The 56135-nt window shown below is 66.6% G+C and carries 56 protein-coding genes (2 of these 56 cut by a window edge); 27 read left to right on the forward strand and 29 right to left on the reverse strand.

Annotated features, from left to right (window positions below; all coding sequences use genetic code 11):
• Positions 1–410: the 5' portion of a 3-oxoacyl-ACP reductase gene (locus ACXDF8_RS08600; protein WP_457222829.1), read on the reverse strand. The gene continues 520 nt to the left of window position 1, outside the view; only the first 410 of its 930 coding nucleotides appear in the window; its start codon is at positions 408–410; the stop codon falls past the left edge of the window.
• A 13-nt stretch (positions 411–423) separates the two neighbouring features.
• A complete protein-coding gene (locus ACXDF8_RS08605) occupies positions 424–615 on the reverse strand; it encodes a ferredoxin (RefSeq protein WP_457222830.1) in 192 nt (63 codons plus the stop codon).
• A gap of 174 nt (positions 616–789) precedes the next feature.
• On the opposite strand from ACXDF8_RS08605, the gene ACXDF8_RS08610 reads away from it, so the two are divergent.
• The 3 genes from ACXDF8_RS08610 to fadD17 are packed head-to-tail and all read left to right on the forward strand — an operon-like array spanning position 790 to position 4652.
• The gene (locus ACXDF8_RS08610) at positions 790–1974 is read left to right on the forward strand and encodes an acyl-CoA dehydrogenase (protein ID WP_457222831.1); all 1185 of its coding nucleotides are present in this window, start codon (positions 790–792) and stop codon (positions 1972–1974) included.
• 39 nt (positions 1975–2013) lie between these two features.
• Positions 2014–3111 (forward strand): acyl-CoA dehydrogenase family protein, encoded by a 1098-nt coding sequence (locus tag ACXDF8_RS08615; protein WP_457222832.1) that lies wholly within the window; start codon positions 2014–2016, stop codon positions 3109–3111.
• 8 nt (positions 3112–3119) lie between these two features.
• The gene (gene fadD17, locus ACXDF8_RS08620) at positions 3120–4652 is read left to right on the forward strand and encodes a long-chain-fatty-acid--CoA ligase FadD17 (RefSeq protein WP_457223049.1); all 1533 of its coding nucleotides are present in this window, start codon (positions 3120–3122) and stop codon (positions 4650–4652) included.
• A 9-nt stretch (positions 4653–4661) separates the two neighbouring features.
• Here the strand turns inward: fadD17 and ACXDF8_RS08625 are convergent, their stop codons facing one another.
• The 3 genes from ACXDF8_RS08625 to ACXDF8_RS08635 are packed head-to-tail and all read right to left on the reverse strand — an operon-like array spanning position 4662 to position 9041.
• Positions 4662–6242: an acetolactate synthase large subunit gene (locus ACXDF8_RS08625; protein ID WP_457222833.1), complete on the reverse strand. Its 1581-nt coding sequence runs from the start codon at positions 6240–6242 to the stop codon at positions 4662–4664.
• 28 nt (positions 6243–6270) lie between these two features.
• On the reverse strand, positions 6271–7401 hold the full coding sequence (locus ACXDF8_RS08630; RefSeq protein WP_457222834.1) for an NAD(P)H-dependent flavin oxidoreductase: 1131 nt from the start codon (positions 7399–7401) through the stop codon (positions 6271–6273).
• The gene (locus ACXDF8_RS08635) at positions 7401–9041 is read right to left on the reverse strand and encodes a medium/long-chain-fatty-acid--CoA/3-oxocholest-4-en-26-oate--CoA ligase (RefSeq protein WP_457222835.1); all 1641 of its coding nucleotides are present in this window, start codon (positions 9039–9041) and stop codon (positions 7401–7403) included. The genes ACXDF8_RS08630 and ACXDF8_RS08635 overlap by 1 nt, the downstream gene beginning before the upstream one ends.
• A 69-nt stretch (positions 9042–9110) precedes the next feature.
• Between ACXDF8_RS08635 and ACXDF8_RS08640 the strand changes: the two genes are divergently transcribed.
• Positions 9111–9920: a crotonase/enoyl-CoA hydratase family protein gene (locus tag ACXDF8_RS08640; RefSeq protein ID WP_457222836.1), complete on the forward strand. Its 810-nt coding sequence runs from the start codon at positions 9111–9113 to the stop codon at positions 9918–9920.
• A 14-nt stretch (positions 9921–9934) separates the two neighbouring features.
• On the opposite strand, the gene ACXDF8_RS08645 is transcribed toward ACXDF8_RS08640, so the two are convergent.
• Together ACXDF8_RS08645 and ACXDF8_RS08650 are read right to left on the reverse strand one after the other, a co-directional pair.
• Entirely contained in the window at positions 9935–10786 is an 852-nt protein-coding gene (locus tag ACXDF8_RS08645) for a cutinase family protein (protein WP_457223050.1), read from the reverse strand.
• 179 nt (positions 10787–10965) lie between these two features.
• Positions 10966–12177, reverse strand: a complete 1212-nt coding sequence (locus ACXDF8_RS08650) for a cytochrome P450 (protein ID WP_457222837.1) — start codon at positions 12175–12177, stop codon at positions 10966–10968.
• A 58-nt stretch (positions 12178–12235) separates the two neighbouring features.
• Here ACXDF8_RS08650 and ACXDF8_RS08655 point away from each other — a divergent pair, with 58 nt between their 5' ends.
• Positions 12236–12958 (forward strand): acetoacetate decarboxylase family protein, encoded by a 723-nt coding sequence (locus ACXDF8_RS08655; protein ID WP_457222838.1) that lies wholly within the window; start codon positions 12236–12238, stop codon positions 12956–12958.
• Between the two features lie 57 nt (positions 12959–13015).
• Here the strand turns inward: ACXDF8_RS08655 and ACXDF8_RS08660 are convergent, their stop codons facing one another.
• Positions 13016–14047: an LLM class F420-dependent oxidoreductase gene (locus ACXDF8_RS08660; RefSeq protein ID WP_457222839.1), complete on the reverse strand. Its 1032-nt coding sequence runs from the start codon at positions 14045–14047 to the stop codon at positions 13016–13018.
• A 67-nt stretch (positions 14048–14114) separates the two neighbouring features.
• On the opposite strand from ACXDF8_RS08660, the gene ACXDF8_RS08665 reads away from it, so the two are divergent.
• The 5 genes from ACXDF8_RS08665 to ACXDF8_RS08685 all read left to right on the forward strand — a co-directional run bounded on the left by ACXDF8_RS08665 (position 14115) and on the right by ACXDF8_RS08685 (position 18719).
• Entirely contained in the window at positions 14115–15107 is a 993-nt protein-coding gene (locus ACXDF8_RS08665; protein WP_457222840.1) for a Zn-ribbon domain-containing OB-fold protein, read from the forward strand.
• Between the two features lie 13 nt (positions 15108–15120).
• A complete protein-coding gene (locus tag ACXDF8_RS08670; protein WP_457222841.1) occupies positions 15121–16182 on the forward strand; it encodes a thiolase family protein in 1062 nt (353 codons plus the stop codon).
• 2 nt (positions 16183–16184) lie between these two features.
• Entirely contained in the window at positions 16185–17366 is a 1182-nt protein-coding gene (locus ACXDF8_RS08675; RefSeq protein WP_457222842.1) for a thiolase family protein, read from the forward strand.
• 5 nt (positions 17367–17371) lie between these two features.
• On the forward strand, positions 17372–18250 hold the full coding sequence (locus ACXDF8_RS08680) for a TIGR03619 family F420-dependent LLM class oxidoreductase (protein WP_457222843.1): 879 nt from the start codon (positions 17372–17374) through the stop codon (positions 18248–18250).
• Between the two features lie 67 nt (positions 18251–18317).
• Positions 18318–18719: a nuclear transport factor 2 family protein gene (locus ACXDF8_RS08685; protein WP_457222844.1), complete on the forward strand. Its 402-nt coding sequence runs from the start codon at positions 18318–18320 to the stop codon at positions 18717–18719.
• Between the two features lie 25 nt (positions 18720–18744).
• On the opposite strand, the gene ACXDF8_RS08690 is transcribed toward ACXDF8_RS08685, so the two are convergent.
• From ACXDF8_RS08690 to ACXDF8_RS08700, 3 genes are all read right to left on the reverse strand, one after another.
• Entirely contained in the window at positions 18745–19338 is a 594-nt protein-coding gene (locus tag ACXDF8_RS08690; RefSeq protein ID WP_457222845.1) for a TetR-like C-terminal domain-containing protein, read from the reverse strand.
• Positions 19339–19345: 7 nt separating this feature from the next.
• Positions 19346–20611: an MFS transporter gene (locus ACXDF8_RS08695; protein ID WP_457223051.1), complete on the reverse strand. Its 1266-nt coding sequence runs from the start codon at positions 20609–20611 to the stop codon at positions 19346–19348.
• A gap of 81 nt (positions 20612–20692) precedes the next feature.
• On the reverse strand, positions 20693–21220 hold the full coding sequence (locus ACXDF8_RS08700; RefSeq protein WP_457222846.1) for a gamma carbonic anhydrase family protein: 528 nt from the start codon (positions 21218–21220) through the stop codon (positions 20693–20695).
• 119 nt (positions 21221–21339) lie between these two features.
• Between ACXDF8_RS08700 and ACXDF8_RS08705 the strand changes: the two genes are divergently transcribed.
• Both ACXDF8_RS08705 and ACXDF8_RS08710 read left to right on the forward strand, forming a co-directional pair.
• Complete coding sequence (locus tag ACXDF8_RS08705) at positions 21340–22482, forward strand: 3-ketosteroid-9-alpha-monooxygenase, oxygenase component (protein WP_457222847.1); 1143 nt, start codon at positions 21340–21342, stop codon at positions 22480–22482.
• Between the two features lie 2 nt (positions 22483–22484).
• The gene (locus tag ACXDF8_RS08710) at positions 22485–22943 is read left to right on the forward strand and encodes a hypothetical protein (RefSeq protein ID WP_457222848.1); all 459 of its coding nucleotides are present in this window, start codon (positions 22485–22487) and stop codon (positions 22941–22943) included.
• 80 nt (positions 22944–23023) lie between these two features.
• On the opposite strand, the gene ACXDF8_RS08715 is transcribed toward ACXDF8_RS08710, so the two are convergent.
• The 3 genes from ACXDF8_RS08715 to ACXDF8_RS08725 form a co-directional block, all read right to left on the reverse strand.
• On the reverse strand, positions 23024–24160 hold the full coding sequence (locus ACXDF8_RS08715; RefSeq protein ID WP_457222849.1) for a sulfotransferase family protein: 1137 nt from the start codon (positions 24158–24160) through the stop codon (positions 23024–23026).
• A 67-nt stretch (positions 24161–24227) separates the two neighbouring features.
• The gene (locus tag ACXDF8_RS08720) at positions 24228–25010 is read right to left on the reverse strand and encodes an SDR family oxidoreductase (RefSeq protein WP_457222850.1); all 783 of its coding nucleotides are present in this window, start codon (positions 25008–25010) and stop codon (positions 24228–24230) included.
• Between the two features lie 4 nt (positions 25011–25014).
• Positions 25015–26142: a hypothetical protein gene (locus ACXDF8_RS08725; RefSeq protein ID WP_457222851.1), complete on the reverse strand. Its 1128-nt coding sequence runs from the start codon at positions 26140–26142 to the stop codon at positions 25015–25017.
• Positions 26143–26275: 133 nt separating this feature from the next.
• On the opposite strand from ACXDF8_RS08725, the gene ACXDF8_RS08730 reads away from it, so the two are divergent.
• Positions 26276–27190 (forward strand): IclR family transcriptional regulator, encoded by a 915-nt coding sequence (locus ACXDF8_RS08730; protein WP_457222852.1) that lies wholly within the window; start codon positions 26276–26278, stop codon positions 27188–27190.
• Positions 27191–27210: 20 nt separating this feature from the next.
• On the opposite strand, the gene ACXDF8_RS08735 is transcribed toward ACXDF8_RS08730, so the two are convergent.
• Genes ACXDF8_RS08735 through ACXDF8_RS08750 form a run of 4 tightly spaced genes read right to left on the reverse strand, consistent with a single transcriptional unit; the run spans position 27211 to position 32167 of the window.
• Positions 27211–29298, reverse strand: coding sequence for a RecQ family ATP-dependent DNA helicase (locus ACXDF8_RS08735; RefSeq protein WP_457222853.1), 2088 nt, complete (start codon positions 29296–29298; stop codon positions 27211–27213).
• A gap of 31 nt (positions 29299–29329) precedes the next feature.
• Positions 29330–30418, reverse strand: coding sequence for a 4-hydroxy-2-oxovalerate aldolase (gene dmpG, locus ACXDF8_RS08740; protein ID WP_457222854.1), 1089 nt, complete (start codon positions 30416–30418; stop codon positions 29330–29332).
• Entirely contained in the window at positions 30415–31368 is a 954-nt protein-coding gene (locus ACXDF8_RS08745) for an acetaldehyde dehydrogenase (acetylating) (RefSeq protein WP_457222855.1), read from the reverse strand. The genes dmpG and ACXDF8_RS08745 overlap by 4 nt, the downstream gene beginning before the upstream one ends.
• 13 nt (positions 31369–31381) lie before the next feature.
• Positions 31382–32167 carry a 2-keto-4-pentenoate hydratase gene (locus ACXDF8_RS08750; protein ID WP_457222856.1) on the reverse strand — a complete coding sequence of 262 codons (786 nt, stop codon included), beginning with the start codon at positions 32165–32167 and terminating at the stop codon, positions 31382–31384.
• Positions 32168–32320: 153 nt separating this feature from the next.
• On the opposite strand from ACXDF8_RS08750, the gene kstD reads away from it, so the two are divergent.
• The 7 genes from kstD (at position 32321) to ACXDF8_RS08785 (ending at position 39698) form a co-directional block, all read left to right on the forward strand.
• Positions 32321–34033 (forward strand): 3-oxosteroid 1-dehydrogenase, encoded by a 1713-nt coding sequence (gene kstD / locus ACXDF8_RS08755; protein ID WP_457222857.1) that lies wholly within the window; start codon positions 32321–32323, stop codon positions 34031–34033.
• A 1-nt stretch (position 34034) separates the two neighbouring features.
• Positions 34035–34895 (forward strand): enoyl-CoA hydratase ChsH3, encoded by an 861-nt coding sequence (locus tag ACXDF8_RS08760; protein WP_457222858.1) that lies wholly within the window; start codon positions 34035–34037, stop codon positions 34893–34895.
• A gap of 78 nt (positions 34896–34973) precedes the next feature.
• Positions 34974–35306 (forward strand): hypothetical protein, encoded by a 333-nt coding sequence (locus ACXDF8_RS08765; RefSeq protein ID WP_457222859.1) that lies wholly within the window; start codon positions 34974–34976, stop codon positions 35304–35306.
• Positions 35307–35845: 539 nt separating this feature from the next.
• Positions 35846–36670 carry a class I SAM-dependent methyltransferase gene (locus ACXDF8_RS08770; protein ID WP_457222860.1) on the forward strand — a complete coding sequence of 275 codons (825 nt, stop codon included), beginning with the start codon at positions 35846–35848 and terminating at the stop codon, positions 36668–36670.
• Positions 36667–37554: a lysophospholipid acyltransferase family protein gene (locus tag ACXDF8_RS08775; RefSeq protein ID WP_457222861.1), complete on the forward strand. Its 888-nt coding sequence runs from the start codon at positions 36667–36669 to the stop codon at positions 37552–37554. Before ACXDF8_RS08770 ends, ACXDF8_RS08775 begins: the two co-directional genes overlap by 4 nt.
• 52 nt (positions 37555–37606) lie before the next feature.
• Positions 37607–38995, forward strand: coding sequence for a glycoside hydrolase family 27 protein (locus ACXDF8_RS08780; protein WP_457222862.1), 1389 nt, complete (start codon positions 37607–37609; stop codon positions 38993–38995).
• A 49-nt stretch (positions 38996–39044) separates the two neighbouring features.
• Positions 39045–39698 carry a DedA family protein gene (locus ACXDF8_RS08785; protein WP_457222863.1) on the forward strand — a complete coding sequence of 218 codons (654 nt, stop codon included), beginning with the start codon at positions 39045–39047 and terminating at the stop codon, positions 39696–39698.
• Positions 39699–39717: 19 nt separating this feature from the next.
• Here ACXDF8_RS08785 and ACXDF8_RS08790 read toward each other — a convergent pair whose 3' ends face one another.
• From ACXDF8_RS08790 to ACXDF8_RS08815, 6 genes are read right to left on the reverse strand one after another with little or no spacing between them, the layout of a single operon-like run.
• A complete protein-coding gene (locus ACXDF8_RS08790; protein WP_457222864.1) occupies positions 39718–40887 on the reverse strand; it encodes a 17-hydroxy-3-oxo-4-pregnene-20-carboxyl-CoA lyase in 1170 nt (389 codons plus the stop codon).
• Positions 40887–41297 (reverse strand): MaoC family dehydratase, encoded by a 411-nt coding sequence (locus tag ACXDF8_RS08795; RefSeq protein WP_457222865.1) that lies wholly within the window; start codon positions 41295–41297, stop codon positions 40887–40889. Before ACXDF8_RS08795 ends, ACXDF8_RS08790 begins: the two co-directional genes overlap by 1 nt.
• Positions 41279–42253: a bifunctional MaoC family dehydratase N-terminal/OB-fold nucleic acid binding domain-containing protein gene (locus ACXDF8_RS08800; RefSeq protein WP_457222866.1), complete on the reverse strand. Its 975-nt coding sequence runs from the start codon at positions 42251–42253 to the stop codon at positions 41279–41281. Before ACXDF8_RS08800 ends, ACXDF8_RS08795 begins: the two co-directional genes overlap by 19 nt.
• A gap of 28 nt (positions 42254–42281) precedes the next feature.
• Positions 42282–43445 (reverse strand): acyl-CoA dehydrogenase FadE29, encoded by a 1164-nt coding sequence (gene fadE29, locus ACXDF8_RS08805; RefSeq protein WP_457222867.1) that lies wholly within the window; start codon positions 43443–43445, stop codon positions 42282–42284.
• On the reverse strand, positions 43430–44449 hold the full coding sequence (locus tag ACXDF8_RS08810) for an acyl-CoA dehydrogenase family protein (RefSeq protein ID WP_457222868.1): 1020 nt from the start codon (positions 44447–44449) through the stop codon (positions 43430–43432). The genes fadE29 and ACXDF8_RS08810 overlap by 16 nt, the downstream gene beginning before the upstream one ends.
• A gap of 38 nt (positions 44450–44487) precedes the next feature.
• Positions 44488–45747, reverse strand: a complete 1260-nt coding sequence (locus tag ACXDF8_RS08815) for a cytochrome P450 (RefSeq protein WP_457222869.1) — start codon at positions 45745–45747, stop codon at positions 44488–44490.
• A gap of 121 nt (positions 45748–45868) precedes the next feature.
• Here ACXDF8_RS08815 and ACXDF8_RS08820 point away from each other — a divergent pair, with 121 nt between their 5' ends.
• From ACXDF8_RS08820 to ACXDF8_RS08830, 3 genes are read left to right on the forward strand one after another with little or no spacing between them, the layout of a single operon-like run.
• Positions 45869–47032 (forward strand): steroid 3-ketoacyl-CoA thiolase, encoded by a 1164-nt coding sequence (locus ACXDF8_RS08820; RefSeq protein ID WP_457222870.1) that lies wholly within the window; start codon positions 45869–45871, stop codon positions 47030–47032.
• A 7-nt stretch (positions 47033–47039) separates the two neighbouring features.
• Positions 47040–47414 (forward strand): DUF8021 domain-containing protein, encoded by a 375-nt coding sequence (locus tag ACXDF8_RS08825; RefSeq protein WP_457222871.1) that lies wholly within the window; start codon positions 47040–47042, stop codon positions 47412–47414.
• Positions 47415–47429: 15 nt separating this feature from the next.
• Entirely contained in the window at positions 47430–47885 is a 456-nt protein-coding gene (locus ACXDF8_RS08830; RefSeq protein WP_457222872.1) for a nitroreductase family deazaflavin-dependent oxidoreductase, read from the forward strand.
• A gap of 317 nt (positions 47886–48202) precedes the next feature.
• Here the strand turns inward: ACXDF8_RS08830 and ACXDF8_RS08835 are convergent, their stop codons facing one another.
• Positions 48203–49210 carry a spirocyclase AveC family protein gene (locus tag ACXDF8_RS08835; RefSeq protein ID WP_457222873.1) on the reverse strand — a complete coding sequence of 336 codons (1008 nt, stop codon included), beginning with the start codon at positions 49208–49210 and terminating at the stop codon, positions 48203–48205.
• Between the two features lie 104 nt (positions 49211–49314).
• Here ACXDF8_RS08835 and ACXDF8_RS08840 point away from each other — a divergent pair, with 104 nt between their 5' ends.
• On the forward strand, positions 49315–49905 hold the full coding sequence (locus ACXDF8_RS08840; protein WP_457222874.1) for a TetR/AcrR family transcriptional regulator: 591 nt from the start codon (positions 49315–49317) through the stop codon (positions 49903–49905).
• 24 nt (positions 49906–49929) lie between these two features.
• On the opposite strand, the gene ACXDF8_RS08845 is transcribed toward ACXDF8_RS08840, so the two are convergent.
• On the reverse strand, positions 49930–50403 hold the full coding sequence (locus tag ACXDF8_RS08845) for an Lrp/AsnC family transcriptional regulator (RefSeq protein WP_457222875.1): 474 nt from the start codon (positions 50401–50403) through the stop codon (positions 49930–49932).
• Between the two features lie 167 nt (positions 50404–50570).
• Here ACXDF8_RS08845 and ACXDF8_RS08850 point away from each other — a divergent pair, with 167 nt between their 5' ends.
• Genes ACXDF8_RS08850 through ACXDF8_RS08860 form a run of 3 tightly spaced genes read left to right on the forward strand, consistent with a single transcriptional unit; the run spans position 50571 to position 54654 of the window.
• Entirely contained in the window at positions 50571–52862 is a 2292-nt protein-coding gene (locus ACXDF8_RS08850; protein ID WP_457223052.1) for a thiamine pyrophosphate-binding protein, read from the forward strand.
• Positions 52863–52896: 34 nt separating this feature from the next.
• A complete protein-coding gene (locus ACXDF8_RS08855; RefSeq protein WP_457222876.1) occupies positions 52897–53976 on the forward strand; it encodes a 2-oxo acid dehydrogenase subunit E2 in 1080 nt (359 codons plus the stop codon).
• A gap of 18 nt (positions 53977–53994) precedes the next feature.
• A complete protein-coding gene (locus tag ACXDF8_RS08860) occupies positions 53995–54654 on the forward strand; it encodes an NAD(P)-dependent oxidoreductase (protein WP_457222877.1) in 660 nt (219 codons plus the stop codon).
• Between the two features lie 97 nt (positions 54655–54751).
• On the opposite strand, the gene ACXDF8_RS08865 is transcribed toward ACXDF8_RS08860, so the two are convergent.
• The 3 genes in view from ACXDF8_RS08865 to ACXDF8_RS08875 are tightly spaced (at most 42 nt apart) and all read right to left on the reverse strand, a layout consistent with a single transcriptional unit that may run on beyond the window.
• Positions 54752–55486 (reverse strand): SDR family NAD(P)-dependent oxidoreductase, encoded by a 735-nt coding sequence (locus ACXDF8_RS08865; RefSeq protein WP_457222878.1) that lies wholly within the window; start codon positions 55484–55486, stop codon positions 54752–54754.
• An 18-nt stretch (positions 55487–55504) separates the two neighbouring features.
• Positions 55505–55909, reverse strand: coding sequence for a nuclear transport factor 2 family protein (locus ACXDF8_RS08870; protein WP_457222879.1), 405 nt, complete (start codon positions 55907–55909; stop codon positions 55505–55507).
• 42 nt (positions 55910–55951) lie between these two features.
• Positions 55952–56135, reverse strand: partial view of a hypothetical protein gene (locus ACXDF8_RS08875; RefSeq protein ID WP_457222880.1) — the 3' end only. The gene runs 392 nt beyond the window's last position; 184 of the gene's 576 nt are visible here — the last part of the coding sequence; its start codon lies beyond the right edge, outside the window; the stop codon is at positions 55952–55954.

The raw sequence follows: 56135 nt of genomic DNA on the forward strand, positions 1-56135 counted from the left end.
TACGTCGCCGCGTTGCGGGTCAGCAGGAAGTGGCCACGCAGGTGCACCGCGATGACGGCATCCCAGTCTTCGTCGGACATGTTGAACAACATCCGGTCGCGGGTAATGCCGGCGTTGTTCACGACGATGCTCAGCCCGCCGAGCGAATCGGCGGTCTCCACCAGTTCGTCGGCCGTCGAGCGCTGGCTGATGTCACCGATCACGGCCACACCCTTGGATCCGGCGGCGCTGATCTCGTCCAGCACGTCGGAAGCGTCGAGCGCCTTGGCCATGTCGTTGACGACGACCGTGGCGCCCGACCGGGCCAGCCCGATGGCCTCGGCACGCCCCAGGCCGGCGGCGGCGCCGGTGACGACCGCGACGCGGCCGGACAGATCGGTCGGGTCCGCAGACCCATCGTGTGCAGTCAACTTATGAATACCTCTAGTCGCGGCGGGTCAGGGCGGCGCGAGGGCATTCGGCGATGGCTTGCTCGGCCAGCCCCTCCTCGTCGGCGGGGATCGGATCCTTGGTCACGATGGCGTAGTCCTCATCGTCCAATTCGAACAGGTCCGGCGCGATTCCCACGCAGACAGCGTTACCTTCGCAACGATCACGGTCGACTTCGACTCGCATGACAACCTCCTTGCCCGACAGATCCGCATCCCGCGGCGTTCGCAGCACCACCATAAGGCCTGACGTATCGATTGCCGGGCCGATCGGGCGCTGGACCCCAACACTAGAACGTGTTACAACCAGGAGTGCCGGCGGGTGGCCGGCGGTACGAGATTTCAGTGAAGGGCCAGGCTCATGCGGATCAGTTACACCCCTGAACAAGAGGAGCTCCGCCGCGAGCTGCGAACGTACTTCGGCAAGCTGATGACCCCTGAGCGCCAGGAAGCGTTGATGTCGACCTCCGGGGGCGAGATCGGCACCGGAAACGTCTACCGCGAGACCGTCGCGCAGATGGGCAAGGACGGTTGGCTCACGCTGAACTGGCCGACCGAATACGGCGGTCAGGCCCGGGACCCGATGGACTCGCTGATCTTCACCGACGAGGCGGCGATCGCCGGCGCACCGGTGCCGTTTTTGACCATCAACAGTGTCGCGCCGACGATCATGGCGTTCGGCACCGACGAGCAGAAGAAGTTCTATCTGCCCAAGATCGCCGCCGGGGACCTGCACTTCGCGATCGGCTACTCCGAGCCCGGCGCCGGAACCGACTTGGCTGCACTGCGCACGACCGCTGTCCGCGACGGTGACGACTACGTGGTCAACGGCCAGAAGATGTGGACCAGTCTGATCCAGTACGCCGACTACGTCTGGCTAGCGGTCCGCACCAACTCCGAGGCAAAGAAACACCGCGGCATCTCGGTGCTGATCGTGCCGACCAGCTCGGACGGCTTCTCCTGGACGCCGGTGCACACGATGGCCGGTGTCGGCACCAGCGCCACCTACTACCAGGATGTGCGCGTACCGGCGTCCAGCCTGGTCGGTGAGGAGAACGGCGGCTGGAAGTTGGTCACCAACCAGCTCAACCACGAGCGGGTCGCGCTGGTCTCTGCCCAGCCGATCTTCCTGGCGCTCAACCAGGTTCGGGAGTGGGCGCAGAACACCAAGGACGCCCACGGCAACCGGCTGATCGATTCGGAGTGGGTGCAGCTCAACCTCGCCCGCGTACTCGCCAAGGCCGAATACCTCAAGCTGATCAACTGGGAACTGGCATCGGCCAAGAGCGGCACCCTCAGCCCCGCCGACGCCTCGGCGGCCAAGGTCTTCGGCACCGAGCTGGCCACCGAGGCCTACCGGCTGCTGATGGAGATCCTCGGCCCCTCGGCCACCCTGCGCCAGGACTCCCCCGGCGCGCTGCTGCGCGGTCGCGTCGAGCGGATGCATCGCGCCGCGCTGATCCTCACCTTCGGCGGTGGCACCAACGAGATCCAGCGCGACATCATCGGGATGGTGGCGCTGGGCCTGCCCCGAGTCAACCGCTGAAACGCGCCGACAACACCACCCCAAGATTTAGGACCGGACATGGACTTCACCAGAACAGAAGCTGCACAGGATCTCTCGGGGCTCGTCGGCACGATCGTGGATGCCGTCTGCACACCTCGGCACCAACGTGAGCTCGACGGCTTGGAGCAGCGTTTCGACACCGAACTGTGGCGCAAGCTCATCGACGCCGACATCCTGTCCACGGCGGCACCGGAAGCCGTGGGCGGTGCGGGGTTCGGTGTGCTGGAGCAGACCGCCATCCTGACCGCGCTCGGCCGCCAGCTCGCAGCGGTGCCGTATCTGCAGTCGGTGGTGCTCGCCGCCGGCGCGGTGGCTCGCTTTGGTTCGGCCGAACTGCAGCAGCAGTGGGCGGTTCCGGCGATATCCGGCGAGAAGATCCTGACGGTCGCATCCGACGGCGAGTTCGGCCAGGGCCCCGTGCAGGCCACCGGATCCGGTAACGGGTTCCGGCTGACCGGAACCCGCACACAGGTCGAGTTCGGTCCGGTCGCCGACGCGTTCCTGGTGCCGGCCGAAACAGATTCCGGTACAAGGGTTTTCCTGGTGACGGCGAATGATCCCGGCGTATCGGTGACCGCGCTGCTGACCACCGGCAAGAACAGCGCCGCCGAACTGGACCTGTCCGGCGTCGAGGTGTCGGCCGACCGCATCGTCGGTCATGCCGATGCGTTGGCCTGGTTGACGATCCACCAGACGCTGGGCCATGCCGCTTTCCAGCTCGGCGTGCTCGAACGCGCGCTCGAGCTGACCGCCGAATACGCCCGCACCCGAGAGCAGTTCGATCGGCCGATCGGCAGCTTCCAGGCTGTCTCGGCGCGGTTGGCCGACGACTACATCGAGGTCAAGGGTCTGGGTCTGGCGCTCGTGCAGGCGTCGTGGCGGCTGTCCGAAGACCTGCCGGCCGACACCGAGGTGGCCACCGCCGCGTTCTGGGCGGCCGAGGCCGGGCACCGGGTAGCCCACACCACTGTGCATGTTCACGGCGGGGTCGGCATCGACATGGACCATCCGATCCACCGCTATTTCCTCACCGCCAAACAGGTCGAATTCGCACTGGGCGGCGCCACCGCGCAACTGCGGCAGATCGGCCGCGAGCTGGCCGACACGCCGGCTTGACCGGGGCCGTGGGCGGCGGGGAGACCGTTACCGATCTGGTGGCACGGCTCGCCGACGTCGACGATCGCGGTGTCCACTCCGACGACGGCTCGTATTCGACCTGGCACCAACACATTCAGGCCGCCGCTGAGTTGGCGGCAGCGCTCACCGAGCGGCTCGACCCGGCGAAGCCACCACATGTGGGGGTGTTGCTGGGCAACACCCCGTTCTTCTCGTCGCTGCTCGTCGCGGCCGCCCTGAGGGGGTTGGTACCGGTCGGCTTGAACCCGACCCGCCGCGGCGAGGCGCTGCGCCGCGACATCGAGCGGGCCGACTGCCAACTGGTGCTCGCCGACGGCGACCCCGGGGGTGAGCAGGCCTACGGGACCGGATTCGCCCCCGAGGGCATGGCCGTCGTCGACGTCACCTCGGCTGCCTGGGCCGACGAGCTGGCCCGGTTCCGCGGTGCCCCGGTCACGTTCACGACGAGCGCACCCGACGACCTGTTCATGCTGATCTTCACCTCCGGCACCAGTGGCGACCCCAAGGCGGTCCGGTGCACGCACGAGAAGGTGGCCGTCCCGGGGGTGATGCTCGCGCAGCGGTTCGGCCTGGGCCCCACCGACACTTGCTACCTGTCGATGCCGCTGTTCCATTCCAATGCGGTGATGGCGGGATGGGCGCCCGCGGTGGCCGCCGGTGCCTCGATCGCGTTGCGCCGCAAGTTCTCCGCGTCCCAGTTCATCCCCGACGTGCGCCGCTTCAATGCCACCTACGCCAATTACGTCGGCAAGCCGATGTCCTACATCCTGGCGACCGCACCGCGGGCCGACGACGCCGACAATCCGCTGCGCATCGTCTACGGCAACGAGGCCGCCCCGCGCGACATCGCGCGGTTCGCCCGGCGGTTCGCGGTGACGGTGGTCGACGGGTTCGGCTCCACTGAGGGCGGCGTGAACATCGCCCGCACCCCCGACACCCCGGACGGTGCGCTCGGCCCGCTACCGGAGGGGCTGGCGATCGTCGACGTCGAAACCGGGCAGCCCTGCCCGCCGGGCGTGGCCGGCGAGCTGGTGAACCTGGCCGGCCCCGGCAACTTCCGCGGCTACTACAACGACGAGGACGCCGAGGCCGAGCGGATGGCCGGCGGCGTCTACCACAGCGGTGATCTGGCCTACCGGGACGATGCCGGCTTCGCGTATTTCGCCGGCCGCCTCGGCGACTGGATGCGCGTCGACGGGGAGAACCTGGGCACCGCGCCCATCGAACGGGTGCTGATGCGCTATCCCGACGTCACCGAGGCGGTGGTGTACCCCATTCCCGATCCGCAGGTCGGCGACCGGGTGATGGCGGCACTGGTGCTGCCCGACGGCACCGCGTTCGACCCGTCCCGTTTCCGGGAGTTCCTGGCCGCGCAGGATGACCTGGGGCCGAAGCAGTGGCCGGCGTTCGTGCGGGTCGCCACCGTGCTGCCGCGCACCGAGACGTTCAAGATCATCAAGCGCCGGCTGTCGGCCGAGGCGCTCGACTGCACGGACCCGGTGTTTGAGATACCGCGCTGAGACGTCGACCTAACCGGTGATCGAGGGCATGACCGCCTCGATCAGATGCGGCCCCGGCTCGGCGAACGCCCACTGCAGCGCGTCGGCCAGTTCTTCGGCGGTCCCAACCCGGCGGGCCGGCACGCCCATCCCCTTGGCGATGCGCACGAAATCCAAAGTGGGGCCGGTCAGGTCGAGCAGTGACTCGGCCTTGGGCCCGGGCCGGCCGCCCTCGGTGCCGCTTTGGGCCCCGACCCGCTGTAGCTCGATCCGCAGGATGTCGTAGGCACGGTTGGCGTAGACCACGGTGGTGATGTCGAGCTGCTCACGGGCTTGCGTCCACAGCGCCGAGATGGTGTACATCGCCGAGCCGTCGGACTCCAGGCACACCACCGGGCGGTCCGGCGCGGCGATCGCCGCCCCGATGGACACCGGCAGGGCGTACCCGATCGCCCCACCGGTCAGCGTCAGCCAATCATGTGCGGGTGCACCCGACGTTGCCTGTGGGAGAAGGAATCCCGAGGTATTGGACTCGTCGACCACGATCGCGCCTTCGGGCAGCAGCGCACCGATGACATCGGCCGAGGTCGCGACGTTCAGCGGGCCCTCCGGCAGCGCGGGGCGCGACAGCGACGCGGTGGCGGCGACCTCTTCCGGGGCGATCCGGGCGGCCAACTCGTCGAGTGCGGCCGCCGCGCCGACCGGCCCGGACAGCGAGTGCACGGTACAGCCGTCGGGCACCAGGTCGCTGGGCTTGCCCGGGTAGGCGAAGAACGACACCGGGTGCGGTGCCCCGGCGAGCACCAGATGCCGGGCTCCGGCGAGCTGGTCGGTAGCGGCCTCGGCGAAGTACGCCAGGCGTTCGACCGCCGGCAACCCGGCGCCCCGCTCCAGCCTGGCCGGGAAGGTCTCGCAGAGCACCCGGGCGCCGGTGGCCTGCGCCAGCCGGACGGCGGCGCACAGCCCTGCCGCCGTGGTGGCGTCACCGCCCACCATGATCACCGTCGGTTCCCCCGACCGCAGCACCGCCTCGACACCGGAGCCGTCAGCCGGCACCGAAACCGGTTGCACGGCAGGTTCTTCCAGCAGCGTCGCGCCGTCACCCCAGGAGATGTCAGCCGGCAGGATGAGGGTGGAGATGTGCCTGCGGCCACGCGCCGTGGCGATGGCCTCGGCGGCGTCTGCCGCCACATCGGTGACCGACTGCGTGCGCCGCAGCCAGCCCGATACGGTGCCCGCCACCGAGTCGATGTCGGATTCCAGCGGGGCGTCGTACTGCTTGTGGTAGGTCGCGTGATCGCCCACCACCACCACCATCGGCACCACGGCACGGCGGGCGTTGTGGAGGTTGGCCAGTCCGTTGCCTAGCCCAGGGCCCAGATGCAGCAGCACCGCGGCCGGGTCACCGCAGACCCGGGCGTAGCCGTCGGCCGCGCCGGTCGCGACACCCTCGAACAGCGTCAGCACCCCGCGCATCTGCGGAACGGTGTCCAGCGCGGCGACGAAGTGCATCTCCGAGGTGCCGGGGTTGGCGAAGCAGACGCGCACATCGCGCTCCACCAGCGTCGTGATCAGTGCCTGTGCGCCGTTGCGGCCAACGTCGATCGTCATCGCGTTCGACTGTAGACGCGCGGCGCGCTCAGCTGTCGCGGATCGTGTCCAGTCTGCGCGTCGCGGCCTCGAACCCGGCGACCAGTTCGGCCACGATGTCGGCGGCCGGCCGGATCTCGTTCATCCGCCCGACGATCTGGCCGACCGGCATGGCGACGGTCGTCGGGTCGGCCGAGGCGCTCATCCGCTGGTGTGCCTCGCTGACCAGGATGTTCTGCAGCGGCATCGGCAGTGGCTCAGGCGCATTCTCGGCGTCCCACGCGTCGGTCCAGCGGCTCTTGAGCAGCCGTGCGGGTTTGCCGGAGTAGATGCGCCTGCGCACGGTGTCGCTCGAGGACGCGGCCAGCAGCGCCTGTTGGATCACCGACGGCCCCGCGCCACCACGCACGCCGAGGTCGTATTCGGCGGCGGCGAGGAACGCCGAGCCCATCCACACCCCGGAGGCGCCCAGCGCCAGCGCCGCGGCGACCTGCCTGCCGGTGCCGATGCCGCCGGCGGCCAGCACCGCGGTCTGCGGGGATGACTCGGCCAGCTCGTCGACGATCTCCGGCCACAGCACCACCGATCCGATCTCACCGGTGTGCCCACCGGCCTCGTGACCCTGGGCGATGACGATGTCGACACCGTTGTCGGCATGGCGCCGTGCGTGTTTGGCCGACCCCGCCAGCGCGGCCACCGGAACCCCCGCCGCGTGGGCCTGGTCGATGACATCCTTCGGCGGCGAGCCCAACGCATTGGCGATCAACTTGATCGGGTGTTTGAGCGCCACCTCGACGTGCGAGCGGGCGATCGAATGCAGCCAGCCCAGGGTGCCTTCGCTGCGGGCGGCGTCGTCGGGCAGCGGCGGGACACCGAGGTCGGCCAGCGTCTTGGCGACGAAGTCGCGGTGGGCCTGCGGGACCAGCTTGTCGATGTCGACGGCGGTGCCCTCGGTGGGCACCTTCGCCGGCATCACCACGTCCACGCCGTACGGCCGTCCGCCGGTGTTGGAGTCCATCCAGTTCAGGACGCCCTCGAGGTCGTCGGGGTGGTTGAACCGCACACAGCCCAACACACCCATGCCGCCGGCCCGGCTCACCGCCGCCGCGACCTTCTCCGACGGGGTGAAGACGAAGATCGGGTAGTCGATGCCGAACCGGTCACACAGTTCGGTGTGCATCAACCCACCGCGCCCGCATGCTTGGCGTGAACCTCGTCGGCGGGACGCTGTTCGGTCTGCTCCTTGGCCCACTTGTAGTCGGGTTTACCCGCCGGTGACCGCTTGACCTCGTCGACCAGCCACAGGCTGCGGGGCACCTTGTAGCCGGCGATCTCCTTGCGCACGAACGCATCCAGATCGCTCAGCGTCGGGCGGGCACCCTCGCGCGGGGCAACCACGGCGGCGACGTGGTTGCCGAATCGCGGATCGGGGACGCCGACCACCAGGGCGTCGAAGACGTCAGGATGGCCCTTGAGCGCGGCCTCCACCTCTTCGGGGTAGACCTTCTCCCCCCCGGTGTTGATCGACACCGAGCCGCGGCCCAGCATCGTGACGGTGCCGTCGGATTCGACGGTGGCGTAGTCGCCGGGAATCGCGTAGCGGACGCCGTTGATGGTGCGGAAGGTCTCGGCGGTCTTCTTCTCGTCCTTGTAGTAGCCGACCGGGATGTGGCCGCTTTTGGCGATGATGCCGCGCACCCCGGAGCCGGGCTGCACCGGGTTGCCCGCCTCGTCGAGCACGACGACGTTCTTGTCGATGGTGACCCGCGGTCCGCTGGCGTGGGATTCGCCCTTGGCGACGACGCTGGTGCCGCCGAATCCGGTCTCGGAGGACCCGATGGAGTCGGTGATGATCCGGTTGGGCAGCAGCTCGAGGAAGGCCTCCTTGAGACTCGGCGAGAACAGCGCCGCGGTGCTGGCGAGCAGGAACAGCGAGGACAGGTCGTGGTCGGAAGCGTCGGTTGTCAGTGCGTCCAGCAGCGGCCGGCCCATGGCGTCACCGGTGAAGAACAACAGGTTCACCTTGTGTTCGGCGATGGTGCGCCAGACGTCCTTCGCGTCGAATTCCGGTGCCAGGACCGTGGTCGAGCCGGTGAACAGCGCACCCCAGGTGGCCGACTGCGTTGCGCCGTGGATCATCGGCGGGATCGGGAAGCGGATCATCGGCGGGCCGGCGGCGGCTTGCTCGGCAAGGTCGAACTCGGCCTTGTATTCGCCGGTGGCGAAGTCGATTCCGCCCAGCAGTACCCGGAAGATGTCCTCGTGGCGCCACATCACGCCCTTGGGGAAGCCGGTGGTGCCGCCGGTGTAAAGCAGGTAGATGTCGTTGGCGCTGCGCTCGCCGAAATCGCGCACCGGGGAGCCCTGGGCGATCGCCTCGTAGAACTCCACACCGCCGTAGCGCCGGTAGTCCTTGTCCGTCCCGTCCTCGACGACCAGAACGGTCTTGACCTTGGGCGTCTCGGGCAGCACGTTGGCCACCCGGTCGGCGTACTGGCGTTCGTGCACCAGCGCGACCATGTCGGAGTTGTCGAACATATACCGCAGTTCGGCCTCGACGTAGCGGAAGTTGATGTTCACCATCACCGCCCCGGCCTTGACGATGCCCAGCATCGCGATGACGATCTCGATGCGGTTGCGGCAGTACAGGCCGACCTTGTCGTCCTTCTTCACGCCCTGGTCGATGAGGTAGTGGGCCAGGCGGTTGGCCTTCTCCTCCAGCTCGGCGTAGGTGATCTGCTCGTCACCACAGATCAGGGCAACACGGTCAGGCACAGCGTCGATGGCGTGCTCGGCTAGATCAGCTATGTTCAGGGCCACGGACCCAAATTAGAACGTGTTACATTTCCACACAAGTCTGTGGTCTCGGCGAAGAAAGGCGGACTGCCCGTGAGCGAGCCGGAAAGCACTGCGAAGGGCCCTGACGCCCTCATCGAGCAGCGCGGACATACCTTGATCGTGACGCTCAACCGGCCCGAGGCGCGCAATGCCCTTTCCACTGAGATGCTCTCGATCATGGTCGAGGCCTGGGACCGGGTCGACAACGATCCAGACATCCGGGTTTGCATCCTCACCGGCGCCGGCGGCTACTTCTGTGCCGGGATGGACCTCAAGGCCGCGACGGCCAGGCCGCCGGGCGACTCGTTCAAGGACGGCAGCTACGACCCCTCACGGATCGACGGCCTGCTCAAGGGCCGCCGTCTCACCAAGCCGCTGATCGCCGCGGTCGAGGGGCCCGCCATCGCCGGCGGCACCGAGATCCTGCAGGGCACCGACATCCGGGTGGCCGGTGAGAGCGCGAAGTTCGGAATCTCCGAGGCCAAGTGGAGCCTGTACCCGATGGGCGGCTCGGCGGTGCGCCTGGTGCGCCAGATCCCCTATACGATCGCCTGCGACCTGCTGCTGACCGGCCGCCACATCACCGCGGCGGAGGCACTGGAGTACGGGCTGATCGGCCACGTGGTGCCCGACGGCACCGCGTTGGACAAGGCGCTGGAGATCGCCGAGGTGATCTCGAACAACGGCCCGCTGGCCGTGCAGGCGATCTTGCGCTCGATCCGCGAGACCGAGGGCCTGCACGAGAACGACGCGTTCAAGATCGACACCAGGATCGGCATCGAAGTCTTCCTCAGCGAGGACGCCAAAGAAGGCCCCCTGGCGTTCAAGGAGAAGCGCGCCCCGCAGTTCAAGATGCGCTGAGCCGCGCCGCTGGTTCAGCTGTGGCCGGCGGTCTGCGTCAGCGGCTTGCCCGCCTCGGCGGCGGCGGACTTTCCCGCCTCGGCGGCGGCGGACTTTCCCGCCTCGGCGGCGGCGGACTTTCCCGCCTCGGCGGCGGCGACCTTCTGCGCGACGAAACCGGCTGCCTGCGCGGTCATCCCGTTGAGGGCGTAGGCGCCGTGGGCGCCGTTGTCGCCGCCCACCGGCGAGCAGACCGGGTCGTCGGGCACGCACTGGTCGATCGTCTTGGGTGCGTAGAGGCCACCCACGTCGATCGGCGGCGCGGTGCGGTCGACGAAGTTCAGGAATCCGTTCGACGGCTTGCCGAACAGCGCGACAGCGGCGACGTGTTTGGCGATTTCAGGCGCCATCGGGCCGGACAGGCCCGGCGGCAGGGTGTAGCCGTCCGGGATCTTGTCGGACGTGACGTAGCCGACCACCGCGGCACCCTGCGAGTACCCGCCGAGCACCACCTGGGTGTTCGGGCAGCGCACCGCCATGTCGCGGACCCGGTTGCTGGCGTCGATGACGCCGTCGACCGCGGTCGAGAAGTTCAGCGAGGCTGGGTAGTCCACCGGATAGACGTCGACCGACTTGCCGCCGAGCTGGGGTTGGGCGCGCAGTTCGTCGGTGAACGCCTGCCCGATGTTGCCGACGCCGGGCGGCTCGAAGGTGCCGCGGGCGAAGATCACCTCGACGTCGGGGCATCCCTCGTCGGCCGCCGCGACGGGGATGCCTATCGACCCGGCCAGGAGTCCGGCCCCGGTCAGTATCGCCGCGCAGAACAGCCGAACGATCGCGGCACCGGCGGACGCACGCCTCACGATCCGGGCCCGTTCGATTCCCATACCACTCATGTCGCTCCACAAGCTCGTGATGGACCCCGGCTCGGGTAGCCACACCGCTTCCCCCGAGGTGCGGTCGTGGTTCCCGCAACCGGCACAATCCAAACCCGCACTCGCGGATGCAATCAGATGGAGCGCACGACGTGGTTGCGCAGATGGTCCAAGACGACGAACGCCTTGTGCTAGGCCATGACCGGCTTGGACGGGGTGAACACCACCGGCATCGCTTCCAGGCCGCTGACGAAGTTGGCCGGGCGCAGCGGCAGAGCGGTCTCGTCGGCCAGGCGCAGGTCCGGCAGCCGGGTCAGCAGCTTGCGCACCATCGTGGACAACTCCAGGCGCGCCAGCTGGTTACCGAGGCAGAAGTGTGTTCCGAACCCGAATGCCAGGTGACTGTTGGGATTGCGGTCGATGCGGAAGTTCTCCGGGTCGCCGAACACCGCCTCGTCGAAGTTCGCCGACTCGAACATCAGCAGCATCTTCTCCCCCGCGCGAAGCTGCGCGCCATGAAAGTCGATGTCACGCAACAGGGTACGGGCCATGTTCTTCACCGGTGACGTCCAGCGCAGCATCTCCTCGACGGCGCCCGCCACCCGATTTTCGTCGGAGACCAATTGCTGCCACTGATCCTTGTGGCGCAGAAGCTGTTCGGTGCCACCGGAGAGGGTGTGGCGGGTGGTCTCGTCACCGCCGATGAGGATGAGCAGTGTTTCGAAGATGATCTCGTCATCAGCCATCCGCTGGCCCTCGACCTCGGAGTTGACCAGGATGGAGAACAGGTCGTCGGTCGGCTCGGCCCGGCGCTTGGCGATGGTCTCGGTAGCGTAGGCCGAGTACCCGGCGAACGCGTCCATCACCGCCTGCAGCGTCTCGGCGTCGGCGGCAGAGTTCAAGCCGCACACCAGATCATCGGACCACTTGAGCAACGTCGAGCGTTCGTCGGGCAGTACACCGAGCATGTCACCGATCACCGCCATCGGCAGCGGCGCGGCGATGTCGCGCACGAAGTCGCATTCGCCGCGCTCACACACCGCATCGATCAGCGTGTCACACAAGGTGTCGATGCCGGCGACCTTGTCCATCACCCGCTTACGGGTGAAACCCGCGTTGACCAGCTTGCGGCGCAACAGATGTCCGGGATCGTCCATGTCGATCATGTAGGGCATGCCCGGGTTGTCGGGCCGGATGCCACCGGTGTTGGAGAAGGTCTCGGGGTCCCGCTCGGCCTCGATGACCGCCTGATAGGTCGCCGCGGCAGCGAGCCCGTTGCGGTCACGGAAGACCGGCTCGTTGGACCGCATCCAGCGGTACGCCTCGCGCGCGGCGCCGTCGGCGTAGAAATTGCCGTCCGTGAGATCGACATTCGGCTTGGCCGGGGCCAGAGTTCCCGTCATCTGCTTCCCTCCACTACTTCTGTGCACGCACCGTGTCAAAGCGGATTACAGTGGCCGCATGCCTGATTCGCAGCAGCACACCATTGCCGGCACGGTCCTGACCATGCCGGTGCGTATTCGCAAGGCCGCCGTCCACACGGCGATGTTCTCGGTCCCGGCCGACGCTGCGCAGCGCCTCATCGACTACAGCGGCTTGCACGTCTGCCAGTTCCGGCCGGGCCGCGCGGTCGTGACGCTGATGCTGGCCCGCTACATCGACGGCGATCTCGGCAAGTACAACGAGTTCGGTACGTGCGTGATGGTCAACCCGCCCGGGTCGAACGCCAGCGGCTTCAAGGCCCTCGGCAACGCCGCGGCCTTCATCCACCACCTGCCCGTCGACCAGTCCTTCACCCTGGAGGCCGGCCGCACGATCTGGGGCTTCCCCAAGATCATGGCGGACTTCAAAATCCGCGACGCCAACCCGTTCACGTTCGAGGTCAGCGAGGGTGGATCGCTGATCGCCGGCATGGAGTTCGACCGCGGCCTGCCGGTGCCCATGCCGCGGCCGCGCACACAGGTGTTGAAGACCTACACCTTCGCCGAGGGCACCACCCGCGAGGTGCCGTGGGAGATGAAGAATTCCGGGCTGCGCTTCCGGCCGGGCGGTGTGACGCTGCGCCTTGGCGATCATCCATACGCCAAGGAACTCGCCTCGCTGGGGCTGCCCAAGCGCGCGATGGTGTCCGGGTCGGTCGCCCATGTCGAGATGACGTTCGGCGACGCCCACATCCTGAGCTGAGCGCCCGAACGTCATCACGTCAATGTAGAGCCGGGCTAGACACTTCGCAAGAAGTGTCTACAGCAGTGCGGCGGCTTCCCGGATCTGTTCGGGGCTGCGGGCGCCGATGACCATCATCGTCACGCCGGCTTCTTCCCAGGCGACGATCTGTTTGCGGACGTAGTCGATGTCGCCGACGATCGCCGAGTCGTCGACGAGTTCGTCGGGAACGGCCTTGGCCGCTTCGTCTTTGCGATCGCTGCGAAACAGCCGGGTGACCTCGTCGACCACGTCGGAGTAGCCCATCCGCCGGTAGACATCGGCGTGGAAGTTGGTGTCCTCGGCACCCATTCCACCCATGTAGAGGGCCAGGTGCGGCTTGATCAGCTCGAGTACCGAGGCCCGGTCGTCGGTGACCACCACCTGGGCGGTCGCGCAGATTTCGAAGTCCTCGCGCGAGCGGCGCGCGCCGGGGCGGGCGAAGCCCTCGTCGAGCCACTCGTTGTACATCGGTGCCAGGCGCGGCGAGTAGAAGATCGGTAGCCAGCCGTCACAGATTTCGGCAGCCAGTGCGACGTTTTTGGGCCCTTCGGCACCGAGCATGATCGGGATGTCGGCGCGTCTGGGATGCACGATCGGCTTGAGCGGCTTGCCCAGGCCGGTGGTGCCCTCCCCGGTCAGCGGCAGCGGATAGTGCGGGCCGGCGCTGGTCACCGGGGCCTCTCGGGCCCACACCTGCCGCACGATGTCGATGTACTCGCGGGTGCGCGCCAGCGGCTTGGGGAAGCGCTGCCCGTACCAGCCCTCGACGACCTGCGGGCCGGAGACACCCAGCCCCAGGATGTGGCGGCCACCGCAGAGGTGATCCAGCGTCAGCGAGGCCATCGCGCACGCCGTCGGAGTGCGCGCCGACAGCTGCACCACCGAGGTCCCCAGGCGCATCTGGGTGGTCTCCCGGCCCCACCACGCCAGCGGGGTGAAGGCATCCGAGCCCCACGCCTCGGCGGTGAACACCGTGTCGTAGCCGGCCTCCTCGGCGACGGCCACCAGTTCGGCATGGTTCGTAGGGGGCTGAGCACCCCAGTATCCAAGTTGCAGTCCCAGCTTCATCGCTACCGCCTTTCTCTCCGAGACACGGTTCTTGCCACGATTCTTAGAACCTGTTCTACTCGATGCTGTGACCACCAGCCAAAGCAGCCCGGTGCAGATCGACACGCATCAGAAGCCCCTTTCGGCACCGCTGAAACTGTCATTTGACTACACCCGTTCAGTCGGACCGCTCCTCGGCCAGTTCTTCACCGCTCTGCGCGGACGGCGCATCGTCGGAGTCCGGGGTTCGGACGGCCGGGTGCTGGTGCCGCCCGCTGAGTATGACCCGGTGACCTACGCTCCGTTGACCGAGGTGGTGCCCGTCGCCAGCGTGGGGACGGTGCAGTCGTGGACTTGGCAGCCCGAGCCGCTGGAAGGTCAGCCCTTGGACACTCCGTTCGCCTGGGCGTTGATCAAGCTCGACGGCGCCGATACCGCCCTCTTGCACGCCGTGGCGGCCGAGTCCGCCGATGCGATCAAGACCGGTGACCGGGTGCACGCCCACTGGGTGGACGAACCGGTCGGCGCCATCACCGACATCGCCTACTTCGCACCCGGCGACGCTGCGGAATCCGTGCCCGACGCGGCCGACGACCTGGAGCCGGTGACCATGCTGGTGTGCCCCAGCAGCATCGAAATCGAGCACACTGCATCACTTCCGGAGAGCGCGTTCCTGCGTGGACTCGAGGACGGCAAGCTGCTCGGCGCCCGCACCGGCGAAGCCGGCAAGGTGTACTTCCCGCCGAAGGAGGCGGATCCGGCCACGGGTCACGAGCTGGACAACTTCGTCGAGCTGTCCGACAAGGGCACCGTGACGACGTTTGCCATCATCAACATCCCGTTCGCCGGTCAACGGATCAAACCGCCCTACGTGGCCGCCTACGTCCTGCTCGACGGTGCTGACATCCCGTTCCTGCACCTTATTCAGGAGATCGACGTGGCCGACGTGCGGATGGGCATGCGGGTGCAGGCGGTGTGGAAGCCGCGCGAGGAATGGGGCCTGGGCATCGACAACATCGAGTACTTCAAGCCCACCGGCGAACCCGACGCCGACTACGACACCTACAAGCACCACCTCTAAAGGGATTGGCCACATGTCATTTCGCGATGTAGCGGTTGTCGGCTTCGCCCATGCCCCGCATGTACGGCGCACCAGCGGCACCACCAACGGTGTCGAGATGCTGATGCCGTGTTTCCAGCAGCTCTACACCGAGCTCGGCCTCAAGCAGACCGATATCGGCTTCTGGTGCTCCGGCTCGTCGGATTACCTTGCCGGACGCGCATTCTCGTTCATCTCAGCGATCGACTCGATCGGCGCGGTGCCGCCGATCAACGAGTCGCACGTGGAAATGGACGCGGCGTGGGCACTCTACGAGGCCTATATCAAGATCCTCACCGGTGAGGTCGAGACCGCACTGGTCTACGGTTTCGGCAAGTCCTCGGCGGGCACCCTGCGCCGGGTGCTGGCACTGCAGACCGACCCGTACACCGTCGCGCCGCTGTGGCCGGACTCGGTGTCCATCGCGGGCCTGCAGGCCCGCTTCGGCCTGGACTCCGGCAAGTGGACCGAAGAGCAGATGGCTCAGGTCGCACTGGATTCGTTCGCGGCGGCCGGGCGCACCGATTCCGAGAAACCGGCAAAGAGTATCGACGAGCTGCTCTCGCGACCGTACGTCGCCGAACCGCTTCGGCGACACGACATTGCGCCGATCACCGACGGCGCCTCGGCAATCGTGCTGGCCGCCGGGGACCGGGCCCGCGAGCTGCGGGAAAACCCCGCCTGGATCACCGGATTCGAGCACCGCATCGAGACACCGGTGCTCGGTGCCCGCGACCTGACCACGTCGCCGTCGACGGCGGCGTCGGCCCAGGCGGCCACCGGCGGCGACACCGCCTCGATCGAAATCGCCGAGATCTACGCACCCTTCAGCCACCAGCAGCTGATCCTCACCGAGGCGATCGGCCTGCCGGCGTCGACGAAGGTCAACCCGTCCGGCGGCGCACTGGCCGCCAATCCGATGTTCTCCGCCGGCCTGGAGCGGATCGGATTCGCCGCCCAGCACATCTTCGATGGTTCGGCGGCTCGCGTGCTGGCTCATGCCACCAGCGGCCCTGCGCTGCAACAGAATCTGGTCGCCGTGCTGGAGGGGAAGTAGTCATGGCCAAAAAACTCGCCGCGGTCCTCGGAACGGGGCAGACGAAGTACGTCGCCAAGCGCAAAGACGTCTCGATGAACGGCCTGGTGCGCGAGGCGATCGACCGGGCGCTGGAGGACTCGGGATCGACATTCGCCGACATCGACGCCGTCGTCGTGGGTAAGGCCCCCGACTTCTTCGAGGGCGTGATGATGCCCGAGCTGTTCATGGCCGACGCTGTCGGAGCCACGGGCAAGCCACTGATCCGGGTCCATACCGCGGGTTCGGTGGGCGGCTCGACCGCGATCGTCGCCGCCAGCCTGGTGCAGTCCGGCAAGTACAAGCGCGTCCTGACGATGGCATGGGAGAAGCAGTCGGAGTCCAATGCCATGTGGGCGTTGAGCATTCCGGTGCCGTTCACCAAGCCGGTCGGGGCGGGTGCGGGTGGGTACTTCGCGCCGCACGTGCGCGCCTACATCCGACGCTCCGGCGCGCCTACGAATATCGGCGCCATCGTGGCGGTCAAGGACCGGCTCAACGGCGCCAAGAACCCCTTGGCTCACCTGCACCAGCCCGACATCACCGTCGAGAAGGTGATGCAGTCGCCGATGCTGTGGGATCCGATCCGCTACGACGAGACCTGCCCCTCCTCCGACGGTGCGGCCGCCATGGTGATCGGCAACGAGGAAGCCGCCGACGCCTGGGTGGCGAAGGGGCATCCCGTCGCGTGGATCCACGCAACGGCGCTGCGCACCGAACCGCTCGCCTACGCCGGCCGTGACCAAGTCAATCCGCAGGCCAGCCGCGACGCGGCGGCAGCACTGTGGAAGGCCGCCGGCATCACCAGCCCGATCGACGAGATCGACGTGGCCGAGGTATATGTCCCGTTCTCCTGGTATGAGCCGATGTGGCTGGAAAGCCTCGGCTTCGCGGCCGAGGGCGACGGCTGGAAACTCACCGAGGCCGGCGAAACAGCCATCGGCGGGCGAATTCCGTTCAATCCCTCCGGTGGTGTGCTCAGCTCGAATCCCATTGGCGCGTCGGGCATGATCCGGTTCGCCGAGTCGGCGATCCAGGTGATGGGCAAGGCCGGCGACCACCAGGTCGACGGTGCGCGCAAGGCGTTGGGCCATGCCTACGGCGGCGGCGCACAGTACTTCTCGATGTGGGTTGTCAGCAGCGACAAGCCCGCCGCCAAGCCATGACTCGTATGCAATACACGGTCAGTATCGCGTTCAGCCCGCTGGACCAACTGATCGAGATCGCCCGCGCCGCGGAGGAACTCGGCTTCGACAACATCGCTCTGCCGGACTCGATCTTCTATTTCGAGAAGCAATCGGTCGACTATCCCTACACCGCCGACGGCAAGCGGATGTTCGACGAGTCTTCGCCCTGGGTCGATCCACTGATCCTCGCGGCGACGTTGGGTGCGGTGACGCAGAAGCTGCGCTTCTACACCAACGTGATGAAACTCGGCTCACGCAATCCGCTGCTGCTGGCCCGTCAGGTCGGTTCGGTAGCCAACCTGACCAACAACCGATTCGGCTTCGGTGTCGGGATCGGCTGGGCACCAGAGGAATTCGAGTGGTGTGGAGTTCCCTACGCCAAGCGCGGCAAGCGTGTCGACGAGATGATCGACGTCATCAAGCTGGTGCTCGCCGGCGGCATGGTCGAACACCACGGCGAGTTCTACGACTTCGACCGGCTGCAGATGAGCCCGGCACCGACCATGCCGGTGCCGTTCTACGTCGGCGGCCACACCGATGTGGCGCTCAAGCGCGCCGTCCGCATCGGTGACGGCTGGACCAGCGCGATGATGACCTGCGACCAACTGGCCGAGACGATCTCGAAGCTCAAGACGCTGCTGGCCGAGGCCGGCCGCGGCGACGACCCGTTCGAATACCAGGCGGTGTGCATCGACAAATTCGGCGTCGACGGCCACCGCGACCTGGTGGCCGCGGGCGTCACCGACTACATCGGGATTCCCTGGGTGTTCGACGGTCTCGCCTTCGACGCACCGGTGGTCGAGAAGATCGACTCGATGAAGCGCTTCGCCGACACCTACATCCACTCCGGTTGGCAGGACTGACGGTGGGAGTCAGTGGGGATCGCCGCGAGGACCGAGCGAGGACCGCAGCGAGCGAGGTAGAAGGGCGATGAGCACGCCTGCCCACGAGGCGGGGCGCCGATCCCGCGAGGCCGCGATGGCCCATGACAAGGACGCGTGGCTGGCGGTGTTCGCCGACGACGCCATCGTCGAGGACCCGATCGGTCCGTCGCATTTCGACCCCGACGGCAACGGCCACCGCGGCAAGGAAGCGATCGCGAAGTTCTACGACATGGCGATCGCACCGAGCTCGCTGCAGTTCCACTTCGAGAAGACCTACCAGTGCGGCAACGAGGAAGCCAACGTCGGCCACATCGTGATCGAGTCCAGCGGCTATCGGGTGATTGCCGAGGGCGTGTTTACCTACCGCGTCAATGATTCCGGAAAGATCGTTGCGCTGCGGGCATATTGGGAGCTCGACAAAGCCACCGCAAGCGCGCGGCCGATCTGATTCAAGGGCGGGGGCGCCGTCATGATCAGGGCCGAAGGCCTCGCCACACCGTCTCGGTGAGGCTGCTGACCGCGGCGTCGTCGAGCGGCGGCATGCCCAGGGTCAGCCGGTAGTACGGCGGGGACACCAGAGCGTCGACGGTCACCTCGATATCGGTGTCGGCGGGGATCTCCCCGGCAGCGGCGGCGTTTCGCAGGATCTCGGCAACTGCCTCCCGGCGTGGTGTTATCCACTGGTCGAGCACAGCGCGGGTGATGTCGCCGTCCGAGGCCGACGCGGCGATGACGTTGCGCAGCAACGGGCCTGTCGGAGGTTCGGCGAGGATGCGGTTGAGTTCGCGGACGTGGTGGCGCAGCGCCTCGGGCGAACTGCTGCCCGGTGGCCGCACGATCGAGTCGTGCACCGACTCCAGCAGGCCCTCCAGCACGATGGCCGCGGCGGAGGGCCACCACTTGTAGATCGTGGTGCGGCTGACTCCGGCGCGTTTGGCGATCGCGTCGACACTGGCCGCCGCGGGTCCGCCCGCCAGGGCCAGGTCGACGGCGGCGCGCACGACCGCGGCCCGCACCCGCGGGCTGCGCGGCCTGCCGCGCCGGGGTGTCCCGTCCTCACCGACCACCCGCTGATCATAGGGAGGGGGGCGGTGCGGACAGGGCCGGTCGGTATGCCCGGTGCCCGGCTGTCACCACCGCCAGGCATACCGCCGCAGCCACCGCACCGGCGCCGAACATCGCCGGGTAGGTCAGCACCCCGGGCAGTGCCTGCGCGGCCACGGCCAACACCACCGGCACACCGAAGCCCAGATAGCTGATGCCGTAGAACACCGCGGTCAGCCCGGCCAGGTCGTCCGGCCCGGCGATGCGCTGCACCTCCTGCAGGCCGGCGACCAGCGCCATGCCATACCCGCATCCCAGCAGGGCCGCCGCCGGCAACGCGGTCCACACACTCAGATGTGCCGCGGCCCACGCTGCCAGCGCCATGCCCGCCACCAGCAGGGCCAGGGCGACAACCACCGCGCGCACCCCGCCTGGGGCGTCGACCCGACGGCCGAGGGACTGGACGACGAATCCGCAGCCGAGCGTCACCACGCACAGCAGCGCCGAGAACGCCACCGGCGCGCGGCCGACACGGTCGGCCATCAAGGCCGGCATCACCGCGTACGCGGAGGCGGCGGCGCCGAACACCCAGGGCGCCAACGGCATGGTGACGAACACGAACCGGCGGTGCGCCGCCGAGGGAATCCTCAGGTCGGCCCGCAGCGGCCGGTCGTCGCGGCGCCCCGCCCGCGTCTCCGGCGCCCCGGCGACGGCCACCCCCGCGGCCAGCGCCAGTACGACGTTGACCGCGTACGGCAGCGAGCCGGGCCACGGCGCCCATTGGGCGAGCACCCCGGCGACTCCCGCACCGGCAGCGAATCCGGCCGTCAGGCTCATCGCCGCGCGCCGGACACCACCGGTGCCGTCACCCCACGGCGGCGACGACAGTTCCTTGATCCAGCTCCCACCGACCGCCATGGCCAGACCCAGCGCGACACCGCTGAGCACCCGGCCGGCGATCAGCAGGGGCACGGAGGTCGCACCGAGCGCCAGCAGCAGGGACCCCGCGGCGGCCAGCGGGGGCGCCGGCAGCATCAGCGGCCGCCGCCCGAACCGGTCGGACAACGGACCGCCGATCAGGAGCGCGGGCACGATGCCCAGAACGTAGGCGAACAGCAGGACGTCGACGGTGATCGCCGAAAACCCGTGCGCCTGGCGGTACATCACCAGTAGCGGAGTGAACTCGTTGCCGCCCCAGGCGATAGCGAAGGTCGCTGCCGCCGCCCGCAGCCAGGCGCGCGAGGTCCCGGCGCGCTGCGGTGATGGCAGCGGCCGATGCGTGGCCGGCACGCTCATCGGGAGGATCCCGGCTGCGGATTTTGTGAACACTCTGTCCACTATAAACCTGTTGTCGCCGGCCTCTCGGCTACCGCTGCATCACTCGACGGGACCGAATCCCGTCCGATAACGCTGGGCGAGGTCCTGGTACGCCTTCGGGTTGAGGTTCACCCACACCTCCGCACCGGTGCCGGCGATCGGGCCCCGTACCGTCGCGGGCGCCCCGGCCACCAACACCTCGTCGGGGATCCGGGTGCCGCCGACCACCAGCGAGTGGGCGGCGATCATGCTGCGAGCCCCGATGACCACACCGTCGAGCACCGTGCAGTGGTTGGCGATCACCGCGTGCGCACCAAGATGCGCCCCGTGGACAGTGCACATGTGGGCGATCGTCGCGCCGGGGCCGACGTCGACCGGGATGCCCGGCGGCGCGTGCAGCACCGACCCGTCCTGGACATTGGCGCCCTCCCGGACCACGATCGGCGCGAAGTCACCCCTCAGTACCGTGTTGAACCACACCGAGGCGCCGGCCTGCACCGTCACATCGCCGATCAGCACGGCCGTCGGCGCGACGAAGGCGGTCGGGTCCACCCTGGGTGACCGGCCTTCGAACGAATACAGCGGCATCGTCCAGATATACCGCAAGCCACTAGGCAATCCGCAGGTAAGCGCAGCTCTCGTTGCGCGATCCCACGAAAAAACTGTAACGTGTTCTAGTTAGAACACTATTGAGTGGAGGCGTCCAGGTGACAACCGGCATTCGCGAGATCGACACCGGCACCCTGCCGGACCGGTACGCCCGGGGCTGGCATTGCCTGGGACCGGTCACGAACTTCCTCGACGGCCAGCCCCATCCGATCGAGGCGTTCGGCACGAAACTGGTGGTGTTCGCCGACTCCAAGGACGAGCTGCATGTCCTGGACGCCTACTGCCGACACCTCGGCGGCGACCTGTCGCAGGGCACCGTCAAGGACGATGCGCTGGCCTGCCCATTCCACGACTGGCGCTGGGGTGGTGACGGGCGCTGCAAGCTGGTGCCGTACGCCAAGCGCACCCCACGGCTCGCGCGCACCCGGTCCTGGGAGACCGACGTGCGCAGCGGGCTGCTCTTCGTCTGGCACGACCACGAGGGCAATCCCCCGCAGCCCGAGGTGCGGATCCCGGAGATCCCGGAGTACACCGGCGGCGAGTGGACCGACTGGAAGTGGAACTCGATGCTGATCGAGGGATCCAACTGCCGCGAGATCGTCGACAACGTCACCGACATGGCGCACTTCTTCTACATCCACTTCGGTCTGCCGACCTACTTCAAGAACGTCTTCGAAGGCCACATCGCCTCGCAGTACCTGCACAACGTCGGGCGGCCCGACGTCACCCTGGGTGGCTCGGCCTATACCGAGTCGCACCTGGATTCCGAGGCGTCGTACTTCGGGCCGTCTTTCATGATCAACTGGCTGCACAACAACTACGGCGGCTTCAAGGCCGAGTCGATCCTGATCAACTGCCACTACCCGGTCACACAGGACTCATTCGTGTTGCAGTGGGGCGTGATCGTCGAGAAGCCCAAGGGCATGGACGATTCGATGAGCGAGAAGCTTTCCGATGCCATGGTCACCGGTGTCAGCAAAGGCTTCCTGCAGGACGTCGAGATCTGGAAGCACAAGACCCGCATCGACAATCCGCTGCTCGTCGAGGAAGACGGCGCGGTGTACCAGATGCGCCGCTGGTATCAGCAGTTCTACGTCGACGTCGCCGACGTGACGCCGGACATGACCGACCGCTTCGAGTTGGAGGTCGACACCGCACCGGCCAACGAGAAGTGGCGGGTCGAGGTGCAGGAAAACCTCAAGAAACAGGCCGATTCCGAAGGACAGCCGACCCAGGTGTGACTATGAGCCCCGAGGAATCGCCCGACGTCGACGATCTGGCGCGGTCCATGCTCGAGCTGCTCGGCGTACACGAGCACGACGAGCCGCACTCACACGACGAGGGCGCGCCCGGATCCTGGTCTAAGGCACCGGACTTCGCGTCCGACCCCGACCGAGCCGCCGCCGTGCACGAGGCCACTCGCCGCGACCGCGAACGGTATCTGTCCGCCGGCCTGGTCGACGTCGACTGCCGGTACTGCCATGTCGCGGTGAAGGTCAAGAAGCTCGGCGTCGCGCACACCGCGGTGCAGTGGAGCGGCGAGGCTCAGCAGCGCTGCGCCTATTTCGCCGAGATCCGGGCCTCCGGTGGGTCGAGTGCCCGAACCCGGTCATGTCCCAAGCTGTCGGACAGCATCAAGCACGCTGTCGCCGAAGGCTGTCTGGAGGAGTACTCCAGTGCTCCCGCCCCCGGCGACGGCTAGCCTGCCCTCCCCCGCCCAAACCGACACTTCGCCGCGAAAGTGCGAGTACATCGCTGCATTTCGTCGATCTCGGCGCAGAACTACAGCCCCTGGAAGCGCTCCTTGACCTGCTCCTCGGTCAACCCGTAGTCGGCCAGCGAGTAGGTGTGCTTGGGCGCCCTCGGGCCCTGCTTGCTCTCCTCGTCGGTGGCCTGGATCGCCGCACGGGCGTCATCGGTCATCTCGATGCCGAAGGCCGCGTAGATCTTCTCCACCGTGCGGATCGGCTCACGGATCAGCTCGAAGTAGTCGACGTCGTAGAACTGCGCCGAATCATGCTTGGCCCGTTCGGTGTTGAATCGTTCCAGACCGCGCGACCAGGTCTCCAGCGAATCGGCACCGATGACATCGCCTTTGAAGGTATTCGACCAGCCTGTGGTGGTGTGCTGGGCCAGCGAGCACATCGAGGCCATGATCGTCTCGGCCGGGCGATGACACTGGATGACCAACGCGTCGGGGTATGCGGCGAACACCGCGTCGAGTGCGAACAGATGACTGGGATTCTTGAGCACCCAGCGCTTCTCGGGTTCGTTGAGTCCGATCAGCTGCAAGTTCTTGCGATGCCGCAGGTACGACTTCGTCCAGTCCTGGCGGGCCAGCCACTGCGCATACGTCGGCACATGGGCTAGTGTCTCGTAGGAAACCGAGTGCAGCGACTGCCGCAACAGCTGCCAGCACTCCTCCACCTCGTCGGCGGTCATGTAGTGCAGGCCGGTGTAGTCGGGGTTCTCGTCGTGGGCCTTCTTGAACCGGGCGTCGAGCTCGGCGAAAACGGGATTCTGCGGCCAGGTTTCGCGTGGCGGGCGGGGCTGGGGGAACTCCGCGAGCCACAATTCCAGCCCCTGATGGCGGGGGTCGCCGCACAACAACCGGTGCAGCGCCGTGGTACCGGTGCGCGGCAGGCCGGTCACGAAGATCGGCCGCTCGATCGGCACGTCGGTGTGCTGCGGATACTGTTTGAAGGCCGCCTCGGACAGGAGCCTGGCCACCAGCGCATTGCGCACGAAGAACCGGTGCATCTTGCTGCCGAGCTCGGTGAGGTCGGCCTCGGTGCGAAACGATTCCAGCAGCACACCCAGCGCTTCTCGGTAGTTGTCGTCGTCGGTGCCGAAGTCGTCCATCCCGGTGGCCTTGCTGGCCGACGCGAGCAGGCTTTCGACGCTGAGAAAGTCACTCATAGTTCTTTCACCTCACTGGCTCCGGTCCTCGCTCGTACCTCGCTGCGATCCTCACTCGCTCCCACCATCAGTTGTGGTACTCCCCGCAGTTCACGTCCAGCGTCTGGCCGGTGATGCCGTTGGACAGGTCGCTGGCCATGAACAGGATCGCCGAGGCCACCTCGTCCTCGGTGGGCAGCCGCTTGAGATCGCTGTTGACCGCGGCGGCCTTGTAGATCTCGTCGACGGTGGTGCCGTACTTGCCGGCTTGATGTTCGAAGTAGCCCTGCAATGTGCCACCCCAGATATAGCCGGGAAGAACGGAGTTCACCCGGATACCCTGCGGACCGAGCTCGCTGGCCAGCGACTCCGACATGGCCAGCAATGCCGCCTTGGCCATCTTGTAGGCGCCCTGCTTGGGGTCGGAATGGCGGACGACCATCGAATTCACGTTGACCACCGATCCTTTGGCTTCGGTCAGCGCCGGGGTGAACCCCTGAATCATCCGCAGCGCACCCAGCACGGTGAGTTCCAGCGTGTCCCGGATGTGGTCGAACGAGGTGTTCCCGAACGGCTTCATCGACGGCACCTTGAACGCGTTGTTGATCAGGACGTCGACCTTGCCGTAGGCGTTCAGCGTCTCCGCGACCAGGTTGTCCACCTGCGCGTCGTCGGTGATATCGGTGCCGATCGACACCGCCTGCCGGCCGAGATCGGTGATCTGCTTGGCTACGTCCTCGAGGCGGGAGACGGTGCGTGCCGCCAGCACCAGGTCAGCGCCCTCCTCGGCACATCGGCGCGCCAGCGTCGTTCCCAGCGCCGGACCGACGCCACTGATCACCACGACTTTGTTCTCCAGCAAGCCCGCCATGACCTTATCCCACCATCCTGTTGCCAATGAGCTTCTGGCGCAGGGCGATCCGCTCACGCCAGCCTTCTTCGGAGATCTTGTTGTGTTCGTAGTAGGGCAGCGCGCCCGCGACGGAGTCGAGGTCCACCAGTTCCAAGGCGGGGCCGTCTGCCTCGGTGAGCTCCCGCGACACCCGCTGCCAGCGGAACTGCAGATATCCCTTGCCGTGTCCGAGCGTCTCGACCCAGTTGGTAACGCCCGGATTCGCGTCGGCGACCACGATTCTGATCTTGCCGTCCGGATCTGCCTGCGCCTGAGTGCCGTTCAACGAGGTCTGATGGTTGATGTAGTCCAGCGAGATGTACCACAGGCTGCCCAACTGGAAGCCCAGGTAGGGGGCGTCGGTCACCGGCAACGTGAGGATCAGCGCCTGATCGGGCGCGAGGTCGTAATGCCCCACCGAGGAGTACTGGGTGGCCAGCCCACCCGGCGTGAGCCGCGGGGCGGTCAGCGTGTTCACCGGCAGGTTGTCGTAGAACCACTTGGGGAACTGCAGCCACGTCTTGACGCGTTGCACCAGCTGCTTACCAGCTGTTGCCCAACGCTTTTCGATGAGTTCCTTGGACAGCGGCGGCGGCGCGGTACCCGCGGTGTCGGTACGCGCGATGGCAAAGCTGCCGCGCTGCGCCGACCAGTCGTTGTAGACCTCGCGAATGACCAGCTGCGCATTGCTCTTCGGGGTGAAGCGCCATTCGAAGGTGCCGTCGGCGGCGATGTCGAGCTTGCGGTCGTCGAACGCGGTCTCGCTGTCCGGCACGTTGTCGTCGGTGTATTCACCGCCGAGCAGCTGGAAGCTGACGTCGGTGGTGGTGCCCCGGGTGCCGGTGACGACGTACTCGTGGCCGGCTACGACTCGGGTGCCGAAGTACATGGTGTCCGGGTTGTCCAGGCCCATCTTGGTGAACGGTCCGGTACCGGAGTGCAGGAACGGATGGTCGCGGTCGTAGTCGAAGGCGACATGGGTGCACGCCGCGACACAACCGGCCAGATACTGCAGACCCTCCAGCAGGTCGGCCTCGGTCTCAATGAACGGCGCTTCGGCGACGAGCCGTTCCGCCTCGGCTATAGCCTCGGCCAGGGGTTGCGTGTACATCGACCGCCTCGCGTTTCATTGTTTCAATATTGGACCGCATCGGTACGTTCTGTGAACAGAGACTAGAACGCGTTCTAATGTTGCGTCAACCACGCCGCGGTCCATATCTGGACCGAGCAGGTAGGATTTTGCAATGCCGGAGCCGCACACGTCAGGTCGGTCGTCGCCCCCCACCCAGCGGGTGGTGGCCATCCTGGACTTCCTGGCCAAGCACCCGCACGACCGCTTCGGCCTCTCGGAACTGGCCCGCCGGCTCGACCTCGCCAAGCCGACCTGCCTCGGGATCGTGACGACGTTGGCCGAGTCCGGATACCTGGTTCGCGACGCCACCGACAAGACCTACCGGCTCGGGCCCAGCCTGATCACGCTGGGCCACATCGCCCAGGAATCGCTGCGGGTCAACCCCGCCGCCCGCTCCGAGTTGACCCGGCTGTCCAGTACGTTCACCACCACGGCGGCGCTGGCCGCGGTGGTCGACGACCGCATCACGCTGCTGGAACTGGTGGGGCCACCCGGCTCCGACGTCGGGGTGCGGGTCGGTCAGAGCTACCCGTTCGCCCCACCGGTCGGTCTGATGTTCGTGTTGTGGGACGACGAGGCCCTGCGCACCTGGCTGAACAAGACACCGACTATCCCGCTGCGCACCGACACCCAGCGCCTGGACCGGGTGGTCGCCGAATGCCGGACATCGGGGTATCTGGTCGAGCGCCTCACGCCGGCGGGGCGACGGCTCTACGCGATGATGGCCGGCATGTCGAGCACCCTGCCCGACGAATTGCGCGCTTTGCTGGGCGAACTCATCTCCGACATCGGCGAGCGGGTCTACCTGCGCAGTGAGTCGGACGTGTCCGGACCCCGTCAGCGCCACGACGTCAGCGTCATCTCCGCACCGGTCTACGACCACCACCACCGGCAGGCGATGACGGTTTCACTACAGATCGGCAGGGCACTGACGGACGCCGAAATCGCCAAGCACGCACGCGGATTGGTGGCCGGTGCCGACGCCCTGACCGCCCAGCTCGGCGGTTCCAAGCCGGCGTGGGGCTGACCACAGCTCGCCGATGACGATCAGCTGGTAGCGGCCAGCACGAACGGCAGCACCGCGGGTGCGCCGGCGTCTCGCACCACCCGGGCAGCCATCGTCAATGTCCACCCGGTGTCGGTCAGATCGTCGACGAGCAGCACCGGCCCACCCCCGGCCGCGATGGCCGACGGATCCGGGACCGACCACGCACCGTCGAGGGCGGCGACCCGGTAGGCGGAATTCGCCGCGGTGACCGGCCGGTGCCCAGCGGCATAGTGCAGTACGCCGAGGTCGCTCAACCGGCCGAGCCGGGCCAGCTCACGCGCGAGGGAGGCGATCAGCACCGGATGCGTGGCCGAGTCCAGGGCCAGCACCGCGGTCGGTCGGGTCGACCAGTTCCAGGCGGCGAGCACCTTCACCGCGGCCTGCACCAGATCGGGTGGCGCGTCGGCGTCGGGTTCGTCGAGCAGGCGTCGCAACCGGGGACCCCACCCGAGGTCGGTCAGTCGCCCGATCGCCCGGCCCGGATCGGGACCGTCGGTGATGCGCCCGCTCAGGGCGACGCTGAGCTTGTTCAGCCCGGATGGCCACTGTTTGCGCGGGGTGATCTCCACGCCGGGACGCATCAGCCGTTCCTGAACAAGCGCCGCCGCATCGTCGTTCACCGCGGCACCGTAGCGGGCACCCGCGCAGTTGTCACAGCGGCCGCACCGCTCGCCGTCGGTGAGGTCGGGGTCGTCGAGTTGCCTGCGCAGGAACGTCATTCGGCATTCGTCGGTGCTCTGGTAGTCGAGCATCGCCTGCTGCTCACGACGGCGGGCCTCGTCGAGCTGGCGGTACCGGGCCTCGTCGTAGTCCCAGGGTTGGCCGGTACCCACCCATCCGCCCTTGACCCGTCGCACCGCACCGTCGACATCGAGCACCTTGAGCACCATCTCCAACCGAGTGCGGCCCAGGTCGACCAGCGGCTCCAGCGCGGGCGTCGACAGCGGACGCTCGCCATCCAGCTCCCGGATCACGGTGCGCACAATGGCTTCCGAGGGAAATGCCACCGACGCGAAGTACCGCCACACGTCCTGGTCCTCCCGGCCGGGCAGCAGCACCACCTCGGCACTGTCCGTCGAGCGGCCGGCACGCCCGACCTGCTGGTAGTACGCGATCGGCGAGGACGGCGCTCCGAGGTGCACGACGAAGCCGAGGTCCGGTTTGTCGAATCCCATCCCCAGTGCCGAGGTGGCGATCAGCGCCTTCACCCGGTTACCGAGCAGATCGGCCTCGAGTTGTTCGCGCTCAGCGGTTTCCGTCGACCCGGTATAGGCGGCCACCTCATGGCCACGCTCGCGCAGCAGTGCGGCCACGTCGTGCGCCTGGGCGACGGTCAGCGTGTAGACGATCCCCGAACCGGGCAGCGAATCCAGGTGCTCGGCCAGCCAGGCCGTGCGCTGCGCACCGCCGCCGGCCGAAACCACCGACAACCGCAGCGACTCCCGGTCGAGCCCGCCGCGCAGCACCAGTGTGTCTCGGCCGCCGACTCCAAGTTGGGCCGCGACATCGTTGACGACCCGGTCATTGGCGGTGGCGGTGGTCGCCAACACTGGAACGTCCGAACCGAGTTCGGCGATCAAGGTCCGGATCCGCCGATAATCGGGCCGGAAGTCGTGACCCCAGTCCGAGACACAGTGCGCCTCATCGACCACCACCAGTCCCGCATCGGCGGCCAGCGCCGGCAGCACGGTGTCACGGAAGTCGGGGTTGTTCAGCCGTTCCGGACTGACCAGCAGGACGTCGAGGTCACCGGCATTGACCCGCTGGTGAATCTCGTCCCACTCGGTGACGTTGCCCGAGTTGATGGTGGCCGCGCGCACGCCGGCACGGTGGGCCGCGGCGACCTGGTTGCGCATCAACGCCAGCAGCGGCGACACGATGACCGTCGCACCGCGCCCCCGCTCGCGCAGCAGCTTGGCGGCGATGAAGTACACCGCCGACTTGCCCCACCCGGTGCGCTGCACGACCAGCGCCTGGCGGCGCTGCACTACCAGCGCTTCGATGGCCGTCCACTGGTCGTCACGCAGCACCGCCGCGGGGCCCGCCAACTGTTCGAGGATGGCCTGGGCGTCGGCTCGTGTGGTCATGCCCCCAATCGTGCCCGGGGGCAGTGACACGCTACTTGGCGGCCGCTGAAGCAGTCCCCGAGTCGCTGCGCTCCTGCCCGCCGGCAGCCTGCTCGCGCTGGATCTCCAGCGCGATGTCGATCAGCTGATCCTCCTGGCCGCCGATGAGCTTGCGCTGCCCGGCCCGGTGCAACAGCTGATGGGCCGGCACACCGTAGCGCTCGGACTGGCGGATGGCGTGCTTGAGGAAGCTGGAGTACACCCCGGAGTAGCCCATGATCAGCGCATTGCGGTCGAGCAGGCACTCGGCCGGCATGGCCGGGGCGACGACCTCTTCGGCGGCGTCGGCGATGTCGAAGAAGTCGATGCCGGTCTTGACGCCGATCTTGTCGAACACCCCGATCAGGGCCTCCACCGGTGCGTTGCCCGCTCCGGCACCAAACCGGCGGCAGCTGCCGTCGATCTGCTTGGCGCCGGCGCGGACGGCCTCGATCGAGTTCGCGACGCCAAGCCCGAGGTTTTCGTGGCCGTGAAAACCGACCTGGGCGTCGTCACCGAGTTCGGCGACCAGCGCCGCCACCCGATCGGCCACGCCTTCAAGCACCAGGGCACCTGCCGAATCGACGACGTAGACGCACTGGCAGCCGGCGTCGGCCATGATCCGGGCCTGCTTGGCCAGCTTCTCCGGCGGGATCGTGTGGCTCATCATCAGGAACCCGACGGTCTCCAGCCCGAGTTCGCGGGCCAGCCCGAAGTGCTGGATCGAGACATCGGCCTCGGTGCAGTGGGTGGCGATCCGGCAGATCGAGCCGCCGTTGTTCTGGGCTTCCTTGATGTCTTCCTTGGTGCCCACGCCGGGCAGCATCAGGAAGGCGATCTTGGATTCCTTGGCCGTCTCGGCGGCCAGCTTGATCAGCTCCTGCTCCGGGGTCTTGGAGAACCCGTAGTTGAAGCTGGACCCGCCGAGCCCGTCACCGTGGGTCACCTCGATCACCGGCACGCCTGCGGCGTCCAGGGCGGCGACGATGGCGCCGACTTCGTCCTTGGTGAACTGGTGGCGCTTGTGATGACTGCCGTCCCGCAGGGAGGTGTCCGTCATCCGGACGTCCCAACTGGCATCGAACCAAACTTCTGCACTCATGCTTGCGCTCCTGTTGCCAGTGAAGACGACGATGTAGACAGTGACCCCACGCCGGCCAGCTCTTTGGCGATCTCCTCGCCGACCTTGGTGGCCGCGGCGGTCATGATGTCGAGATTTCCCGCGTACGGCGGCAGGTAGTCGCCGGCGCCCTCGACCTCCACGAACGTGGTGACGAGGAAGTTGCCCCCATTGACGACTGACGGTTCGTCGAACTGCGGCTCGTTGAGCAACCGGTACCCGGGTACGTAGGTTTGCACCTCGGCCACGACGTCCTTGATGGATTGGACGATGGCGTCCCGGTCAGCGTCCTCGGGGATCGCGCAGAAGATGGTGTCGCGCATGATCATCGGCGGATCGGCCGGGTTGAGGATGATGATCGCCTTACCGCGTTTGGCGCCGCCGATGACCTCGACGCCCGCGCTGGTCGTCTTGGTGAACTCGTCGATGTTGGCGCGGGTGCCCGGACCGGCCGAGGCCGACGACACCGACGCCACGATCTCGGCATAGGGCACATCCACAACGCGGCTCACCGCGTACACCATCGGGATGGTGGCCTGGCCGCCGCAGGTGACCATGTTGACGTTGGGTGCGTCCAGGTGCGCGCGCAGGTTGGCCGGCGGGATGACGCCGGGGCCGACGGCGGCCGGGGTCAGGTCGATCGCGCGGATGCCGGCTTCGGCGTAGCGCGGCGCGGCGGCCTTGTGCACGTAGGCGCTGGTCGCCTCGAACACCAGATCCGGCTTCTCCGACTGCGCCAGCAGCCAGTCGACACCTTCGTGGCTGGTCTCCAGGCCCAGCTTGCGGGCGCGCGCCAGGCCTTCGCTGGCCGGGTCGATGCCGATCATCCAGCGCGGCTCCAGCCACTCCGAGCGCAGCAGCTTGTAGAGCAGATCGGTGCTGATGTTGCCCGACCCGACGATGGCGACGGACTTCTTGGCCGTTGCGGCCATGTGAACGCTCCTCTTACTCGAATGACAACCGGACTGAACCCAGACCGGTGAAGTCGGCGACGAACTGGTCGCCGGGGCGGGCGTCGATGGCCCTAGTGCACGAACCCGGCAACACGATGTCACCGGCTTTGAGGCGGACGCCGAAACTGTCGACCTTGCGGGCCAGCCAGGCCACCGCGGTGACCGGATTGCCCAGCACGGCGTCGCTGCGGCCCTCGGCCACAACTTCACCGTTGCGGGTCAACACGGCCTGGATGGCTCTGATGTCCACGTCCTTGGGCGAGACCCGCTCCTTGCCCAGCACGTAACCGGCTGACGAGGCGTTGTCGGCGATGGTGTCGCACAACGCGATCTTCCAGTCCTTGATCCGGGTGTCGATCAGTTCGATGGATGGCGCGAACGCCGCGGTGGCGGCCAGCACGTCGTCCTCGGTGCAGCCGGCTCCCGGCAGGTCGTCGGCGAGGATGAACCCGACTTCGACCTCCACCCGCGGGTACAGGAAGCGCCCGGCCGGCACCGGGGTGCCCTCGAAGACCTCCATGTCGGCGAGCAGATGGCCGTAGTCCGGCTCGTCGACGCCCATCATCTTCTGCATCGCCTCCGAGGACAGGCCCACCTTGTGGCCCACCACCCGGGCGCCCTCGGCGACCCGCTGGCGGATGTTGATCAGCTGGATCTCGTAGGCGTCGACCACGTCGATGTCGGGGTGATTGGCGGTCAGCGGAGTCATCGGGACACGGCTGCGCTCGGCCTCGGCCAGTTCGGCGGCCAGCTCTTCACGCGTCACAACGCTCAGCATTACCCGGAATCCCCTCTCGGCATGACCGGGGCGAACGGCACCCGGTGCGGGTGATTCTAGTGCTGTCCGGAACCCCGTGGGGTAAGCGTTCCGCTGATCGGAAGGGCAGGGTCAGTAGCGCCCGGACGGGGCAATTCTATAACGTGTTCTAGTATGACAGCTCAGGAGTTCGACGTCGTCGTCGTCGGAAGCGGCGCCGCAGGTATGGTGGCCGCACTCACCGCCGCCCACCAGGGACTATCGGCGGTCGTCGTCGAGAAGGCGCCGCACTTCGGCGGCTCGACGGCCCGATCGGGCGGCGGAGTGTGGATCCCCAACAACGAGATCCTCAAGCGCGATGGTGTCACCGACACCAAGGAAGCCGCGCGCACCTATCTACACACCATCATCGGCGACGTGGTCGAGCCGGAACGGATCGACACCTATCTGGAGCGCGGGCCCGAGATGCTCTCGTTCGTGCTCAAGCACACCCCGCTCAAGCTTTGCTGGGTGCCGGGCTACTCGGACTACTACCCCGAGGCACCGGGCGGGCGACCAGGCGGGCGTTCGGTCGAACCGAAACCGTTCGACGCCAAGAAGCTCGGACCCGACGAGAAGTTCCTGGAGCCGGCATACGGCAAGGTGCCGCTCAATGTCGTTGTCATGCAGCAGGACTACATGCGCCTCAATCAGCTCAAGCGCCACCCCCGGGGTGTGCTGCGCAGCCTGAAGGTCGGCGCGCGCACCGTGTGGGCGAACGCCCGCGGGAAGAACCTGGTGGGGATGGGCCGCGCCCTGATCGCGCCGCTGCGAATCGGGCTGCGCCAGGCCGGCGTCCCGGTGCTGCTGAACACCGCCCTGACCGACCTCTACGTGGAGGACGGCGTGGTACGCGGCGTCTACGTCCGCGACACCACCGGGCCTGAAGCCGCTGACCCGCAACTGATCCGAGCCCGCCGCGGGGTGATCCTCGGCTCGGGCGGCTTCGAACACAACGAGCAGATGCGCGTCAAGTACCAGCGGGCGCCGATCACCACCGAGTGGACGGTGGGTGCGGTCGCCAACACCGGTGACGGCATCGTGGCCGCCGAGAAGCTCGGCGCGGCACTGGAATTGATGGAGGACGCCTGGTGGGGACCGACTGTCCCGCTGATCGGCGCGCCGTGGTTTGCGCTGTCGGAGCGCAACTCGCCCGGCTCGATCATCGTCAACATGTCGGGCAAGCGCTTCATGAACGAGTCCATGCCGTATGTCGAGGCCTGCCACCACATGTACGGCGGCCAGTACGGCCAGGGTTCCGGCCCCGGTGAGAACGTGCCGGCCTGGCTGGTCTTCGACCAGCAGTACCGTGACCGCTACATCTTCGCCGGACTGCAGCCCGGACAGCGTATTCCGAAGAAGTGGATGGAATCCGGCGTGATCGTCAAGGCCGACACCCTTGCCGAGCTCGCGGAGAAGACCGGACTGCCCGCCGATTCGTTCTCGGCGACGGTTGAGCGGTTCAACGGGTTCGCCCGCAGCGGCGTCGACGAGGACTTCCATCGCGGCGAAAGCGCGTACGACAGGTACTACGGCGATCCCACCAACAAGCCCAATCCCAACCTCGGCGAGATCAAGCACGGACCGTTCTACGCGGCGAAGCTAGTACCCGGCGACCTGGGCACCAAGGGCGGTGTCCGCACCGACGTCAACGGCCGGGCACTGCGTGACGACGGCTCGGTGATCGAGGGGCTGTACGCCGCCGGTAACGTCAGCTCCCCGGTGATGGGGCACACCTATCCCGGCCCGGGTGGCACCATCGGTCCGGCGATGACCTTCGGCTACCTGGCGGCACTCGACATCGCCGGAGCCGCTGGGTCGGCGACATCAGACACCGGGAAGGGATGACATGCCAATCGATCTCGATGTCGCGCTCGGTGCTGAGCTGGAGCCGATCGAGTTTTCCTGGACGAGCAGCGACGTGCAGCTCTACCACCTGGGACTGGGCGCGGGCTCGGACCCGATGAACCCGCGCGAATTGCGCTATCTGACCGACGGCACCCCTCAGGTGCTGCCGACGTTCAGCAGCGTGGCGGCCAGCTTCCACATGACCGAGGCGCCGACGGTGAAGTTCCCCGGCATCGACATCGAGCTGAGCAAGGTGCTGCACGCCAGCGAGGCGGTCACGGTGGCGGCGCCGCTGCCGCCCAGCGGCACCGGGCGGTCGGTGCAGAAGTTCACCGAGATCTGGGACAAGGGCAAGGCCGCGGTCATCGTCAGCGAGATGACGGTGACCGATCCCGCGGGCAACCTGCTGTGGACTACCAAGCGGTCGATCTTCGCCCGCGGCGAGGGTGGTTTCGGCGGTGAGCGCGGCCCGTCGACCTCGGTGGCGGCACCGGATCGTGCGCCGGATTACGAGATCTCGATCGCGGTGTCACCGCAGCAGGCGCTGCTCTACCGAATGTGCGGCGACCGCAATCCTCTGCATTCGGATCCCGAATTCGCCTCCGCCGCAGGCTTTCCGCGACCGATCCTGCACGGGTTGTGCACCTACGGCATGACCTGCAAGGCCCTGGTCGACACGCTGCTGGACGGCGATGCAGCCCAGGTGAAGACCTACGGGGCGCGCTTCGCCGGGGTGGTATTCCCGGGCGAGACCATCAAGGCCAGCATCTGGAAGGAGGACGGCCGCTTCGTCGGTACCGTCACCGTTCCGTCGCGCGATGACGCCGTGGCGCTTTCCGACGTGGAATTCGTCCCGGCCTAGTTGCGGCCGCCGCCGCGTGTCGCCGGGCTTCCAAAACCTGGGGCCTGCTCGGGGACATCAGGCGCAAGCCGAGCCCGTATGAAGCGTTCACCGCTAAGTTCCACGACCACTTCCGGCGCGCGGTTGATGGACCAGGGCATCCACTTCTTCCAGGGCTTCGACCTGACCTTCAACTACGAAGATTCGTTCCTGGCCACGATGGTCGCCGGCGGCCACGCCGTGGTCGTCGGCGACGGGGTTGGCATGGGTGTGCACAGCCCAGGGCGAGCCGCAGTTCGCCAACCGCCTCTCGGCCGGCACCGGGCTGCTCGACGCCGCCCAGGCGGCCATGCAGCTGCCCGACATCTCACCGGATCCCCATGGGACGGTGGCATTCTGGGGCTGGCTGACCGGCGGACAGGTAGCTGTTGATGGGGACGCTGACCGACCGCGGGATGCACATGGCGCAGTGGTCGAGTTACATCTGCCCGGTGCAGTCGGTAGCCGACTTCGGTTTCCGGCACTTCTATTTCCCCGGACGACACCGGATGGTTCAACGTCGACCCGGCCCAGCTGTTCGGCAGCGGTCCGGCCAAGAGCCGGCTCGCTGCACAGAACCTCGGAACACTAAAAACAACTGGGTCGGTGTATATCTCGATAAACAGATATGACACGTTCAACCCGTACCAAGCGTCGGTGGATCTCGCCAACCAATGGGCTTCGCTGGGGGCGGACGTGCAGTTGTGGACCAACGAGGAGCCGCCGTTCCTCAACAAGGCATCGGTGAACACGCCGCTGCCCTACTTCGTGGACGGGGAACGTTCCATGCAGTGGGTGGCCGACCGGTTCAACGCACCCCTCTGGCGTGAGTTCGCGGTTGGCGGTATCGGAAATCACAGCCAAGACTTAGACACACGAACTAGTTCGTTCGGTACCCTGGCCGTATCGCACTCGCAGCCAGGGAGGCCGTCATGCCCAACGTAGACACTTTCGAGCCGGACATCTCGACGATGCCCCGCGGGGGCCCCAACGCCTCGTGGCTGGACCGGCTGCTGCAAACCGACACGCTGGAATACCTCGACCGTGACGACGTCGCCGACGAGCTCAAGCAGAAGGTGATCACCGGGCTGGACGCGATAGGCACCAGGACCGGTCAGCACGAGCAGCACGCCCGGCTGGCGCTGGAGGTGGTCGGCGACATCGAGGCCCCCCGCATCCTCGAGCTCGGCGCCGGACACGGCAAACTCTCGGCGAGCATCTTGGAACTGCACCCGCAGGCGACGGTGACCGCCAGCGACCTCGACGCGACTTCGGTGGCCAACATGGCAGCCGGCCCGCTGGGCCAGAATCCTCGTGCCCGCACCCAGGTGGTCGATGCCACGGCCATCGACGCAGCTGACAACTCCTACGACCTCGTGGTGTTCGCCCTCGCGTTCCACCACCTTCCGCCGGTGACGGCCTATCGGGCGATCGCCGAGGCAACGCGGGTCGCCACCAAATTCCTGGTCGTCGATCTCAAGCGGTCGTCACCGGTGGGCATGCTGTTCACTCCCCTGGTCATGGCTCCGGTGTCGCTGGCTCTGATCCCCCCGTCCTCGATCATCCCCGTGATGCACGACGGGTTCATCAGCATGCTGCGGGCCTACTCACCGGAGGCGCTGCGCGCCCTGGGCAAGGCGGCCGATCCAGACATGAACGTCGAATTCCGCGAGCAGTCTTCGAGACTCGGCGGGGCGCCGATGACGGCCGTGTTCTCCAGGCCCACGAGCGACAAGACGGCGGAGCACACCCGATGAGCGCCGTGGCCGACCTCGACAAGATCATCGACCAATCGCCGCGAGTACGCACCCTCAAAAAGGCACTCAAAACAGCGGCCGACCTCGCCGGGCCCGCGATGGATCTCTACCGTCCCTACGTCGACGGCCTGGACAATCTTCCACGCGACGGACGTTTCCTGTTGGTAGGCAACCACACCCAGACGGCCAATGCCGAAGTGATGCTGTCCTCGTACTTTGTGTACCGCCACCTCGGCCGCCGGGTACGACCGCTGGCCGAACGGGGGATGGGCCGGGCACGCGGTGTCGTCGGTGACCTGATGGCCGCCTACGGCGGCGTCGTCGGCTCACCCGCGTCGGCGCAGGAACTCATGCGACACAACGAGACAATCCTGGTCTTCCCCGGCGGCGGCCGCGAGATCGGCAAGTTCAAGGGCGAGGAGTACCAGCTGAAGTGGCAGCGCCGTGCCGGTTTCGCCCGCGAAGCCATCGCCGGTGGCTACCCGATTGTGCCAATGGGCCTGGTCGGCGGTGACGACATCTACCGCAGCATCGTGACCCGCGACAGCCTCCTGGGACGGTTGAACCGAACCGTCAGCGAGAAGCTCAGCGGCAAACAGGACATGGTGATGACGCCGCTTGTCCTGGGCTGGGGCCCCACCCTGATTCCCTCGCCGCAACGGATGTACCTGAGGTTCGGGGATCCGGTCGACACGACGAAACCAACGGGCGTCTCCGACGACGAATGGATCTCGTCGGTCAAGAAAGCCACCCAGACCGCGTTGGAGGGCATCCTCGCCGACCTTCTCAAGATCAGGGAGAGCGACCCCTACCGTCACCTCAACCCGCTGGCCCGCCACCGCGCGGTGCAGCCCGCGGCTGTCTCCGATACCAACGACGTCTGACGCGCGACGACGCGGCACCCGACCCGTTCGTTCGAGCACAGGAGATACCGGGTTGTCTCGATTTCTGTCCACCGTCACCGCCGTCGCGGCGGCGGGCGCTTTCGCGGTCAGCGCGTCTGGATGTGAGCGGCAGGTGAACCTCACAGTCACCGCGCCCGAGCAGATCATGGGGTGGAATTCGTGGAACTCCGGGATCGAGCTGACCGAGCAGTCGGTGTTGCAGACCATCGACGCGATGGTCTCGTCGGGAATGCGCGACGTGGGCTACCGCTACGTCAACCTCGACGCCGGATGGGCCGCCGCGACGCGCGACGACAACGGTGACCTGGTCGCCGACCCGATCCGATTCCCCCACGGCCTGGCCCCGGTGGTGCGCTACGCCCACGATCGGGGTCTGCTGTTCGGGCTGTACTCGAGCCCGTTCGGCCAGACCTGCGGTCAGGGGACGGCAACGGCGAGCCTCGGGCACGAAAAGCGCGACGCTGCAACGTTTGCCGCCTGGGGCGTGGACTTCCTCAAGTACGACTGGTGCCGCAACGACGCCGACCACAACGACCAGGTCAACGTGTTCGGCGCGATGCGTGCCGCGCTGGACGCCACCGGGCGCAAGATCGTCTACAGCATCAACCCGAATAGCTCCGACGACCCGGCGGCAGGAACCCGGTACGACTGGTCGGGTGTCGCCGACGTCGTCCGCACATCGGGTGATCTCCTGCCGGTGTGGCGTTACGTCCTGCCGCCCCAGGGTCCCGACGACCCGTTCGTCCACGGGGGATTCAACGGCGTGCCTGATCAATTCGCGGCGGCGCTGACGGCAGCCGACCACATCAGCTATCGCGGCGACCCCGACATGCTTGTGGTCGGCGTGAGCTGGAAGGAATTCTTCGACAATCACCGCAAACTGATTCTCGACAGCGTCCAGTCCGGGGCGCTGGCACCGGAGATGCTCGCCGCGCTGAAGCCGATGTTGTCCATGCCGGCCGCTGCGTTGCAGTGGATCACCGATGCCCAGCCCAGCCTGACCGAGGATGAACAACGTACCCACTTCTCGCTGTGGGCCATGCTGGGGGCCCCACTGATCGCCGGTAACGACCTGCGCTCGATGTCGCCGCAGACGGCAGCGATCCTGACCAATCGCGCAGTCATCGACGTGGATCGCGACCCGCTGCGGGTTCGCCCCACGATGGCTGATCATGACCCACACATCTGGTTCAAACCGCTGTCCGATTTCTCGGTTGCCGTTGCTCTGCTGAACATTTCGGATGCGCCGGTCGATCTGAGAACCAGTGCTGCCGAGATCGGGCTGCCGGCAGCACCCTGCTACACCGTGCACAATCTGTGGACCGGATCCACGACTTCCACGTCCGGCTTCCTGTTCGCGCCAGCGCTGCCCGCGCACGCCGTCGCGCTGTTACGGGTGAGCGCGGGATGCGCTTCGTGACATCGATGCATGAGTCGCCCGACGAGCCGCCGGTTGTGCGATGCCACCGATGATCCAGCTGCCCGAGCTGCCCGGGGGCCCATTGTTCTACCTGGCAGTGGCGCTCATCGTCATGCTGTCGTCAATACCGGTGCTGGCCGCGATCGTGGCGGTCGAACCTGTCGTGATCGCCGTGGCGCTGCTGGCCTCACCACACCACCCACTGAGCGCCCTGGTGCTCGTGATGATTGCCGGAGCGATAGCCGGCGACTCGCTGAGCTACGCATTGGGCCGCCGTTATGGCCCGAAGTTGTTCTCGGCGAGAATCATCCGGCGGTCACGCAGAAAGTTGGTCGGGACACACCGGCGCGTGCGCGACCAAAGAATGCTCAACTCGATGCTCACCCAACGTTGGGTTCCACCGGCCAGGGGTGTGGTACCCACGCTCCTGGGCGCCAACCGGCGCCACTTCCCTTCGTTCCTGGCCTGTTCGGCGCTGGCGTCGAGTGTGTGGGCTCTGGCGCTCGTGGTCGGCACCCACGTCGGCGGTCCGCACCTGATATTCACCGTCGCGACGGTGATGCTGGCATGGCAGGCCTTCGGGCTGATCCGGCGGTTGATCCGGCGCTTGAGTGCCCGGCGCCAAACTGCCCCGCCCACCCACAGCCGCCCTGACGAGACGCACGCCGTGACGCATGAGGCACCCATCGATCGCGCCGGATGACGCTCGACGAAAGATGTCGCTAGCCGAGGATCAGACCGGAGGTAGGCACGCCGGTTCCGGCGGTGACGAGCACATGCTCGACATCGGGTACCTGGTTCACGGAGGTGCCGCGCAGCTGGCGCACGCCCTCGGCGATGCCGTTCATGCCGTGGATGTAGGCCTCACCCAGCTGACCGCCGTGGGTGTTGATGGGCAGGCGTCCACCGATCTCGATTGCTCCGTCGGCGATGAAATCCTTGGCCTCGCCCCAGCCGCAGAACCCCAACTCCTCCAACTGGATCAGGGTGAAGGGCGTGAAGTGGTCATAGAGGATCGCGGTCTGGATGTCGGTCGGCTTGAGACCGGACTGCGCCCATAGCTGCTTGCCGACCAGACCCATCTCCGGCAGCCCGTCCAGTTCGGGACGGTAGTAGCTCACCATCGAATACTGGTTCGGGCTGGAGCCCTGCGCAGCTGCCTCGATGACCGCCGGACGGTGCTTGAGGTCCTTGGCCCGCTCGGCGGACACCACAACGATGGCCACACCGCCGTCGGTCTCCTGGCAGCAGTCCAGCAACCGCAGCGGCTCGGCGATCCACCGGGATTCCTGATGCTCCTCAATCGTGATCGGCTTGCCGTAGAAGTACGCCTTCGGATTGTTGGCGGCGTGCTTGCGGTCAGCCACCGAGATCGCACCGAAGTCCCGGCTGGTCGCCCCCGACAGGTGCATGTAGCGCTTGGCGATCATCGCCACCTGCGCGGCCGGCGTGGATAGACCGTGCGGGTAGGAGAACGAGTTGTCCACACTGGTGGAGTCCGCACCCTGGATCAGCCGCAGCTGCACCTGGCCGAACCGCATACCCGAGCGCTCGTTGAAAGCTCGGTATGCCACAACGCAATCCGCCACACCGGTGGCCACCGCGATCGCGGCCTGCTGGACCGTCGCACACGCCGCGCCGCCGCCGTGGTGGATCTTGGAGAAGAACTTCAGGTCACCGATACCCGTCGCACGAGCGACGGCCACCTCGGTGTTGGAGTCCATGGTGAAGGTCACCATGCCGTCGACGTCGGCGGGTGTCAGACCTGCGTCGTCGAGGGCGGCCGTCACCGCCTCGGCGGCCAGCCGAAGTTCGCTGCGTCCGGAGTTCTTGGAGAAGTCCGTGGCACCGATACCGGCGATGGCCGCTTTTCCCGAGAGCTCACCGGGCATCAGGCGTTTCCTCCGATGGTCAACGTCGACGTCGCGATCACATGGTCGCCGAGGCTATTGCTGCCAACAACTTTCACGGTGATCACACCGTCCTCGACAGCGGTCACCTCGCCTTTGAACGTCACCGTGTCGTAGGCGTACCACGGCACACCGAGGCGCAGACCGATCGTCTTGATGATCGCGTTCGGCCCCGCCCAGTCGGTGATGTAGCGCTGCACCAGGCCGGTGTCGGTGAGGATGTTGACGAAGATGTCCTTGGACCCCTTGGCCTGTGCCTTGTCCCGGTCGTGGTGGACGTCCTGGTAATCGCGGGTGGCGATGGCCGTCGACACGATGAACGTGGGATCGCCGTAGAGAGCCAGCTCGGGCAACGTGGTGCCCACCTCAACACTCATGCGTCGGGCTCCCATGCGTACAGGGTCCAGGCCGGCCCGTCCTCACCGGCCGGGAAGTCGATATACGTTGCGTGAACAGGCATTCCGATCTCCACCTTCGAGTGGTCGACGTTGCGCAGCTCGCCGAGCATGCGCACGCCCTCCTCGAGTTCGACGAGCGCGATCACGAACGGCACCGTGCGGCCGGGCACCTTGGGTGCGTGGTGCACCACGAAGCTGAACACCGTGCCGTTGCCGCTGGCGACGACGTAGTCGGCCGGTGCCTCTTTGTCCGCCCACAGCGCGGGGACCGGTGGGTGCTGCAACGTCCCGTCCGGGCGCTTCTGCACGCGCAGTTCGTGCGCGTTGACACCATCCCAGAAGAATTGGGTGTCCTTCGACGGCGCGGGTCGCATCATGAACGCCGGATCCAGATCGTCCGGAACGGACGAAGCAGCCGATGGCGCCTTGTCCGCAGGGATGAACTTCATGATGCGCCACATCATTTCGGCGACAGGTTCTTTCTGGTCGTCGCCCCCGTACCAGGTGATCTTCTGCGTGATGAAGAAACCTTCACCCAGTGCCGTCGTCTTGGGGCCGACGACATCGGTCAGCTCCGCACTGACACTGACTTCTTCGCCCGGACGCAGGTAGCGGTGGTAGGTCTGCTCGCAGTTGGTGGCGACCACACCGATGTAGCCGGCCTCGTCGAACAGCGTGATGATCTTGCCCAGCGGATCGTCGTCGGGACGCACACCGCCAAGGCCCATCATCGTCCAGACCTGGATCATGGCCGGCGGGGCGACGGTGCCGGGGTGGCCCGCATCCTTGGCGGCCGCCTCGTCGACGTAGATCGGGTTCTGGTCGCCGATGGCATCCAGCCAGTGGTCGATCATCGGCTGGTTCACCGGATGACGGCCGACACGCGGCTTGCTCTTTCCGTCGGCCTTCACCTTCTCCGCGGCCGCGCGGATGTCGTCAATCGCGCTCATGGTTGTCCGTTCTTCGCGCAAGCGCTCATCACCGCGGAACCCTCGGCACCTTGAGGCCCGACGCGGCGACCTGTTCTCGCATCACCTCGTTGACGCCACCACCGAAGGTGATCACCAGGTTGCGCTTGGTCTGCGAGTCCAGCCAGTCCAGCAGCTCGGCGGTCTGCGGCTCGGCCGGGTTGCCATACTTGCCGACGATCTCTTCGGCGAGCCTTCCGATCCGCTGGATGCGCTCGGTCGAAAAGACCTTGGTGGCAGCCGCATCGGCGATGTCGATGGTCTCACCGGACGCCGCGACCTGCCAGTTCAGCAGCTCGTTGACCCGCCAGATCGCCTTGATCTCACCGAGCAGGCGACGGACGTCGTCGTGGTCCAGCGGGGTCACCCCGTCCGCGCCGGGCTTGGAGGCCCACTCGTGCACCCGGTCGTAGATCCCGGCGACCTTGCCGGCCGGTCCGAGCATGACACGTTCGTGGTTGAGCTGGGTGGTGATCAGCCGCCAGCCGGCGTTCTCCTCGCCCACCAGCATGTCGACCGGGACCCGGACGTCGTTGTAGTAGGTCGCGTTGGTGTGGTGCGCGCCGTCGGACAGGATGATCGGCGTCCACGAATAGCCCGGATCGGTGGTGTCGACGATGAGGATCGAGATCCCTTTGTGTTTCACCGCATCCGGATCGGTCCGGCAGGCCAGCCAGACGTAGTCGGCGTCGTGTCCGCCGGTGGTCCAGATCTTCTGCCCGTTGACGATGTACTCGTCACCTTGGCGGACCGCCGAAGTGCGCAGCGACGCCAGGTCGGTACCGGCCTCCGGCTCGGAGTATCCGATGGCGAAGTGCACCTCGCCCGCCAGGATCGCGGGTAGGAACTTCTTCTTCTGCGCCTCGGTGCCGTACACCTGCAGGGTCGGGCCGACGGTCTGCAACGTCACCGCGGGCAGCGGCACGTCGGCGCGCGCGGCCTCGTTGACGAAGATCGATTGTTCGACCGGCCCGAAGCCGTGGCCGCCGAACTCCTTGGGCCAGCCGACGCCGAGTTTGCCGTCCGAACCCATCCGCTTGATGATCGCCCGATAGGCCTTGCCGTGCCGGTCGACCTCCATCTCGGCCCGTTCCTCGGGCGAGATGAGGTTCGAGAAGTATTGCCGCAGTTCGGCTTGCAGCTGCCGCTGCTCCGGCGTCAGTTCGATGAACATTGCGCTCCCACCAGATCGAGGCGATAGGACGGCCCGCCAAGAAGCCGAGACAGGTCCTTGATCGACGAGTAGTAACGGTGCATCGGGTAGGTGATGTCCATACCCATGCCGCCGTGCAGGTGATGGCAGGTCTGCATCACCGGTGGCGCCTGCGAGGTCAGCCAGTAGCCGAGAACGTCGAGGTCCTGATCGGCGTCGCGGCCGTCGGCCAGCCGCCAGATCACCGACGTGGCAGCCAAACTCAGTGTGCGCGAAGCGATATAGACCTCGGCGAGCTGAGCGGCCACGGTCTGGAACGTCGAAAGCGGCCGGCCGAACTGCTTACGATTGGCCACATAGTTCGCGGTAAGTTTCAGCGCCCCGGCAACCAGTCCGGCGGCGAATGCGCCCGCCGCCGCCAGCGCCAACTGGTTGACCCGGTGCGCCGTCGCGCCGGCCAGGACAGCATCGGGGTCGACCGCGACATCGGCGAAGGTAACAGCGTATTCGTCGGTGCCGGCCGACGTCGGGGTCTTGGTCAGTGTCACCCCATCCGCGGTCGGCGAGACGACGGCGACACCGCTGTCGGCGGTGACCAGCAACCAGGCCGCCTGCTCGGCGTAGGGCACGGCGACCTTCGTGCCGTTGAGCTTTCCGGCGGACAGCGTGGTCGCCGGCCGGTCTGGCAGCGAGGCGCCGGGCTCGTTGAGCGCGGCGGACAGGATCGCCCCCTTGGCCACCCCGGCGAGGAAGCGGTCCTGCTGTTCGTCGGAGGCTAGGTCGAGCAGGGGAAGCAGACCGTAGCCCAACGTGGCCAGAGCCGGGGAGACCGTGCCGTGCCTGCCGATCTCGGTCAGCGCGGTGGTGATCTCTGCCAGCCCGACCCCGTCGCCGCCCAGCCGTTCGGGTACGCCGAGAGCGGCGACACCGCCTGAAACCAGCGCCTCCCAGGTGTTGTCGCGGTCCAGGACTGAGGTCACCACATCGGCGACAGCCTGCTGCTCCGGGTCCGCAGTGAAGTCCACCCGAATCCTCCTTGTGTTGGTGGCGAAGTGGCCCGGAACTAGTTCGCCGAAGCGGCGGCCGGCGTCTTTCCGGTGTAGTCGACCTGCCAGTGCTTGATTCCGTTGAGCCACCCCGAACGTAGCCGCTGCGGGGTGCCGATCGGGGTGAGATCGGGCATGTGGTCAGCAATGGCGTTGAACATCAGGTTGATCGTCATCTTGGCCAGGTTCGCGCCGACGCAGTAGTGCACCCCGGTGCCGCCGAACCCGACATGCGGGTTGGGGTTACGCAGGATATTGAACGTGTGCGGATTGTCGAAGACCTCGTCGTCGAAGTTGGCCGACCGATAGAACATTGCCACCCGCTGACCCTTCTTGATCCTCACGCCACCGAGTTCGACATCCTCGAGCGCGGTGCGCTGGAACGCCGTGACCGGGGTGGCCCACCGCACGATCTCATCGGCTGCGGTCTCCGGCCGTTCCTTCTTGTAGAGCTCCCACTGGTCGGGGTGGTTGGCGAAGGCGATCATGCCGTGGGTGATGGAGTTTCGGGTGGTCTCGTTGCCGGCGACCGCCAACATCATCACGAAGAATCCGAACTCGTCCTCGGAGAGCTTCTCGCCGTCGATGTCGGCGTTGACCAGCGCGGTGACGATGTCTTCACCGGGGTTCGCGGTCTTGACCGCCGCCATATGCATGGAATAGGCCAGCACTTCCATCGACGACTGCTTGGGGTCGACGTGGGCGAACTCGGGGTCCTCCCCACCGGTCATCTCGTTGGACCAGCGGAACAGCTTCTCGCGGTCCTCCTGGGGCACACCCAGCAAACCCGCGATCGCCTGCAGCGGAAGCTCGCACGACACCTGCTCGACGAAGTCACCGGACCCGTCGGCCGCGGCGGCCTTGGCGATGGCCTGCGCGCGGTCGTTGAGCTCGTCCTTGAGCCGGTCAATCGCGCGCGGGGTGAACCCCTTGGAGATGATGCGGCGCAACCGATCGTGGTGCTCACCGTCCATGTTGAGCATCACGAAGCGCTGCAGGTCGATGTCCTCCCGGGCCATGTCGTCCGGGAACTGCGGGATGGCGCCGTTCTCCCAACTGGAGAAGACGTCGTTGCGGCGGGAGACCTCTTTGACGTCTTTGTGTTTGGTCACCACCCAGTAACCACCGTCGTTGAATCCGCCCTTGCCGATAGGCTGTTCGCACCACCAGATCGGCGCGACCGCACGCAGCTCAGCGAGCTCGTCGACCGGCAACTTCTGCACGTTGCGGTCGGGATCCAGAAAGTCGAAACCGTGCGGCAGGTTGGGGGTTGGCATGATCGCGCGCTCCTCAATTATGACGTGTTCTAGTGCCAGTAAAACATGCCTTCACCGCAGACAAAAGGCGCAAAAGCATCCTCGCTTGTCAGAGTAATGAAACGTGTTCTAGCCTGACCTCATGGGTAATCCTGTCATCGTCGAAGCCACCCGCAGCCCGATCGGGAAGCGGGGCGGCTGGCTGTCCGGTCTGCATGCGACCGAATTGTTGGGGGCCGTCCAGAAGGCCGTGGTCGACAAGGCCGGCATCGACGCCGCGGAGGTCGAGCAAGTCATCGGCGGCTGCGTCACCCAGTACGGCGAGCAGTCCAACAACATCACCCGCGTCGCCTGGCTCACGGCCGGACTGCCCGAGCAGATCGGTGCGACCACCGTCGACTGCCAGTGCGGCAGCGCCCAGCAGGCCAACCACCTGATCGCCGGTCTGATCGCCACCGGCGCCATCGACGTCGGCATCGCGTGCGGCATCGAGGCGATGAGCCGCGTCGGCCTCGGAGCCAACGCCGGCCCGGACCGCTCGCTGATCCGCGCCGCGTCGTGGGACATCGACATGCCCGACCAGTTCACCGCCGCCGAGCGCATCGCCCAGCGTCGTGGCATCACCCGCCAGGACCTCGACCACCTCGGCTTCCTGTCCCAGCAACGGGCCAAGCGCGCCTGGGACGAGCACCGCTTCGACCGGGAGATCTCACCCATCGAGGCACCGGTTCTCGACGAGAACAAGCGGCCCACCGACGAGCGCCACATGGTCAGCCGCGACCAAGGACTGCGCGACACCACCATGGAAGCGCTGGCCGGCCTCAAGCCGGTGATGGAGGGCGCCATGCACACCGCGGGTACGTCGTCGCAGATCTCCGACGGCGCCGCCGCGGTGCTGTGGATGGACGAAGACAAAGCCAAGGCACTCGGTTTGACTCCGCGCGCTCGCATCGTCAGTCAGGCCCTCGTCGGCGCCGAAACCTACTACCACCTCGACGGCCCGGTGCAGTCCACTGCCCGTGTGCTGGAGAAGGCCGGCATGAAGCTCGGCGACATCGACCTGGTCGAGATCAACGAGGCCTTCGCGTCGGTGGTGCTGTCCTGGGCCCAGGTGCACGGTGCGGACATGGACAAGGTCAACGTCAACGGCGGAGCCATCGCCCTGGGCCACCCGGTTGGCAGCACCGGCAGCCGGCTGATCACCACCGCGCTGCACGAACTCGAGCGCACCGATCAGAGCACCGCCCTGATCACCATGTGTGCTGGCGGCGCGTTGTCGACCGGAACGATCATCGAGCGGATCTAGCGCCCCCGTGACGATCAGCGACGCCGATCGGATCGCGGCCGCGCAGGCCTACATCAGCGCACTGGCCAGCCACCGGGCCGACGACGTTCCGTTCGCTCCGGGCTGCACCCGTATCGAGGTCGGGCTGAAGACCGGCTTCTCCGGAGATCACCTGCGGCGCAGCCTCAATCGCGGTCCGCAGTACAAGATCATCGCGGGCACCACCGATCCGGAGTTCTCCGTCGACGGCGACCACATCCGGGCTCGTTTCGACGTGGTCACCAAACCGTCGCTGGCGGGTCGCCGCGTCTGCGCCCACGTCGACGAGACGTTCCTGATCCCGGTGGCAGATGGCAAGATCCATCACATCCGGGCCGATATCCGGCCGTTCATCAAGCGCTAGCCCGAGGAGCTCTTCGTGCCCAAACCGCGCCCCAAGGGGCTCGACTCTGCGATGACGAAGGTCATCATCAAGTGGATGTCTCGCGCGCAGACCGCTCTGTACAAGGTGAGCAACGGCAAGATCGGCGGCAGTTTCCTTGAAGGCGCGCCGGTGGCGCTGCTGACGACGATCGGCCGCAAGAGCGGTGAGCCGCGGGTGGCACCCCTGTTGTTCCTGCGCGAGGGCAATCGGATCGTGCTCGTGGCGTCCCAGGGCGGCAGCGACAAGCACCCGCTGTGGTACCTCAACCTCAAGGCGAACCCGAAGGTGAAGGTCCAGATCAAGGACGAGGTGCTGTCCCTGACCGCCAGGGACGCCACCGAGCAGGAGCGCGCCGAGTACTGGCCGAAGCTGGTCGCGATGTACTCGAGCTTCGACGATTACCAGGCGTGGACCGATCGGGTCATCCCGATCGTGATCTGCGATCCGTAAATCGTGGCACCTTGACGGGGTATCCGAGGCATCGCACCCCGTACGCAATTCCGGCCTTCGCAGAGCTGCGCTCAAGCGCTTCGCTCGCATGCATATCTGGGTGTATCGCCGCACCGGCGGCCGCGTCGTCGCCTAGCTACTGTGGCTTCCCGCCGCGCTGACGCGAATCCACCCGATCTACAAGCGATATCAGGATGCCGCCGATCGGCGCATCTCCCTGGTGGTGTGCGAACCTTAGGCCCCGGCAGAGCCACGCTTGCGAGATCCCGGGCGGGCCCGATCGTGAAGGTTGTCAACCAGCGATGGCCGACTCGGGCTCAGAAGCCGGGTAGCAAGTAACTGGGCAGGTCGGCGTGGGAGGTGCCGATGATGCCAAGCCAGTTGAACGGCAGGTGATATAGGAACACCAGCGTCAGCATGCAGAACCCGAGTACTGCGAAGTTTCGGACATGCGGTTGCAGCGAAGGACGCCATCGGCCGACACCGACTTCGATTGGCGATTCGCCGACGGGCCGTTCACCAGCTTCCATTCGCGCCCAGGTGAACATGCACCCCACGCACGCCACCAGGAAGGACTCGTAAAGGGGGAACTGGTGCACTTCGCCTGCCCACAATGTCAGGGGCTCATAGGTTTTGGCGTATGCGTAGGCGTGTGTCGTCCGGATGATGATGTTCTCCAGGACGAAGTCGAACAAGAACTCGAAGACGAAGATGACGACAAACAGGCGGAACTTACTGATGTTGGGCCACCGTCGTCGGACTCGCCCGGCTTCGTGGCACGCCACGATGGCCACGCCGGCAGCGAAATAGACATACATCGGGGGGCCCCAGATCAGCGACTCGGCATAGCGGGTCGGCGCCTCCGGATTGTGGAACGGCAGGAACCGCACCCATACGCCGCGGTTGACGTTCGCGCTGTTCCACGCGAACAGATACTCGTGCACGTTGAGGAACCCGTCGGCGACGAAACAGATGAGGCCACCGATGACGAACTTCCCGTCGAGACCGAGTTTTCCGGTCGTCCGCAGCGGCTTGACCACGCAGTACCAAACAAAGGCGACCAGTACCGCCAGGCTGATCGCTTCGAAGATCCTCAGCGCGATGAGCCGCCAGTCCTCCATGACGTCGGGACCGATCCTCGGCGCCGGGGTGAAGGACTCCCCCGACGTGACCCATCGTGCGACGACGATCACCGCCACGGTGAACCAGAGGACCCCGACCAGTGCGAGAAAGGTTGCCGGCCCCTGTCGCCCCAACGGCGGCAGTGCGTTCCCGTCACCCGACCCCTCGGCGGCCGGGTGCCGCGACTGTCGCATCTGTGTCATAACGCCTCCGGGTGACAAATTGGATTGTTTGTAATCAAGCGGCTCAATTTGATGCCATCAGGTTCCGTATGTCAACAACCGGTCATTCCCGGTAGGCTGCGGCCGTGGTCCACCAGCCTCCCCGCGCGGCGATCCGGCACCGCATCCTGGCGGAAGCGCGGCTGCTGTTCGGCGAGCATGGCGTCCGTGCCGTGACGATGGGGGACGTCGCACGCAAAGCCGATTGCTCCCGCCAACTGGTCTACAAGGTGTTCTTCGACCGACGCGAATTGGTGCTCGCGGCCGCGGTCGAGCGGATCACCGAGATCGCCGACGAGGCGACCCGCGAGGCGCCTTCCACACCGTTCAGTACCGCATTCGTGGATGTGTCGGTGCAGATCATCGAGGCCTTGCGCAACGACACGGAGCTCAACTCCGTTCTCGGGGAGGGCAGCCCGGTGACACTGCACGAAGTGCTGTGGGAACCTGACCTGGTGGTCCGGGCGGCGCAGTTCTGGCGGCCGTGGCTCGACTACGGGCGCACGCAGGCGGTGTTGCGCACCGACCTGTCCAACAGTGATCTCGCCGACTGGCTGCACACGGTATACGCGTCAATTATCTTGCGCCGCAACATTCCTGCCGACGATGAACGCAGCATGATCGAACGTTTCGTGCTGACCTCGCTGACGATGGCCACAGCGGACAAGCCAAGGTGACGCCATAGTGGTCCGAGAATCCGGTTAACCCATCGCGAGCAATGCACCGAGTCGATAGTCGACTAGACGGCGCATCACCAGCCCGGTGGTGGTCTTCTCGACCCCGTCGATGTCGAGGATCCGGCCGGCCAGCCGGTACAGATCATCGGCGTCGCGAGCCACGATGTGGACCAGCAGATCGGTGACACCACTGAGCCCGTGCACCTCGAGGACTTCGGGCACGTCGGCAAGGGCGTCACCGATCTCCTTCAGTTTGCGCTGGGTGACGGTCACCATGACGAACGCAGTCAGCGGATAGCCGAGTGCCGCTGGATCGATCCGCCGTTCGAATGACTGCAGCGCACCGCCGGACTCCAGTCTGGCGAGCCGCGCATGCACGGTGTTGCGGGCCAAACCCGTCGCCTCTGCCAACGCGACTGCGGTTGCTCGCGGAGCACCGATGAGCGCCCGCAGGATACGCGCGTCCGTGTCATCGATGGCTCGCTCCGAGTTGGCCATGTTGCGCACCTCCGCTCACCGGCACCATCCATCCTTTGAGCATTCTGCTCAAAGTCGATAGAGACACTTGCATGACAATAACTACGGTGCTCCACTTTGCGCATAATTTGCGCAAGTAAGGGTGGAACACAGTGGATGTCGCGGCCGTTGTCGACGCCGATCACGCGATGAGTGATCTCAACGCACTTGAAACCATCGCCGAGCGTGTGCTCTGGCTGTCCACGTCGATCGTGCATCACGCCAATCGAGTGCGTCCCAACCCCTCGGGTCTGAAGGTGGGCGGTCATCAAGCATCGAGCGCGTCGATGGTGGCCATCATGACCTCGTTGTGGTTCGGCCAACTACAGTCCGGCGACCGGGTGTCGGTCAAGCCCCATGCGTCGCCGGTGTTGCACGGCATCAACTACTTGCTCGGCGAGCTGGACGAGAAATACCTGACAACTCTGCGCGAGTTCGGTGGCCTGCAGTCGTATCCAAGCCGCTCGAAGGACCCGGATCCGGTGGACTACTCGACCGGATCAGTCGGTATCGGCGCCACGGCTCCGATCTGGGGCGCAATGGCCCGCCGATACATCAACGCACAGTTGGGGTCCGGCGGCAGCGGCCGACAGTACTCGTTGGTCGGCGATGCCGAGCTCGACGAGGGCGCGGTGTGGGAGGCGATTCTCGATCCCGCCATCGCCGAACTGGGGGAAGTGGTCTGGATCGTCGATCTCAATCGCCAATCCCTCGACCGGGTGGTGCCCAACATCGCGGCCCGTCGGCTGGAAGCGATGTTCGACGCCGCTGGCTGGCAGGTCATCACGGTGGATTTCGGCCGCCGGCTCCAGTCGCTTTTCGCGCTCCCCGGCGGGGAGGCGCTGCGCAACCGCGTCGTCGCAATGGAAAACCCCGAATACCAACGGTTGCTGCGCTGCGATGCCAACCAGATCCGCCAACGTCTTCCCGGCGAGGGCCCGGACGGCGCCGCGATCGCCAGCCTGATCGCCACCCTCGACGACACGGAGCTGACCGCGGCGATCCGCAACTTGGGTGGTCATGACCTGGCGGCCTTGGCCGAGGCCTACCAGCAGATCGATGACACCCGTCCCACGGTGATCCTCGCGTACACCATCAAGGGGTACGGGCTGCCGACCGAGGGGCACCCACAGAATCATTCGGCCTTGCTCAGCCACGACGAATATGCCGGACTGGCAACTAAACTCGGCATGGATACCGAGGACCCGTGGGGTCGGTTCAGCCCGGACAGCCCGATGGGAAGGCTGTGCGCCGAGACCGCGGCGAGGTTGCGCCGCGCGCCCACGTCCACACCGCCGACAATTTCGGTACCCACGGACATCGGACGCACCCCCAAGGGCATGTCGACCACTCAGGCCGCACTCGGACGGCTGCTATTGGACTTGACCCGCGAAGCTCCAGAAATCGCCAAGCGAGTGGTCACGGTCAGTCCGGATGTCAGTTCGACCACCAATCTGGCCGGATGGGTGAACAAGGTCGGTGTGTGGTCGGCCAGCGAGCGGCACAACTGGTTCGCCGACGACGCGCAGACACTGATGCACTGGAACGAGCGTCCGAGCGGGCAACACCTCGAACTCGGTATCGCTGAGACCAATCTGGTGGGCCTGATCGGTGAACTGGGCGCAACCTGGAGCCGCTGGGGGGAGCCACTGTTCCCCATCGGGGTGCTCTACGACCCGTTCGTCGAACGCGCGCTCGAGCCGTGGTCCTTCGGTATCTATGCCGGTGGCCAATCTATCCTCATCGGCACTCCATCCGGGGTGAGCCTAGCGGCCGAAGGCGGCGCACATCAGTCCATCAAGACCCCGTCGATCGGGCTCGAACAGCCCGGCTGCATCAGTTACGAACCGGCCTTCGCCATCGACGTCGAGTGGACCATGCTGGCCAGCATCGCCCGACTCGGGCGCCCCGACGGGACATCAGCGTATCTGCGACTGTCGACTCGACCGGTCGACCAGGCGGTCGCGGCCGTCCCCGAAGATCCTGCGGCTCGGGAGCGCCGCCGCCGGCAGGTCGTGGCGGGCGGCTACCCGCTACGCCGGACCGACTCGGCCGTGGTCACCATCGCCGCCATGGGCACGATGGTCACCGAGGCGCTGGCCGCCGCCGACCGGTTGGCGCACGCTGGCGTCCCGGCCGACGTCATCTGCGTGACCAGCCCGGGATTGCTGTTCCGGGCGTGGCAGGCCCGTCAGGGCCACGGGTCCGCCGACACCTGGATCCTCGATCAACTCTTTCCCGCCGACCGTGCGCACCCGATGGTCACCGTCCTCGACGGGCATCCACACACGCTCGCGTTCCTGGCGAATGTGCAACGGGTCCCGCTGACCGCGCTGGGAGTGTCCACGTTCGGTCAGGCCGGCGGTCTCCAAGACGTCTACCGCTATCACGGCATCGACACCGACAGCATCGTGCGAGCGGCGCTCGACATCACCAGCTGACCCGAAGACCCCCCGAACGGACGAAGACACACCGATGACCATCGCAGATCCGGCTCCCTCGACAGTCTCCCTGCCCCAACTCGGTGCCGGTGTCGACCAGGCCACGGTGACCCGCTGGCTGAAATCCGTTGGCGATTCCGTCGCAGCGGACGAACCGTTGGTCGAAGTCGCCACCGACAAGGTCGACACCGAGATCGCCTGCCCGTACCCCGGCACGATCACCGAGATCCTGGCGCTCGAAGACGACGTGGTCCCCGTAGGGGGCGCGCTGGCGGTGGTCACCCGTGCCGAGCCGGCCACCGAACCTCGCCACGAGCCGACTGCGGTTGTGTCACCTGGTATTCCGGCTGACCACGAACCCGCACCGGTGCCGCCGCCCGCTTCACCGGCAACCGATAGCGTTACCGAGAAGCTGCCGCCGATCCGGCGCACCATCGCCCGCCGAATGCTGGAATCGCTGCACACCTCGGCGCAACTGACCACCGTGCTCGAAGTCGATCTGTCTGCCATCAGCCGGTTGCGCGCCGAGTACAAAGATGACTTCCTGAGCCGCACCGGTGCCAAGCTGTCGTACTTGCCGTTCTTCGCCCGCGCGGTGCTGGATGCGCTCCCCGAGCACAGAATGCTGAACGCGTCGTTGAACGACGACGTCACCGAGGTGACCTACCACGGCATCTGCCACCTGGGCATCGCGGTGGAGGGGCCAAAGGGACTGATGGTGCCGGTGATCCGCAATGCCAGTCAACTCGGCATCGCCCAATTGGCCCAAGCTATAGCAGGATTGGCGGACAAGGTCCGCGCCGGCACGATCACCGTCGACGAACTCAACGGCGGCACCTTCACGATCACCAACACCGGCAGCCGCGGGGCACTGTTCGACACCCCGATCATCAACCAACCGCAGAGCGCCATCCTCGGTACCGGCGCGGTGGTGGACCGAGTGGTGCCGGTGCAGGATGCCGGCAGCCCGTTGCGGATCGAGGTGCGTCCGATGGCGTATCTCTCGATCTCCTACGACCACCGTATCGTCGACGGAGCCGACGCCGCACAATTTCTGAGCACCATCAAAAGACGACTCGAAACCGGCTACAGCGCCGGCGATCTCGTCGACTAGCACCTCAGTGGGGACACCGTGGCACAGATCGTGATCTTCGGCGCGACCGGATACGCCGGAAGCCGAATCCTGCACGAAGCCGTCCGGCGCGGGCATCGGGTCACCGCGGTCTCCCGGCGCAAGGACACCGGGTCGGCAGACGACGCTCCCGTTCCGGCTGTCGCCGCCTCCCTGTACGACCGCGACGCGGTCATCGAGTTGACCCGAGGCGCCGACATCCTGGTATGTGCCATCAACAGCGGACCCGACGCCGCGGGCAACACGCTTCCCGATGCCGTCCCGACTTTGGTTGACGCGGCGCACGATAACGGTGTTCGCATTGGCGTGGTCGGCGGAGCGGGGAGCCTGCTGTTGGCCGACGGAGGCGACCAGGTGATCTCACGACTCGAAGCGGTGGCGCCTCCCGAGAAGCTGCGCGATAGCCGACTGCACATCGATTTTCTCGAAAGGCTGCGCGAAACACCCGAGAACATCGACTGGTTCTACCTCAGTCCCCCCATCGGATTCGGGTCTCATGTGCCGGGAACGGCCCGAGGCCACTACCGCATCGGCGGCGCCGTCCTGCTCACCGACGAGCAGGGCATCTCGGCGATCAGCGGGGAGGACTATGCCGTCGCGTTTGTCGACGAGATCGAGTCGCCCCGGCACCGACGGCAACGGTTCACGGTCGCGTACTGAATGCCCGTCCGGTGTCCGCCACCGAGATCGACGTCATGGCGGCCTGCGCTGGCGCTTCTCCGCCCGAACGTGGGTTTGGGCGGAGAAGCACCTTTCGTCATGCGCAGGCGTAGCCGCCGTCGACCGTGTACTCCGCACCGGTGCAGAAGCTAGCCTGATCGGACGCCAAGAATGCGATGACGGCCGCCACTTCCTCCGGATTGCCCAGCCGTGGCTGAGGTAGCGCAGCGGTCATCGCATCGAGGGCCTCCCGGGGGAACCCGGTGAAGATCGGCGTCTCGATCAGGCCCGGATGTACGGAGTTGACCCGGATCGAATAGGGCGCCAAATCCAGTGCGGCGCTGCGGGTGAGACCGCGAACGGCCCACTTCGATGCCGAGTAGGCGATGGCGTCCTTCACGCCTACCAGCCCAGCCGATGAGGAGACGTTGACGATCGATCCACCGCCGGCGGCCTTCATCGATTCCACGACGGCCTTCATGCCGAGGAACACGCCGACCGTGTTGATATCGAAAGTTCTTTGGAACTCCGCTTCGCCGATCGCCTCCAACCCGCCGGGGGTGAAGATTCCGGCGTTGTTGACCAGCACCGCCAACGGCCCGGATTGGGCATCGATCAAGCCGATCGCCGCGTCCCAGGAGTCGGCGCTCGCAACGTCGAGGTGCACCGCTTCGGCACCGGAGCCGAGCGCGGCCGCCGCGGACTTGGCCCCCTCCTCGTCGACGTCACCGAGGTACACCTTCGCCCCTGCCACCGCGAGCGCGCGGGCAGTGGCTTTCCCAATCCCGCTTGCCGCCCCGGTCACCAGGGCGACCTTCGTGTTCGCTGCCATCGAAACAATCCCTTCTGTTTAGAGGTGGCCCTCGAAGGCCGAGAGGATCGGGCGTGGATCCATGAATTCCAGATGCTCGAGAACCTTGCCGTCGCGGAACCTCAGCCGGATGAAGTAGCGGTTCGCATACGGCGCGCCCCAGACCGTCTTGGCTTCCGAACGTGCAGTGACGAACACGAGATCCGGATCGTCGGCGGCGGCATGGATCTCGGTGTCGCTGAACGCGAACGTCTCCCAAGCCTGCCACAGTGCGCCTACCCGAGCACGATTCGGCTCGCGACCCACCGTCGGGGTGTCGGCCTCGCCAGGCATCAGTGGCGCATGCATGCTGAACTCGTCGTCCACCAGGTGATCCCATTCACCGACGGCGCCGCCGGCCAGCACGTCCAGCCATCGCTGTGCGGTTTCGGTACTGCTGCTCATCTCGTCACTTTGCCTTTCCATTGTCATCGATTACCGAGTTCCTCACCGGTAGCAGGGCCCTCCATCGGGCGGACTGCAGGACGCGGGTCCGAGTTCCACCCAGCTCAGATCCATCCACGGAGCTGACAACCAGGTCCTGGTGGGCTCGATGATGAACCGGAGTGGTCCGCGCTCGCAGTATGTTCTGCTATCCGGGGTCACCGCACAGGTGGTTCCCTCGTGGCTG

The sequence above is a fragment of the Mycolicibacterium sp. CBM1 genome (genome assembly GCF_054073305.1).

Coding starts and splice junctions, on each gene's coding strand:
- ACXDF8_RS08605 (WP_457222830.1), bottom strand. CDS start 615: ATGCGAGTCGAAGTCGACCGTGATCGTTGCGAAGGTAACGCTGTCTGC.
- ACXDF8_RS08610 (WP_457222831.1), top strand. CDS start 790: ATGCGGATCAGTTACACCCCTGAACAAGAGGAGCTCCGCCGCGAGCTG.
- ACXDF8_RS08615 (WP_457222832.1), top strand. CDS start 2,014: ATGGACTTCACCAGAACAGAAGCTGCACAGGATCTCTCGGGGCTCGTC.
- ACXDF8_RS08625 (WP_457222833.1), bottom strand. CDS start 6,242: ATGACGATCGACGTTGGCCGCAACGGCGCACAGGCACTGATCACGACG.
- ACXDF8_RS08630 (WP_457222834.1), bottom strand. CDS start 7,401: ATGCACACCGAACTGTGTGACCGGTTCGGCATCGACTACCCGATCTTC.
- ACXDF8_RS08645 (WP_457223050.1), bottom strand. CDS start 10,786: ATGGGAATCGAACGGGCCCGGATCGTGAGGCGTGCGTCCGCCGGTGCC.
- ACXDF8_RS08650 (WP_457222837.1), bottom strand. CDS start 12,177: ATGACGGGAACTCTGGCCCCGGCCAAGCCGAATGTCGATCTCACGGAC.
- ACXDF8_RS08655 (WP_457222838.1), top strand. CDS start 12,236: ATGCCTGATTCGCAGCAGCACACCATTGCCGGCACGGTCCTGACCATG.
- ACXDF8_RS08660 (WP_457222839.1), bottom strand. CDS start 14,047: ATGAAGCTGGGACTGCAACTTGGATACTGGGGTGCTCAGCCCCCTACG.
- ACXDF8_RS08670 (WP_457222841.1), top strand. CDS start 15,121: ATGTCATTTCGCGATGTAGCGGTTGTCGGCTTCGCCCATGCCCCGCAT.
- ACXDF8_RS08675 (WP_457222842.1), top strand. CDS start 16,185: ATGGCCAAAAAACTCGCCGCGGTCCTCGGAACGGGGCAGACGAAGTAC.
- ACXDF8_RS08680 (WP_457222843.1), top strand. CDS start 17,372: ATGCAATACACGGTCAGTATCGCGTTCAGCCCGCTGGACCAACTGATC.
- ACXDF8_RS08685 (WP_457222844.1), top strand. CDS start 18,318: ATGAGCACGCCTGCCCACGAGGCGGGGCGCCGATCCCGCGAGGCCGCG.
- ACXDF8_RS08695 (WP_457223051.1), bottom strand. CDS start 20,611: ATGAGCGTGCCGGCCACGCATCGGCCGCTGCCATCACCGCAGCGCGCC.
- ACXDF8_RS08700 (WP_457222846.1), bottom strand. CDS start 21,220: ATGCCGCTGTATTCGTTCGAAGGCCGGTCACCCAGGGTGGACCCGACC.
- ACXDF8_RS08710 (WP_457222848.1), top strand. CDS start 22,485: ATGAGCCCCGAGGAATCGCCCGACGTCGACGATCTGGCGCGGTCCATG.
- ACXDF8_RS08715 (WP_457222849.1), bottom strand. CDS start 24,160: ATGAGTGACTTTCTCAGCGTCGAAAGCCTGCTCGCGTCGGCCAGCAAG.
- ACXDF8_RS08720 (WP_457222850.1), bottom strand. CDS start 25,010: ATGGCGGGCTTGCTGGAGAACAAAGTCGTGGTGATCAGTGGCGTCGGT.
- ACXDF8_RS08725 (WP_457222851.1), bottom strand. CDS start 26,142: ATGTACACGCAACCCCTGGCCGAGGCTATAGCCGAGGCGGAACGGCTC.
- ACXDF8_RS08730 (WP_457222852.1), top strand. CDS start 26,276: ATGCCGGAGCCGCACACGTCAGGTCGGTCGTCGCCCCCCACCCAGCGG.
- ACXDF8_RS08735 (WP_457222853.1), bottom strand. CDS start 29,298: ATGACCACACGAGCCGACGCCCAGGCCATCCTCGAACAGTTGGCGGGC.
- dmpG (WP_457222854.1), bottom strand. CDS start 30,418: ATGAGTGCAGAAGTTTGGTTCGATGCCAGTTGGGACGTCCGGATGACG.
- ACXDF8_RS08745 (WP_457222855.1), bottom strand. CDS start 31,368: ATGGCCGCAACGGCCAAGAAGTCCGTCGCCATCGTCGGGTCGGGCAAC.
- ACXDF8_RS08750 (WP_457222856.1), bottom strand. CDS start 32,167: ATGCTGAGCGTTGTGACGCGTGAAGAGCTGGCCGCCGAACTGGCCGAG.
- kstD (WP_457222857.1), top strand. CDS start 32,321: ATGACAGCTCAGGAGTTCGACGTCGTCGTCGTCGGAAGCGGCGCCGCA.
- ACXDF8_RS08760 (WP_457222858.1), top strand. CDS start 34,035: ATGCCAATCGATCTCGATGTCGCGCTCGGTGCTGAGCTGGAGCCGATC.
- ACXDF8_RS08765 (WP_457222859.1), top strand. CDS start 34,974: ATGAAGCGTTCACCGCTAAGTTCCACGACCACTTCCGGCGCGCGGTTG.
- ACXDF8_RS08770 (WP_457222860.1), top strand. CDS start 35,846: ATGCCCAACGTAGACACTTTCGAGCCGGACATCTCGACGATGCCCCGC.
- ACXDF8_RS08775 (WP_457222861.1), top strand. CDS start 36,667: ATGAGCGCCGTGGCCGACCTCGACAAGATCATCGACCAATCGCCGCGA.
- ACXDF8_RS08785 (WP_457222863.1), top strand. CDS start 39,045: ATGATCCAGCTGCCCGAGCTGCCCGGGGGCCCATTGTTCTACCTGGCA.
- ACXDF8_RS08790 (WP_457222864.1), bottom strand. CDS start 40,887: ATGCCCGGTGAGCTCTCGGGAAAAGCGGCCATCGCCGGTATCGGTGCC.
- ACXDF8_RS08795 (WP_457222865.1), bottom strand. CDS start 41,297: ATGGGAGCCCGACGCATGAGTGTTGAGGTGGGCACCACGTTGCCCGAG.
- ACXDF8_RS08800 (WP_457222866.1), bottom strand. CDS start 42,253: ATGAGCGCGATTGACGACATCCGCGCGGCCGCGGAGAAGGTGAAGGCC.
- fadE29 (WP_457222867.1), bottom strand. CDS start 43,445: ATGTTCATCGAACTGACGCCGGAGCAGCGGCAGCTGCAAGCCGAACTG.
- ACXDF8_RS08815 (WP_457222869.1), bottom strand. CDS start 45,747: ATGCCAACCCCCAACCTGCCGCACGGTTTCGACTTTCTGGATCCCGAC.
- ACXDF8_RS08820 (WP_457222870.1), top strand. CDS start 45,869: ATGGGTAATCCTGTCATCGTCGAAGCCACCCGCAGCCCGATCGGGAAG.
- ACXDF8_RS08835 (WP_457222873.1), bottom strand. CDS start 49,210: ATGACACAGATGCGACAGTCGCGGCACCCGGCCGCCGAGGGGTCGGGT.
- ACXDF8_RS08845 (WP_457222875.1), bottom strand. CDS start 50,403: ATGGCCAACTCGGAGCGAGCCATCGATGACACGGACGCGCGTATCCTG.
- ACXDF8_RS08850 (WP_457223052.1), top strand. CDS start 50,571: ATGAGTGATCTCAACGCACTTGAAACCATCGCCGAGCGTGTGCTCTGG.
- ACXDF8_RS08855 (WP_457222876.1), top strand. CDS start 52,897: ATGACCATCGCAGATCCGGCTCCCTCGACAGTCTCCCTGCCCCAACTC.
- ACXDF8_RS08865 (WP_457222878.1), bottom strand. CDS start 55,486: ATGGCAGCGAACACGAAGGTCGCCCTGGTGACCGGGGCGGCAAGCGGG.
- ACXDF8_RS08870 (WP_457222879.1), bottom strand. CDS start 55,909: ATGAGCAGCAGTACCGAAACCGCACAGCGATGGCTGGACGTGCTGGCC.